51 protein-coding genes, 1 tRNA gene and 1 pseudogene are annotated in these 54,748 nt (G+C 73.2%); 26 read left to right on the forward strand and 27 right to left on the reverse strand.

Going from position 1 to position 54,748, the window contains the following annotated elements; translation table 11 throughout:
• A partial coding sequence (locus tag FGW31_RS02875) for an acetylxylan esterase (protein WP_142191717.1) occupies nt 1-744 on the forward strand: 744 nt, incomplete at its 5' end.
• 326 nt (nt 745-1,070) lie between these two features.
• Complete coding sequence (locus tag FGW31_RS02880) at nt 1,071-1,814, forward strand: GntR family transcriptional regulator (RefSeq protein WP_142191810.1); 744 nt, start codon at nt 1,071-1,073, stop codon at nt 1,812-1,814.
• 288 nt (nt 1,815-2,102) lie between these two features.
• Here the strand turns inward: FGW31_RS02880 and FGW31_RS02885 are convergent, their stop codons facing one another.
• The gene (locus tag FGW31_RS02885; RefSeq protein WP_142191718.1) at nt 2,103-2,831 is read right to left on the reverse strand and encodes a class I SAM-dependent methyltransferase; all 729 of its coding nucleotides are present in this window, start codon (nt 2,829-2,831) and stop codon (nt 2,103-2,105) included.
• Between the two features lie 335 nt (nt 2,832-3,166).
• Between FGW31_RS02885 and rho the strand changes: the two genes are divergently transcribed.
• Both rho and FGW31_RS02895 read left to right on the forward strand, forming a co-directional pair.
• Nucleotides 3,167-4,303, forward strand: coding sequence for a transcription termination factor Rho (gene rho, locus FGW31_RS02890; protein ID WP_220510635.1), 1,137 nt, complete (start codon nt 3,167-3,169; stop codon nt 4,301-4,303).
• Nucleotides 4,304-4,393: 90 nt separating this feature from the next.
• Nucleotides 4,394-5,569 carry a D-alanyl-D-alanine carboxypeptidase family protein gene (locus FGW31_RS02895; RefSeq protein WP_142191719.1) on the forward strand — a complete coding sequence of 392 codons (1,176 nt, stop codon included), beginning with the start codon at nt 4,394-4,396 and terminating at the stop codon, nt 5,567-5,569.
• Here FGW31_RS02895 and aspA read toward each other — a convergent pair whose 3' ends face one another.
• From aspA to FGW31_RS02910, 3 genes are all read right to left on the reverse strand, one after another.
• A complete protein-coding gene (gene aspA, locus FGW31_RS02900) occupies nt 5,570-6,973 on the reverse strand; it encodes an aspartate ammonia-lyase (RefSeq protein WP_142191720.1) in 1,404 nt (467 codons plus the stop codon).
• A gap of 253 nt (nt 6,974-7,226) precedes the next feature.
• Nucleotides 7,227-8,243 (reverse strand): asparaginase, encoded by a 1,017-nt coding sequence (locus tag FGW31_RS02905; RefSeq protein WP_142191721.1) that lies wholly within the window; start codon nt 8,241-8,243, stop codon nt 7,227-7,229.
• Nucleotides 8,244-8,325: 82 nt separating this feature from the next.
• The gene (locus tag FGW31_RS02910; RefSeq protein WP_142191812.1) at nt 8,326-8,997 is read right to left on the reverse strand and encodes a FadR/GntR family transcriptional regulator; all 672 of its coding nucleotides are present in this window, start codon (nt 8,995-8,997) and stop codon (nt 8,326-8,328) included.
• Nucleotides 8,998-9,167: 170 nt separating this feature from the next.
• Here FGW31_RS02910 and FGW31_RS02915 point away from each other — a divergent pair, with 170 nt between their 5' ends.
• Nucleotides 9,168-10,286: a fatty acid desaturase family protein gene (locus FGW31_RS02915; RefSeq protein ID WP_233452359.1), complete on the forward strand. Its 1,119-nt coding sequence runs from the start codon at nt 9,168-9,170 to the stop codon at nt 10,284-10,286.
• A 34-nt stretch (nt 10,287-10,320) separates the two neighbouring features.
• On the opposite strand, the gene FGW31_RS02920 is transcribed toward FGW31_RS02915, so the two are convergent.
• From FGW31_RS02920 to FGW31_RS02940, 5 genes are all read right to left on the reverse strand, one after another.
• A complete protein-coding gene (locus FGW31_RS02920) occupies nt 10,321-10,581 on the reverse strand; it encodes a winged helix-turn-helix domain-containing protein (RefSeq protein ID WP_167529988.1) in 261 nt (86 codons plus the stop codon).
• Nucleotides 10,582-10,776: 195 nt separating this feature from the next.
• Nucleotides 10,777-11,169, reverse strand: coding sequence for a VOC family protein (locus FGW31_RS02925; protein ID WP_142191722.1), 393 nt, complete (start codon nt 11,167-11,169; stop codon nt 10,777-10,779).
• The gene (locus tag FGW31_RS02930; RefSeq protein ID WP_142191723.1) at nt 11,166-11,468 is read right to left on the reverse strand and encodes an ArsR/SmtB family transcription factor; all 303 of its coding nucleotides are present in this window, start codon (nt 11,466-11,468) and stop codon (nt 11,166-11,168) included. The genes FGW31_RS02925 and FGW31_RS02930 overlap by 4 nt, the downstream gene beginning before the upstream one ends.
• Before the next feature lie 96 nt (nt 11,469-11,564).
• On the reverse strand, nt 11,565-13,124 hold the full coding sequence (locus tag FGW31_RS02935) for a glycoside hydrolase family 53 protein (RefSeq protein WP_142191724.1): 1,560 nt from the start codon (nt 13,122-13,124) through the stop codon (nt 11,565-11,567).
• 108 nt (nt 13,125-13,232) lie between these two features.
• A complete protein-coding gene (locus tag FGW31_RS02940; RefSeq protein ID WP_142191725.1) occupies nt 13,233-15,254 on the reverse strand; it encodes a beta-galactosidase in 2,022 nt (673 codons plus the stop codon).
• 217 nt (nt 15,255-15,471) lie between these two features.
• Here FGW31_RS02940 and FGW31_RS02945 point away from each other — a divergent pair, with 217 nt between their 5' ends.
• From FGW31_RS02945 to FGW31_RS02970, 6 genes are all read left to right on the forward strand, one after another.
• Nucleotides 15,472-16,791 (forward strand): ABC transporter substrate-binding protein, encoded by a 1,320-nt coding sequence (locus tag FGW31_RS02945; RefSeq protein ID WP_142191726.1) that lies wholly within the window; start codon nt 15,472-15,474, stop codon nt 16,789-16,791.
• The gene (locus FGW31_RS02950) at nt 16,788-17,708 is read left to right on the forward strand and encodes a carbohydrate ABC transporter permease (RefSeq protein WP_142191727.1); all 921 of its coding nucleotides are present in this window, start codon (nt 16,788-16,790) and stop codon (nt 17,706-17,708) included. The genes FGW31_RS02945 and FGW31_RS02950 overlap by 4 nt, the downstream gene beginning before the upstream one ends.
• Complete coding sequence (locus tag FGW31_RS02955) at nt 17,705-18,610, forward strand: carbohydrate ABC transporter permease (protein WP_142191728.1); 906 nt, start codon at nt 17,705-17,707, stop codon at nt 18,608-18,610. The genes FGW31_RS02950 and FGW31_RS02955 overlap by 4 nt, the downstream gene beginning before the upstream one ends.
• Nucleotides 18,607-19,638, forward strand: coding sequence for a LacI family DNA-binding transcriptional regulator (locus FGW31_RS02960; protein ID WP_142191729.1), 1,032 nt, complete (start codon nt 18,607-18,609; stop codon nt 19,636-19,638). Before FGW31_RS02955 ends, FGW31_RS02960 begins: the two co-directional genes overlap by 4 nt.
• Before the next feature lie 303 nt (nt 19,639-19,941).
• A complete protein-coding gene (locus FGW31_RS02965; protein WP_142191730.1) occupies nt 19,942-20,292 on the forward strand; it encodes a VOC family protein in 351 nt (116 codons plus the stop codon).
• Between the two features lie 62 nt (nt 20,293-20,354).
• On the forward strand, nt 20,355-20,744 hold the full coding sequence (locus FGW31_RS02970) for a MarR family winged helix-turn-helix transcriptional regulator (RefSeq protein ID WP_142191731.1): 390 nt from the start codon (nt 20,355-20,357) through the stop codon (nt 20,742-20,744).
• Nucleotides 20,745-20,926: 182 nt separating this feature from the next.
• Here the strand turns inward: FGW31_RS02970 and FGW31_RS02975 are convergent, their stop codons facing one another.
• Nucleotides 20,927-21,331, reverse strand: a complete 405-nt coding sequence (locus FGW31_RS02975) for an SseB family protein (RefSeq protein ID WP_142191732.1) — start codon at nt 21,329-21,331, stop codon at nt 20,927-20,929.
• A gap of 198 nt (nt 21,332-21,529) precedes the next feature.
• Between FGW31_RS02975 and FGW31_RS02980 the strand changes: the two genes are divergently transcribed.
• Together FGW31_RS02980 and FGW31_RS02985 are read left to right on the forward strand one after the other, a co-directional pair.
• Nucleotides 21,530-22,975 (forward strand): glyceraldehyde-3-phosphate dehydrogenase, encoded by a 1,446-nt coding sequence (locus tag FGW31_RS02980; protein WP_142191733.1) that lies wholly within the window; start codon nt 21,530-21,532, stop codon nt 22,973-22,975.
• 146 nt (nt 22,976-23,121) lie between these two features.
• Nucleotides 23,122-24,090, forward strand: a complete 969-nt coding sequence (locus tag FGW31_RS02985) for a hypothetical protein (protein WP_142191734.1) — start codon at nt 23,122-23,124, stop codon at nt 24,088-24,090.
• Between the two features lie 34 nt (nt 24,091-24,124).
• Here the strand turns inward: FGW31_RS02985 and FGW31_RS02990 are convergent, their stop codons facing one another.
• A complete protein-coding gene (locus FGW31_RS02990) occupies nt 24,125-25,777 on the reverse strand; it encodes an FAD-dependent oxidoreductase (RefSeq protein WP_142191735.1) in 1,653 nt (550 codons plus the stop codon).
• A 272-nt stretch (nt 25,778-26,049) separates the two neighbouring features.
• On the opposite strand from FGW31_RS02990, the gene FGW31_RS02995 reads away from it, so the two are divergent.
• The 7 genes from FGW31_RS02995 to FGW31_RS03025 all read left to right on the forward strand — a co-directional run bounded on the left by FGW31_RS02995 (nt 26,050) and on the right by FGW31_RS03025 (nt 31,358).
• Nucleotides 26,050-27,174: a SchA/CurD-like domain-containing protein gene (locus FGW31_RS02995; protein WP_142191736.1), complete on the forward strand. Its 1,125-nt coding sequence runs from the start codon at nt 26,050-26,052 to the stop codon at nt 27,172-27,174.
• A gap of 71 nt (nt 27,175-27,245) precedes the next feature.
• A complete protein-coding gene (locus tag FGW31_RS03000) occupies nt 27,246-27,713 on the forward strand; it encodes a cupin domain-containing protein (RefSeq protein ID WP_142191737.1) in 468 nt (155 codons plus the stop codon).
• Nucleotides 27,710-28,978, forward strand: coding sequence for a beta-ketoacyl-[acyl-carrier-protein] synthase family protein (locus tag FGW31_RS03005; RefSeq protein ID WP_142191738.1), 1,269 nt, complete (start codon nt 27,710-27,712; stop codon nt 28,976-28,978). The genes FGW31_RS03000 and FGW31_RS03005 overlap by 4 nt, the downstream gene beginning before the upstream one ends.
• Nucleotides 28,975-30,219, forward strand: a complete 1,245-nt coding sequence (locus FGW31_RS03010) for a ketosynthase chain-length factor (protein WP_142191739.1) — start codon at nt 28,975-28,977, stop codon at nt 30,217-30,219. Before FGW31_RS03005 ends, FGW31_RS03010 begins: the two co-directional genes overlap by 4 nt.
• A gap of 28 nt (nt 30,220-30,247) precedes the next feature.
• Nucleotides 30,248-30,508, forward strand: coding sequence for an acyl carrier protein (locus FGW31_RS03015; RefSeq protein ID WP_142191740.1), 261 nt, complete (start codon nt 30,248-30,250; stop codon nt 30,506-30,508).
• Nucleotides 30,509-30,510: 2 nt separating this feature from the next.
• Nucleotides 30,511-30,993: an SRPBCC family protein gene (locus FGW31_RS03020; protein ID WP_142191741.1), complete on the forward strand. Its 483-nt coding sequence runs from the start codon at nt 30,511-30,513 to the stop codon at nt 30,991-30,993.
• Between the two features lie 29 nt (nt 30,994-31,022).
• Entirely contained in the window at nt 31,023-31,358 is a 336-nt protein-coding gene (locus tag FGW31_RS03025) for a TcmI family type II polyketide cyclase (protein WP_142191742.1), read from the forward strand.
• Between the two features lie 84 nt (nt 31,359-31,442).
• Here the strand turns inward: FGW31_RS03025 and FGW31_RS03030 are convergent, their stop codons facing one another.
• The 3 genes from FGW31_RS03030 to FGW31_RS03040 form a co-directional block, all read right to left on the reverse strand.
• Nucleotides 31,443-32,471 (reverse strand): methyltransferase, encoded by a 1,029-nt coding sequence (locus FGW31_RS03030; RefSeq protein ID WP_142191743.1) that lies wholly within the window; start codon nt 32,469-32,471, stop codon nt 31,443-31,445.
• Between the two features lie 44 nt (nt 32,472-32,515).
• Nucleotides 32,516-33,577, reverse strand: a complete 1,062-nt coding sequence (locus FGW31_RS03035) for a right-handed parallel beta-helix repeat-containing protein (protein ID WP_142191744.1) — start codon at nt 33,575-33,577, stop codon at nt 32,516-32,518.
• A 123-nt stretch (nt 33,578-33,700) separates the two neighbouring features.
• The gene (locus FGW31_RS03040) at nt 33,701-34,327 is read right to left on the reverse strand and encodes a TetR/AcrR family transcriptional regulator (RefSeq protein WP_142191745.1); all 627 of its coding nucleotides are present in this window, start codon (nt 34,325-34,327) and stop codon (nt 33,701-33,703) included.
• A 239-nt stretch (nt 34,328-34,566) separates the two neighbouring features.
• Between FGW31_RS03040 and FGW31_RS03045 the strand changes: the two genes are divergently transcribed.
• Together FGW31_RS03045 and FGW31_RS03050 are read left to right on the forward strand one after the other, a co-directional pair.
• The gene (locus tag FGW31_RS03045) at nt 34,567-35,328 is read left to right on the forward strand and encodes an SDR family NAD(P)-dependent oxidoreductase (protein WP_142191746.1); all 762 of its coding nucleotides are present in this window, start codon (nt 34,567-34,569) and stop codon (nt 35,326-35,328) included.
• A gap of 156 nt (nt 35,329-35,484) precedes the next feature.
• Complete coding sequence (locus tag FGW31_RS03050) at nt 35,485-36,285, forward strand: N-formylglutamate amidohydrolase (RefSeq protein ID WP_142191747.1); 801 nt, start codon at nt 35,485-35,487, stop codon at nt 36,283-36,285.
• Nucleotides 36,286-36,574: 289 nt separating this feature from the next.
• On the opposite strand, the gene FGW31_RS03055 is transcribed toward FGW31_RS03050, so the two are convergent.
• Genes FGW31_RS03055 through FGW31_RS03065 form a run of 3 tightly spaced genes read right to left on the reverse strand, consistent with a single transcriptional unit; the run spans nt 36,575 to nt 39,176 of the window.
• Nucleotides 36,575-37,105, reverse strand: a complete 531-nt coding sequence (locus FGW31_RS03055; RefSeq protein ID WP_142191748.1) for a hypothetical protein — start codon at nt 37,103-37,105, stop codon at nt 36,575-36,577.
• A gap of 5 nt (nt 37,106-37,110) precedes the next feature.
• Nucleotides 37,111-37,686, reverse strand: a complete 576-nt coding sequence (locus tag FGW31_RS03060; RefSeq protein WP_142191749.1) for an RNA polymerase sigma factor — start codon at nt 37,684-37,686, stop codon at nt 37,111-37,113.
• A gap of 59 nt (nt 37,687-37,745) precedes the next feature.
• Nucleotides 37,746-39,176, reverse strand: coding sequence for a S8/S53 family peptidase (locus tag FGW31_RS03065; protein WP_142191750.1), 1,431 nt, complete (start codon nt 39,174-39,176; stop codon nt 37,746-37,748).
• A 165-nt stretch (nt 39,177-39,341) separates the two neighbouring features.
• Here FGW31_RS03065 and FGW31_RS03070 point away from each other — a divergent pair, with 165 nt between their 5' ends.
• A complete protein-coding gene (locus FGW31_RS03070; RefSeq protein WP_220510668.1) occupies nt 39,342-41,915 on the forward strand; it encodes a CHAT domain-containing protein in 2,574 nt (857 codons plus the stop codon).
• 182 nt (nt 41,916-42,097) lie between these two features.
• Here FGW31_RS03070 and FGW31_RS03075 read toward each other — a convergent pair whose 3' ends face one another.
• Entirely contained in the window at nt 42,098-43,822 is a 1,725-nt protein-coding gene (locus FGW31_RS03075) for a LuxR family transcriptional regulator AbsR2 (protein WP_373303422.1), read from the reverse strand.
• A gap of 95 nt (nt 43,823-43,917) precedes the next feature.
• Between FGW31_RS03075 and absR1 the strand changes: the two genes are divergently transcribed.
• On the forward strand, nt 43,918-45,000 hold the full coding sequence (gene absR1 / locus FGW31_RS03080; RefSeq protein WP_142191752.1) for a beta-glucuronidase AbsR1: 1,083 nt from the start codon (nt 43,918-43,920) through the stop codon (nt 44,998-45,000).
• A 257-nt stretch (nt 45,001-45,257) separates the two neighbouring features.
• Entirely contained in the window at nt 45,258-46,727 is a 1,470-nt protein-coding gene (locus FGW31_RS03085; RefSeq protein ID WP_142191753.1) for a hypothetical protein, read from the forward strand.
• A 7-nt stretch (nt 46,728-46,734) separates the two neighbouring features.
• Here FGW31_RS03085 and FGW31_RS03090 read toward each other — a convergent pair whose 3' ends face one another.
• The 3 genes from FGW31_RS03090 to FGW31_RS03100 all read right to left on the reverse strand — a co-directional run bounded on the left by FGW31_RS03090 (nt 46,735) and on the right by FGW31_RS03100 (nt 49,965).
• A complete protein-coding gene (locus FGW31_RS03090; protein ID WP_142191754.1) occupies nt 46,735-48,183 on the reverse strand; it encodes a hypothetical protein in 1,449 nt (482 codons plus the stop codon).
• Between the two features lie 194 nt (nt 48,184-48,377).
• A tRNA-Pro gene (locus FGW31_RS03095) sits at nt 48,378-48,451 on the reverse strand.
• A 77-nt stretch (nt 48,452-48,528) separates the two neighbouring features.
• Nucleotides 48,529-49,965, reverse strand: a complete 1,437-nt coding sequence (locus FGW31_RS03100) for an MFS transporter (RefSeq protein ID WP_142191755.1) — start codon at nt 49,963-49,965, stop codon at nt 48,529-48,531.
• Between the two features lie 348 nt (nt 49,966-50,313).
• Between FGW31_RS03100 and FGW31_RS03105 the strand changes: the two genes are divergently transcribed.
• Entirely contained in the window at nt 50,314-50,892 is a 579-nt protein-coding gene (locus tag FGW31_RS03105) for a TetR/AcrR family transcriptional regulator (RefSeq protein WP_142191756.1), read from the forward strand.
• A gap of 140 nt (nt 50,893-51,032) precedes the next feature.
• On the opposite strand, the gene FGW31_RS03110 is transcribed toward FGW31_RS03105, so the two are convergent.
• The 6 genes and pseudogenes from FGW31_RS03110 to FGW31_RS03135 form a co-directional block, all read right to left on the reverse strand.
• Entirely contained in the window at nt 51,033-51,227 is a 195-nt protein-coding gene (locus FGW31_RS03110) for a hypothetical protein (protein ID WP_182674435.1), read from the reverse strand.
• Nucleotides 51,228-51,262: 35 nt separating this feature from the next.
• Nucleotides 51,263-51,476: pseudogene (locus FGW31_RS03115) on the reverse strand (VOC family protein); the annotation flags it as partial.
• Nucleotides 51,457-52,557 carry a 4-oxalomesaconate tautomerase gene (locus FGW31_RS03120; RefSeq protein WP_233452361.1) on the reverse strand — a complete coding sequence of 367 codons (1,101 nt, stop codon included), beginning with the start codon at nt 52,555-52,557 and terminating at the stop codon, nt 51,457-51,459. The gene FGW31_RS03120 and the pseudogene FGW31_RS03115, both read right to left, overlap by 20 nt.
• Nucleotides 52,554-53,261: a 4-carboxy-4-hydroxy-2-oxoadipate aldolase/oxaloacetate decarboxylase gene (locus FGW31_RS03125; RefSeq protein ID WP_142191757.1), complete on the reverse strand. Its 708-nt coding sequence runs from the start codon at nt 53,259-53,261 to the stop codon at nt 52,554-52,556. The genes FGW31_RS03120 and FGW31_RS03125 overlap by 4 nt, the downstream gene beginning before the upstream one ends.
• Nucleotides 53,258-54,010 carry a PIG-L deacetylase family protein gene (locus FGW31_RS03130; protein WP_142191758.1) on the reverse strand — a complete coding sequence of 251 codons (753 nt, stop codon included), beginning with the start codon at nt 54,008-54,010 and terminating at the stop codon, nt 53,258-53,260. The genes FGW31_RS03125 and FGW31_RS03130 overlap by 4 nt, the downstream gene beginning before the upstream one ends.
• 47 nt (nt 54,011-54,057) lie before the next feature.
• A complete protein-coding gene (locus FGW31_RS03135; RefSeq protein WP_142191759.1) occupies nt 54,058-54,708 on the reverse strand; it encodes a GntR family transcriptional regulator in 651 nt (216 codons plus the stop codon).
• Nucleotides 54,709-54,748: the final 40 nt, after the last annotated feature.

Raw genomic sequence — 54,748 nt, forward strand, 5'->3', positions numbered from 1 at the left:
CCCGCCGGCGCCGAGGCCCCGCTGCCGCTGGTGGTGGAGTTCATCGGATACGGCGGCGGCCGCGGCCTCCCGCACGAGTACCTGCTGTGGGCGTCCACGGGCCGCGCCCACTTCGTGATGGACACCCGCGGCCAGGGCAGCGCCTGGGGCGCCGGCGGCGGCACCGAGGACCCGGTGGGTGGCGGCCCGGCCTATCCCGGCTTCATGACGCGCGGCATCGACGCGCCCGAGAACTACTACTACCGCCGGGTGTTCACCGACGCCGTCCGCGCGGTGGAGGCGGCGCGGTCGCACCCGCTGACCGACGCGAGCCGCACGGTGGCCGTCGGCGCCAGCCAGGGCGGCGGCATCACGCTCGCCGTGGGCGGCCTGGTCCCGGACCTGGCGGGCATCGCGCCCGACGTGCCCTTCCTGTGCGACTTCCCGCGCGCGACGACGCTCACGGACCGGCACCCGTACCGGGAGGTCGGCCTCTACCTGAAGACGCACCGCGGCCGCACCGAGGAGGCGCTGCGCACCCTGTCCTACTTCGACGGCGTGCACTTCGCGGCCCGCGGCAATGCGCCCGCCCTGTTCTCGGCGGCCCTGGAGGACCAGACCTGCCCGCCCTCGACGGTCTTCGGGGCCTTCAACGCCTGGGCACACGAGGACAAGGCGATCGAGGTGTACGACTTCAACGACCACGAGGGCGGCGGGCCCTTCCAGGAGGCGGCCAAGCTGCGCTGGATGCGCTCGTACATCTGAGACCGGAGGAACCCGGCGGACCGGCGCCTCCGCCGACCGGCGAGGGCCGAATGGCGAGGAGCCGCCCGGCAAGGCACGCCCGGGAAGGCACGCCCGGGAAGGGGCGCCCGGCGGCTTTCGGACATGGCGGCACCGGCGGCCCGCGCGGGGTATCCGCGTCGGAGGCGCGATGTCACGGGGAAGGGCGGGGTCGCCGCCGGGTGCCGTTCCGGCCGAAGCGCGGGACCACTCTTCCCTAGCGGTTTAGACCAATGCTAGATCTGGTGGCGCAACGAGCCCGCACGGCTACGGAACGTCACCACAGGAGGCGCGGCATGGCCCGCGGCATGGCCCGCACCACCCCGCACGACCACCCGGCCGGCGAAGGAGAGCCCCTCTACCGGCGCATCGCGACGGAACTCCTCGGCGAACTGCGCGGCGGGACGATTCCGCCCGGCGAACGCCTCCCCGGCGAGCGGCGGCTGGCCGAGCACTTCGGGGTCAGCCGGGAGACCGTACGACAGGCGCTCCAGGTGCTGCGCCGCGACGGCATGCTCGCCACCGACCGGCGGGGCAGCCATGCCGCGCTGCCCGGACCACCCGTCGAGACGCCCGCCTCCGCCGGTTTCCCGGTCGGCGCGCACAGCGCGGGCCCGGGCGCGGTGTCCCGGGCCACCGTCACCTGGGAGACCCCGCCGCCCGGGCACGCCGAAGCCCTGCTGGTCGCCCCCGCCCGGCCGGCCCTGGTCCACCGCTACTGGTCCTCCTCGGCCGACGGGCGGGATCTACGGACCGCCGTGACAACGTTCTCCGCGGTGGCGCTCGCGGAGGTCGAGGAACTGGCCCGCTACCGCGACCGCGCCGACGGCACCGGCGCGGCGGAGCTGCGGCGCGCCTACGACTGGATGCGCCGGGCGGGTCTGACGCTGCACCACCGGGACACGATCAGGCGGATCGCGGGGACGCCGTCGGTCCGGGTCACCCGGCGGGTGCACGACCAGTACGCCCGCCCGCTGGAAATCACCGAGCTGGTGATGGACGCTCAACAGGACGCCCTGGTCTACGAGTTCACCGTGCCCGCCGCGGTCTGAACAGCAACGTCGGAACGCCACGGCCGAAAGCCCGCGGTCCGGACGGGACAGGGCCGCACGGACCCCGGAGGGGACAGGGCCGCACGGACCCCGGACAACGCCGAGCCGCACGGCTCCCGGACGACCGCCGACCTGCGCTCGGCGTGCGCGGGCGGTGGGCCGCAGGCCCGCGTCGTCTGCCTGTCCCGCGGCTCCGCGTTGTCCGACGGCCAACCGTCGGCGGCCCGACGGCCGCCGCGGCCGGGACGCCCCATGCGGCGCGCGCGAGCCGCTCCTGTACCCCGCCCGCTACCCCTCCGGCCGTCGCGCGACGACCAGCCGCACCCGGGGACTGCCGTCCCGGCGCCGTCCGAACTCGGGCAGCGGCCGGAACTCCACCAGGAACCCGCACCCCGTCAGTCCGCGCCACATGTCGCCGAAGCGGACCGCGCGGTAGTACATGACGAACGGCGGACGCCACACCGCGTTGCGCACCCGCATCACGGCGTCGAAGCCCAGCAGCATCGCGTGGGTGAGCGAGCCCGGCCGGGGCGGCGCGACCACCGGGAAGACGAACTGCCCGCCCGGCCGCAGCACGGAGTGGACCTGCGCGAACAGTCCCGGCAGCTCACGCGGCAGGAAGTGCCCGAACGCCCCGAAGCTGACCACCAGGTCGAAGACCGGGCCGAACGGCAGCGCCCGCGCGTCCGCCCGCACCCAGGCGACCCGCGGCCCGGGCGGCCGGGTGCGTGCCCGCGCGACGTCCAGCATGCCGGCGCTGAAGTCCACACCGGTGACGGTTCCTTCGCACACCTGCCGCAGCACGTCGACGCCCGCGCCGGTGCCGCAGCACAGGTCGAGACCCGAGCCATGGGGTCCGCTCCGCCGCAGTGCCGCGACGGTGGCGTCGAGCACCGAGTCGGGCGTGCGGAAGGGGGTGTGGTCGAACTTCGGGGCGAGGAGGTCGTAGCCGCGCTCCACGGAGGACAGTGCCTGGACGGCGAGTTCACGCAGGCGGGGGCCTTCGGGGCTGAACATCGGCCCAGCGTAGGCGAAGCAGGCCGTCGGCACCCGTCTTCCGTTTCCCCGCTCCTGTCACCGCACCCGGTGGTACAGTGAGGTCAGCACTCGTCATACGCCCGTGTTCGGGCGTCGGTGCCAGTTCTTCTCAGCATCTCCCTTCGGTTCGCCGACCAGCCCGTCCTTCCGTGACCGGCGCACCGGTATTCCCGCACCACCTCGTCGGCAGGGTCCCGCCCGCCGTGACCGTGGTGCCGTTCCGCCGCCCGGAGGCGCGCATCCGCCCTCCCCTTGCGGCTCGTCCCCTTCCCACCGCACGTCCCCGTCCGTCGTCCGCGAAAGGACCGGCCTCCATGACCACCACCACACTCGACCACCCTCCCGTACGGCAGCCCCGGCTCGTCCGCGGCCTCCTGGACATCGACCCCGCGGGGAAGGGGCGCCTGCGCGCCGAGAGCCTCCTGCCGTCCCCCTCCGACCCGCCCGTCTCCCCCGCGCTGCTGCGCCGCCACGGCCTGCGCAAGGGCGACCACGTGGAGGGCGTCCTCGGCGACCGGGCCGGCCTGTCCGAGATCGTCTCGGTCGACGGGCGCACCCCCGGCTCCCTGCCCGAACGGCGGCACTTCCACGACCTGACACCGCTCCACCCGCACCGCCGCCTGCACCTCGAACACCCCGCGTCCGCGCTGGCCGGGCGGGTCGCCGACCTGCTGACCCCGGTCGGCAAGGGGCAGCGCGGGCTGCTCGTGGCGCCGCCCAAGACCGGCAAGACGGTCCTCATCCAGCAGCTCGCGGCGGCGGTCGCCGGGAACCACCCGGAGTGCCGGCTCATGGTCGTACTGCTCGACGAACGGCCCGAGGAGGTCACCGACATGCGGCGCTCGGTGCGCGGCGAGGTGTACGCCTCGACCTTCGACCGTCCGGCCAAGGAGCACATCGCGCTCGCCGAGCTGGTCGTCGAGCGTGCCAAGCGCCTGGTGGAGGCCGGAGAGGACGTCGTCGTCCTGCTCGACTCGCTGACCCGGCTGTGCCGGGCGTACAACAACGCGGCCGCGTCCGGTGGCCGCACCCTCAGCGGCGGAGTCGACGCGTCCGCGCTGCTCGGGCCCAAGCGGTTCTTCGGCGCCGCCCGGCAGACCGAGGAGGGCGGCTCGCTGACCATCCTCGCCTCCGCCCTGGTGGAGACCGGCTCCCGCGCGGACGAGTTCTACTTCGAGGAGCTGAAGAGCACCGGCAACATGGAGCTCCGGCTGAGCCGCGAGGCGGCCGCCCGCCGCCTCTTCCCCGCCGTCGACATCACCGGTTCAGGCACCCGCCGCGAGGAACTGCTGCTCACCCCGGCCGAGTTGACGGCCGCCCGGGGACTGCGGCGGGTGCTGCGCTCCCGCGACGGGCAGGCCGAGCTGGAGACACTGCTGACACGGATGCGTGAGACGCCCGACAACGCGACGTTCCTGCGGCGCGTCCAGCCCACCCTGCCCGGCGCCTGACACGGCCCGGCGTGCGGCATCCGGGTGCTCGCGCCCGGTTCCCGGCCGGGGCAGCGCGGTGTTCCGGCGACCCATTCCTACGTTTGCGGTATGACGATCGGATTTGCTTCGCGGGCGGCCGTGTCCACGTGTGCGCTCTGTACGACGGGACTGCTGGCGCTCGCTCCCGCCGCCGCGGACACCGGCACCGACCCGGCGCCGCGAGCGACGGCGGCACCCGCGTCGCTGCTGTACCGGCACGGCACCCACGTCCGGCCGCGCCCGGGAGCGCCCGACGTCCCGGACGACCTGTCCGCGCGGTCCTGGCTGGTCGCCGACGCCGACGCCGATACCGGCGCGGTGCTCGCCGCGCACGACGCGCACCGCAGACTGCCGCCGGCCAGCACGCTCAAGACGCTGTTCGCCCTCACCCTGCTCCCCGCCCTGCCGGCCGGCATCCGGCACCGGGTCGGCGAGGACGAACTGAAGGGCATCGGCCCCGGCAGCAGCCTCGTCGGAGTCAGCGAGGACCGCACGTACCGGGTGTCGGACCTGTGGAACGGCGTCTTCCTGAACTCCGGCAACGACGCCGTGCGCGTGCTGGCCGCACTCGCCGGCGGCTGGCGGGCCACGGCCGAACGCATGCAGGCCGAGGCCCGCGCCCTCGGCGCCCGCGACACCCGGGTGACGTCACCCGACGGCTACGACGCGCCCGGCCAGGTGTCGTCGGCGTACGACCTGGCGGTGTTCGGGCGGGCCGGGCTGCGCAACCGCGAGTTCGCACGCTACTGCGCCCGGGTCTCGGCACGCTTCCCGGGCCGGCACGGCGGCTCCTACGGCATCCGCAACACCAACCGGCTGCTCACCGGCGCGGACGGCGTGGAACCCTACCGGGGCCTGATCGGCGTCAAGAACGGCTACACCAGCCGCGCCGGGCACACCCTCGTGGCGGCCGCGCGCCGAAACGGACGCACCCTCGTGGCGACGGTCATGAACCCCCGTGAGGGCGGCGGGCACGCCGTGTACGAGGAGGCGCGCTCGCTGCTGGACTGGGGGTTCGAGGCGGCCGGGCGGGTGGATCCGGTGGGCTCGCTGGACGCGCTGCGGCCCCGGCCGCCGGCCGGACCGGAGACGGAACCCGCGGCGGCCCCCGCAGCACGGCCCGCCGGCCGCCCGGGTCGGCCGGCGTCCTGGACCATCGCCGGTGCCGCCCTGCTCGGCGGCTCCGGCGTGGCGCTGTACCTGAGGATCAAGTGGGGCCCAGTGCCGCGGACCCGGCCGCTGTGATCATCCCTCGCCGGTACCGGCGAGGACCTCCGGACGGAGCAGGCCGGCCAGTGTGTCGGCTGGCAACAGGCCCTTCTCCAGCACCAGTTCGGCGACGCCCCGGCCGGTCGCCAGGGCCTCCTTGGCGATGTCGGTGGCGGCCGTGTAGCCGATGTGCGGGTTGAGGGCGGTGACCAGGCCGATGGAGTTCTCCACGGTGGCCCGCAGCGCCTCCGTGTTGGCGGTGATGCCGGCGACACACCGTTCGGCGAGCGTGAGGCAGGCGGCCCGCAGATGGGTGAGGGACCCCGACAGGGAGTGCAGGATGACCGGCTCGAAGGCGTTGAGCTGGAGCTGTCCGGCCTCGGCGGCCATGGTGATGGTGACGTCGTTGCCGATCACCTCGAAGGCGACCTGGTTGACCACCTCGGGAATCACCGGGTTGACCTTGCCGGGCATGATGGACGAACCGGCCTGCACCGGCGGCAGGTTGATCTCTCCGAGGCCGGCGCGCGGCCCCGACGACAGCAGCCGCAGGTCGTTGCAGCTCTTGGAGAGCTTGACGGCGACCCGCTTGAGCACACCGGACATCTGGACGAACGCGCCGCAGTCCTGGGTCGCCTCGACCAGGTCGGCCGCGGTCACCAGCGGCAGCCCGGTGATCGCGCACAGGTGGCGGCGGACCGACTCGGCGTATCCGGCCGGGGCGTTGAGGCCGGTGCCGATGGCGGTCGCACCCAGGTTGATCTCGTGGATCAGCTCGACGGCCTCGGCGAGCCGGCTGCGGTCCTCGTCGAGCATGACGGCGTACGACGAGAACTCCTGGCCGAGCGTCATCGGCACCGCGTCCTGGAGCTGGGTGCGGCCCATCTTCAGCACGTCACGGAATTCGACGGCCTTGGCGGCGAAGGCGTCCTGGAGGACCGCCATGGCGTCCAGCAGGGCGTGCACCCCGAACACCGTGGCGATCTTCACGGCGGTCGGGTAGACGTCGTTGGTGGACTGGCCGAGGTTCACGTCCTCGTTGGGGTGCAGGTGGGTGTACTGGCCCTTGGCGTGGCCCAGCAGCTCCAACGCCCGGTTGGCGATGACCTCGTTGGCGTTCATGTTGGTGGAGGTCCCGGCGCCGCCCTGGATCACGTCCACCACGAACTGGTCGTGCAGGGCGCCGGCGCGGATCTCCCGGCAGGCCCGCACGATGGCGGCCGCCTTGCGCGGCTCCAGCAGACCGAGCTCCTCGTTGGCGAGGGCGGCGGCCTCCTTGACGGCGGCCAGGGCGCCGATCAGGTGCGGGTGGGCGGAGATCGGGGTGCCGGTGATGGGGAAGTTCTCGGTGGCGCGCAGGGTGTGCACGCCCCAGTACGCGTCGGCGGGGACGTCCCGGTCGCCGAGCAGGTCGTGTTCGCGGCGGGTGGCGGCGGTCATGGGAGGGCTGGTCCCCTTTCCGAGGGGGTGAGGGTGGGTGGAGGTCCTCGCGGACGACGGGTCCGTGGCCGCCGCTACGGCCGCCGCTGCGACCCCGAGGGCGGTCAACCGCGGGCGGCCCGCGGACTGTCACCGCGGGTGGTCACCACGGGCGGCCCCGCGGACTGTCACCGCGAGTGGTCACCACGGGCGCCCCCGCGGACTGTCACCGGGGACGGCCTCGCGGACGGCCCCGCGGGCGGCCCGCGGACGGTCAGGCGCGGGCCGGGGTGGTCACCGGGTCGAGTGCGCGTACCGGCCGTACCGAGCCGACCGGCCGTCCGCCGCCGAGCAGCGGCTGCCCCGCGAACCCCGTGAGCAGGGACGGGTCCACGCCCGCGCGGGCGAGCGCCGCGGCGGCGACCGGGACCCGGGCGCGGTCGCCGCCGTCGGCGATCTTCACGGCGACGGCCGTGCCGTCGGGCAGCGCGGCGACCTGCACGCCCTCGAAGCCGTCCTTGGCGAGCAGTCCGGGGACCGCCCGCATCAGCGCGGCGACGTCGCGCCGCGTTCCGGAGGCCGCCTCGGCGTGCGTGCGCATGGCGTCGGCCACCCGGGCCTCCGGGGTGCCGGGCGCGGCGGTGGTGATGCGGGCGGCGGCGCGGGCCAGGCCGTGCAGGGAGACGGCGAACAGCGGCGCGCCGCAGCCGTCGACGGTGACCGTCGCGACGCGCTGCCCGGTGAGGTCCTCGACGATCTCGGCGATCGCCTGCTGCAGGGGGTGGGCGGGGTCGAGGTAGTCGTCCAGGGACCAGCCGTTCAGGCGGGCCGTGTACAGCATGGCGGCGTGCTTGCCGGAGCAGTTCTGGGCGAGGCGGGAGGGCGGGCGGTTCTCGCGCACCCAGGTGTCCCGGACGGCCGGGTCGAACGGCAGGTCCGGGACGTTGCGGAGGTGGTCCTCGGTCAGTCCGGCGAGTTCCAGGATGCGCCGGGCGCCCGCGAGGTGGGTTTCCTCGCCGGAGTGGCTGGCGGCGGCGAGCGACAGCAGCTCGCCGTCGAGCGGGAGTCCCGCACGGAGCATCGCGACCGCCTGGACGGGCTTGAGCGCGGAGCGCGGATAGCAGGCGGCCTCGATGTCGCCGAGCTGGAACCGGACGTCGCCGTCGGGGCCGAGGACGACGACGGAGCCGTAGTGGATGCCCTCCACGACGCCGCCGCGTATCAGGTGGGCGACGGGGGCGTGGAGGGGCTCGCGGATCAGGGGTGCGTCCGCGGGGAGACTGCTGTTCATCACTGCCTGGTGTGGTCGTGGGTCGGCGCGGGGGTGGTGCGCCGGCGCGGGGGGCCGGAGGGCTGGTCGGTGCGGCGGGGTGTCAGGGGCCCGGTGGGGCCGCCGCGCCGGTGCGTGCGGGGCGCACGATGTCGGTGAGGGTGGTCTCGACGCGGTCGAGGTGGTGGGCCATGGCCTCGACGGCGTCGTGCTCGGAACCGTCGGTCAGCGCCTCGACGATCGCCCGGTGTTCCCGGTTGGACTGTTCGCGGCGGCCGCCGAGTTCGTTGAGGAAGGCGGACTGGCGGGCCAGCGCGTCCCGGATCTCCTCGATCACCCGGCGGAACACCGGGTTCTGCGCGGCCTCGGCCACGGCGAGGTGGAACAGCGTGTCCATCGCCACCCACGCGGTGGTGTCGGTCTCCCGCTCCATACGGTCCAGGAGGTGGGCCAGGTGGTCCAGGTTCTCCGGGGTGCGGCGCTGCGCGGCGTACCCGGCGACCGGGATCTCGATGTGCCGGCGCACCTCGAGGAGGTCGCTGGCCGCGTAGTCGCCGAAGGTGGGGTCCTCCACGGCGTTGGCGACGACGAAGGTGCCCTTGCCGGTGCGGGACACGGTCAGGCCCATCGTCTGCAGGGCGCGCAGCGCCTCCCGCAGCACGGGCCGGGAGACCTCGAGGGTGCGGCACAGCTCCGCCTCGGAGGGGAGCTTGTCGCCGATGGCGTACTCGCCGCGTTCGATGGCGGCGCGCAGGTGGGAGAGCACCGCTTCCATCGCGCTGACGCGCCGCGGCCCCGCCCCACCTGTCTGGCTGTCTGACAGGTTCACGGGACGATCGTGCGGTGCGGGCCCGAGCCCTGTCAAGGCGGGGTGGTGCCAGCCACACCCCGCTTCGGGGGGACCACATCATTCTGCGCCGAAGAAATCGTTCCCATACTGAGCGCATGGCCCATTCAACAGTGCTCACGGACACCTCTCTCCCCGGCGAAGGAGAAAGGGACGGCGGAAAACAGAGAGAAACACCGAGAGAAACACCGAAGCAGACAGCGCGGGAGAAGGGTCGAGAAAAGGGCAGCGACTTCTCCGAGCTGTCGCGGCGCATATCCGAAGCGGGGCTCCTCAGGCGACGCCCGCTGTACTACACGGTGCGCTTCGGCGCGGTCGCCCTGGCACTCGCCGGCGGTGTGGCCGCCTTTCTCGTCCTGGGCGACAGCTGGTACCAACTGTTCGTCGCCGCCGCCCTGGCCCTGGTGTTCGGGCAGCTCGGACTGGCCGCGCACGATCTGGCCCACCGCCAGGTGTTCTCCCGTCGCCGCCCCAGTGAGATCGGCGGCCTGCTGGTGGCCAATGTGCTGCTGGGCATGAGTTACGGCTGGTGGATGAACAAGCACACCCGTCACCACGCCAACCCGAATCACGAGAAGAAGGACCCCGACGTCGCCCCCGACATCCTCGTGTGGTCACGGCGCCAGGCGAAAGAGGCGAAGGGGCCCGCGCGTTTCATCGGAAAACATCAGGCGGCCCTCTTCTTTCCGCTGCTGACCCTGGAGGGGCTCAATCTCAGCCTCAGCAGCTTCCGGGCTCTGCGCCGCCCGTCGATGAAACGGCCGGTGCTGGAGGGAACGCTTCTCGTCGCGCATTTCGTGGTCTATTTCGGCGGCCTGTTCCTGGTCCTCTCCCCCGGCAGGGCGCTCGCGTTCGTCGCCGTCCACCAGGGGTTGTTCGGGATCTACCTGGGTTCCGTGTTCGCCCCCAACCACAAGGGGATGCCGATGATCGAGGAGGGCACCGAGCTGGACTTCCTGCGCCGGCAGGTGCTCACCTCCCGCAACGTGGACGGCGGTGTGCTGGTCGACGCGTTCATGGGCGGGCTGAACTACCAGATCGAGCACCATCTGTTCCCCAGCATGCCGACGCCCGCCCTCGGCAGGGCCCAGATCATCACCGAGCGGTACTGCGCGGAGCTGGGCATCCCGTACTGCCGGACGGGGCTGCTCGCCTCGCACCGTGAGGCGCTGCGCCACCTCAGGCGGGTCGGGGAGCCGCTGCGCCGGGCGGGCTGAGGCACGCGGGCCGCGGAGCGGGCCGCCGCCTGCGTCACCAGCCCTTCTCGAACAGTTCCGCGATCTCGGCGATGCGCGCCTCGTCGCGTCGGTGGACGGGCGGGCCGTCGGCGGCGGTGTCGGTGCGCAGCAGGCCGAGGGCGGTGAGGATCCGGAGGTGGGTGAGGGCGACCTGGCGGGGCACGCCGAGCCTCGCGGCGACGGCGTCCGCGGTGAGGCCGCGCTCGGCGGTGCCCGGTTCGCGCAGCCACGTCAGGATGCGCAGCCGTGTCCCGTCGACGGGAGTCCTCAGCATCACGTACACCTCCGCGCCGGGGGTCCTCACCCGGGGCCCCTCCACTGTCCCGTGCCGCGCCGGACGTGTCCCGCGGTCGCGGCAGCTTGTCCGGGATGCGACGCATACGGGGCCCCGCCGACCGCTCCCCCGAGGTCGCGGTCGTGCCGTCACCGGCCGGACGGGCCGGGGCCGCGGGAGGCGGCCGCGGTCCGGTTACTGCGGCTGCGTCGCGATCTGGATCAGGTTGCCGCAGGTGTCGTCGAAGACGGCGGTGGTGACCGGGCCCATCTCCAGCGGCTCCTGGGTGAAGTGGACGCCGAGGCCCACCAGGCGCTCGTACTCGGCCCGCACGTCGGTGACGGCGAACTGGGCGAGCGGGATGCCGTCCCGGACGAGCGCGTCGCGGTAGGGCTTGACGGCGGGGTGTCCCGCGGGTTCCAGGAGGAGTTCGGTGCCGCCGGGCTCCTCGGGCGAGACGACGGTCAGCCACCGGTCCTGCTCGCCCAGCGGGACGTCGTGCTTCTTCACGAAGCCGAGGATCTCGGTGTAGAAGTGTTCGGCCTTGGCCTGGTCGTCGACGAAGATGCTGGTCAGATGGATCTTCATGGGGTGTTCTCCTGCGGTCCGGTCGGATCGGGCGCGAGCCAGCGGTCGGTGATCTGCCGCAGCGGGGCCGTGTCCAGGTCGTGGTACTTGTAGCGGCCCTCCCGCCTGGTCTCGACCAGCCCGGCGGCCTCCAGCACGGCGAGGTGCTGGGAGACCGCCTGGCGCGAGATGCCGAGCCCGTGCTTCATGCTCAGGCGGGAGCAGATTTCGAACAGCGTCTGTCCGGACCTCTCCGCGAGTTCGTCCATGATGGTGCGGCGAGTGCGGTCGGCCAGGGCTTTGAAGAGGTCGTCGGCCACACCCCCAGCATAGGCAAGTGTTCACTTGCCTATCAAGTGGGGGCCCGGCCGGCGCCGGACGTCACACCTCCGGGCGCCGGCCGCGCCCCTGCGCCGTCACCGGTGGCGGAACCACGCCGTCGCCGGCAGCAGCCGGTCGTCGTAGCCGAAGAGCGCCTGGTTCTCCCAGCCGTTGCCGGAGGACGGGTCGGCGGGGTCCCAGCCGTTGCCGGTGCGGGCGGTCCAGGTCGCCTCCCAGTAGAAGACGCCGAGGCCGCGGCCGTGCGGGACGGCCTCCACGATGCTCGCCACGTCGTTCATCCAGCGGGTCTGGCCCGTCGGGGACGCCGGGTAGCCGGGCACGAGTTCGCTGTCGAGGTCGATGATGTTCTCCAGCGCGTCCTCGCTGTCCAGACGGAACGGGTAGGCCGTCTCGGCGACGAAGACGGGCTTTCCGTACCGGGTGGCCGCGTCGTCCAGGGTGGTCTGGAAGGCGTGCAGCGTGCCGTGCCAGTAGCCGTAGTACGACAGGCCGATGGCGTCGAACCTCACGCCGTGGGACACCGCGTTGTCGAACCACCAGCGGGTGCCTTCGAGGTCGCCGCCTTCGGCGAGGTGCAGCGCGGCGACCGTGGACCGGTCGACGGCCTTGACGGCGTCGTAGCCGGAGTTGAGCAGACCGGCGAGCTGCGGCCAGTTGTCGGTGGACCCCTCGTTCCACAGCATGCCGCCGTTGATCTCGTTGCCGACCTGCACCATGTCCGCCGTGGTGCCCTGCGCCTTCAGCGCGTGGAGCACGTCGTACGTGTGGTCGTAGACGTCCTTCTTCAGCTGCCCGTAGGAGTGGCCCGCCCAGGCGGCGGGCTTGTTCTGCTTGCCCGGGTCGGCCCAGGCGTCCGAGTAGTGGAAGTCGACCAGCAGCTTCATGCCCCGGGCCTTGATCCGCTCGGCCATGGCCAGGACGTGCGCCTTGTCGTTGTAGCCGTCGGCCGGGTCCACCCACACCTTCAGGCGGGCGTAGTTCATGCCGGCGGACCTCAGGAGTGCGACCGCGTCGCCGGTACCGCCGGAGGCACTGCGGTAGACCCCGCCCATGGCCTCGCTCTTGGGCAGGGAGGAGATGTCGGCGCCCTTCACGGCCAGGCCGGAGGTGCCGGGAGCGAACGTGAGGTCGTCGACGTTGATCCAGTTGCCGGCGTTCGCGTCGCTGGTGACGCTGACCGTGCACTGGTTGCCGGTCACCGCGACCGGCACGACGATCCGGATCCATCCGGAGTCGGACACCGGCAGGTCGGTGCGCTGCTCGGGGCCGCCGCAGTTCTTCAGCGCGAGGTGGGCGGACTTCTGCCCGCCGCCGGAGCGGACCCAGGCGGTGAGTCGGTAGTCGCCGGGGGTCAGGCCCGACAGGTACTGGTACGTCTCCACCCGGTACGCGGAGGACGACCAGTGGGACAGGCGGTGGCCGCCGCCGCGGCCACCGGACTCCGTGTAGGAGGCGCCCGTGTCGCCGTACTCGGACCAGCCGCTGGGGGTGGCCGTGCCCGAACCGTCGGTTTCGAAGCCGCCGTTGGTGAGGGTGCTCGCTGCGGTGGCCTGCTGGGCGGGCAGGGCGGTGAGGGCGAGGCCCGCCACGAGCGGCGGCAGCAGGGCCCGGAGGGTGCGTCTGGGATGGAACATGGCCGTTCGTCGTCCCTTCGACGTGGGAGAAGGAGTGCCCTGCGCCTGGGCGGCGAGGGCCCCCTCCGCCCGCGGCCTGTGCTCACGCGGGCGGAGGGGAGTCGCGGCTCAGCCGTCGAGTCGTACGACCCGGACGGCTCCGGCCGGGACCGCGAGGCGGCCCGCGGCCCGCTCACCGGTCAGCAGTTCGGTGCCGGGGGTGTCCAGCGGCACCTCGGTGTCGGCGGCGGTGTGGTTGATCACGAACAGGAAGGTGCCCGACTCGCCCGTGCGGCGCACCACTTCGACGTCGCGGGGCAGATCGGCGCGCGGGGTGATCCCGGCGTCCTCGACGGCCTGGCCGAGCAGGGCGGCGAGGCCCTCGGCGCCCGGCCGGGTGGAGACGTACCAGGCGGTGCCGCGGCCGAGGCGGTGGCGGGTGACGGCCGGGCGGCCCGCGGCCGGTCCGTCGGCGTACGTCCACACGGTCTCGGCGCCGCGCGGCACCACGAACTCCGTCCACACGTCGGCGTCGAGCCCGGCGCCGCCGGGGCCGGAAAGGCGCACCCGTTCGCCCGGCAGGAGCGGGGAGAACTCCTCGACGGTCAGGCCGAGCACGTCGCGCAGGGCGCCCGGGTGGGGGCCCTCGTGCACGGCGTCGTGCTCGTCGACGATGCCGGAGAAGTACGACACGACGAGGGTGCCGCCGTTCTCGACGTACTCCCGGAGGTTGCGGCCGGCCGCCTCCGTCATCAGGTAGAGAGCCGGTACGACGACCAGGGGATGGTCCGACAGGTCGGCTTCGGGGTGGGCGAAGTCGACGGTGAGGTGGTGGTCGTAGAGGGCCTCGTAGTAGGCGTCGGCGCGTTCGCGGGCGTCGTGGTCCTCGCTGGGGCGCCAGTCGAGGTTCTGCGCCCACCAGGACTGCCAGTCCCACAGCACGGCCACGTCGGCCTCGGTGCGGGTGCCGCCAACCGGTGCCAACGCCTCGACGGCCGCGCCCAGTTCGGTCACCTCGCGCCAGACGCGGGTGTCGGTTCCGCCGTGCGGCACCATCGCGGAGTGGAACTTCTCGGCGCCGCGCCGGGACTGGCGCCACTGGAAGAACATCGCGCCCTCGGAACCGCGGGCCACGTGCGCGAGGGAGTTGCGGGCCATCTGGCCGGGGGTCTTGGCCGGGTTGCGGGGCTGCCAGTTGACGCCCGAGGTGGAGTGTTCGAGGAGCAGCCAGGGCGCGCCGCCGGCGACGGAGCGGGTCAGGTCGGCGGCCATCGCCAGGTTGACGTGGGTGCGGCGGCCGTCGGTGATCAGGTAGTGGTCGTTGGTGACGAGGTCGGTCTCGCGGCCCCAGGCCCAGTAGTCGACGGAGTCGCACTGGCTGAGGGCGGTCATGAAGTTGGTGGTCACCGGGACGCCGGGTGAGAGGCGGTGCAGGATGTCCCGCTCGGCGGTGAAGTTCTCGCGCATGGTGGCGTCGGCGAAGCGCCGGTAGTCCAGCGCCTGGGCCGGGTTGCCGACGGTGGCGGCCCGGCGCGGCGGGTTGATCTCCTCCAGACAGGAGTAGCGCTGCCCCCAGAACGCGGTCCCCCAGGCCTCGTTGACGGCCTCCACGGTGCCGTACTCGCGGGCCAGCCAGCGGCGGAAGTGCGCGGCGCAGGAGTCGCAGTAGCAGGCGGAGACGGGGACGCCGTACTCGTTGTGGACGTGCCACATCGCGAGCGCCGGGTGGTCGGCGTAGCGCTCGGCGAGCCGGGTGGTGATGTTCGCGGCGGCGGCACGGTAGTCGGCGTTGCTGTGGCAGATGGCTCCGCGCGAGCCGAACTCCAGCCGTACGCCGTCGGCCGTGACGGGCAGGGCCTCGGGGTGGGCGCGGTAGAACCAGGCGGGCGGCACCACGGTGGGCGTGCCGAGGTCGACGCGGACGCCGTTCGCGTGCAGCAGGTCCAGGTTGCGGTCGAGCCAGCCGAAGTCGTAGGTGCCGGGCGCGGGTTCCAGCAGGGCCCAGGAGAAGATCCCGACGCTCACCATCGTGACGCCGGCCTCCCGCATCAGCCGGACGTCCTCGTCCCAGACGCGTTCCGGCCACTGCTCGGGGTTGTAGTCCCCGCCGAAGGCGAGCCCGGCAAGGCCCTTGGGGGTGGTCTCCGGCATCGATACTCCCGATCTAGTCGATCAATTGTGAACGTACACACACCCAGAGGGGCGAGCGAAGCCAACATAAGCGCACAGCATCAAGCATTGACAAGTGTCCGGGATGTTTCTCTACTGTGAACGCTCACAGACGCGGCGCGAGTCGCGCATCGATGGGACAGATCGATGGACAGCAGGTCTTCGCGCCCGGCGGAGGCCCAGGTCAGGGGAGAGATCCATGCCGTACACGAAGCGCCGTCGCCTCGTGAGTTCCGCCGTCGCGGTCGCGCTCGGCGCCACCGCACTCGCCGCCTGCGGCTCGTCGTCCGACGACGGCGAGGCCGGGTCGGGCCCGGTCTCACTGACGTACTGGACCTGGGCCCCCGGCATGGACAAGGTCGTCGACCTCTGGAACGAGGGGCCGGGCAAGAAGGAGCAGATCACCGTCACGGTGAAGAAGCAGGCGTCCGGCGACACCCTGGTCACCAAGATCCTCACCGCGCACAAGGCCGGCCAGGCACCCGACCTGGTGCAGGCCGAGTACCAGGCGCTGCCCACGCTGGTCAGTAACGACGCGCTCGCCGACATCGGCGACGGCGCGGGCGCCGCGAAGGACAGGTTCGCCGAGGGCGTCTGGCAGCAGACCACGCTCGGCACGGACGCCGTCTACGCGATCCCGCAGGACATCGGACCGATGATGTTCTACTACCGCGCCGACCTGTTCGAGCAGTACGACCTGACCGTCCCCACCACCTGGGACGAGTTCGCCGAGACGGCGCGCAAGCTGAAGAAGGCGGCACCCGACAAGGACCTGACCACCTTCTCCGCCAACGACTCCGGCCTGTTCGCGGGCCTCGCCCAGCAGGCCGGCGCCCGCTGGTGGACCACCTCCGGCGACCGGTGGAAGGTCGGCATCAACGACGACGCGACCAGGAAGGTCGCCGAGTTCTGGGGCGGCCTGGTGAAGGAGGGCGCCATCGACAACCAGCCGATGTACACCCCGGCCTGGAACAAGGCGCTCAACACCGGCAAGCAGATCGCGTGGGTGAGCGCCGTGTGGGCGCCTGGCACCCTGACCACCGCCGCGCCCGACACCAAGGGCAAGTGGGCCATGGCCCCGCTGCCCCAGTGGAACGACGGCGACAAGCGCACCGGCAGCTGGGGCGGCTCCTCCACCGCCGTCACCACCGACTCCGCGCACAAGGACGCCGCCACGAAGTTCGCCGTCTGGCTGAACACCGACCGGACGGCGCTGAACGCGCTGGCGAAGGACGGCGGCATCTACCCGGCCTCCACCTCCGCCCAGCTCAGCGGCGCGTTCACCGAGCCGCCGGCGTACTTCACGAACCAGCCCGACTTCTACCGGAAGGCCGCCGAGATAGCGGAGACCACCGCGCCCTCCGCCTGGGGGCCGAACGTGAACGTCGCCTACACGTCCTTCAAGGACGCCTTCGGCGCCGCCGCGAAGAACAAGTCGGACTTCACCGCCGCCCTGGACACCATGCAGCGGGTCACGGTCGCCGACCTGAAGAAGCAGGGCTTCGGAGTCGCCGAGTGAAGTCCCCGGCACACCGCGGGCGGGCCGGGCGGGCCCCGTACCTCTTCCTCGTCCCCGCGACGGCGCTCTTCGTCCTGTTCTTCGCGCTGCCCATCGGCTACGCCCTCTGGCTCAGCCTCCGCAAGGTGCGGGTGTCGGGGCTGGGCCTCGGCTCGGGCGCCCGCGAGGAGGTCTGGGCCGGACTGGAGAACTACACCGGCGCCCTGTCCGACAGCGAACTCCTGCACGGTGCGCTGCGCGTGCTCGGCTACGGCTGCATCGTGGTGCCGGTGATGCTGGGGCTCGCGCTGCTGTTCGCGCTGATGCTGGACTCCGAGAGGGTGCGGCTCGCCCCGTTCACCCGGCTCGCGATCTTCCTGCCGTACGCCATTCCCGGCGTGGTGGCCGCCCTGCTGTGGGGCTTCCTCTACCTGCCGGACGTCAGCCCCCTGTACTACGTGCTGGACGCGCTGGGCCTGCCGCAGCCGGACCTGCTGGACGGCGGCCCGCTGTACCTGGCCCTGGCGAACATCGCGGTCTGGGGCGGCACCGGCTTCAACATGATCGTCATCTACACGGCGCTCAGGGCCGTCCCGGCCGAGGTGTACGAGGCGGCGAAGCTGGACGGGGCCACCCCGCTGCAGATCGCGCTCCGGATCAAGATCCCGATGGTGGCGCCGTCGCTGGTGCTGACCTTCTTCTTCTCGGTCATCGCCACGCTCCAGGTGTTCAGCGAACCGACCACCCTCAAACCGCTCACCAACTCCGTCTCCACCACCTGGAGTCCGCTGATGAAGGTGTACCAGGACGCCTTCGGCAACGGTGACATCCACGCGGCCGCCGCCCAGGCGACCCTCATCGCGCTCGCCACCCTGGTGCTGTCCTTCGGGTTCCTGCGGGCCGTGAACCGACGCGACAGGCAGGAGACCGCCCGATGAGCTCCCTGGCCGTACCCGGGACCGAGCCCACCGCCGGCACCGCCGGCGGCACCGTCCGGCGTCCGGCGCGACGCCGCCGGATCGCGCCGCTGCCGACCCTGACCCTGCTGCTCGGCGCGGTGTACTGCCTGCTGCCGGTGGCCTGGGTGGTGATCGCGTCCACCAAGTCCGGCTCCGAACTGTTCTCCACCTTCACCTTCTGGCCGGGCACCGGTTTCGCCGGCAACCTCGCCGACCTCGCCGCCTACCGCGACGGCGTCTACTGGCGGTGGATGGGCAACTCCGCGCTCTACGCCGGGCTCGGCGCGCTGCTGTCGACGTGCGTGTCGGCGATCAGCGGCCACGCGCTGGCGGTCTACCGCTTCCGGGGCCGCGAGGCGCTGTTCAACGTGCTGCTCGCGGGCGTGCTGATGCCGCCGGTGATCCTCGCCGTCCCGCAGTACCTGCTCCTCGCGCAGGCCGGCCTCACCGACTCCCACCTGTCGGTGCTGCTCCCGCAGATCCTCTCCCCCTACGGCGTCTACCTGGCGCGGATCTACGCCACGGCGGCGGTGCCCGCCGACGTGGTGGAGGCCGCCCGGATGGACGGCGCGGGCGAGTGGCGGATCTTCACCCGGGTCGCGCTGCCGATGATGCTGCCCGGCCTGGTGACGGTGTTCCTGTTCCAGTTCGTGGCGGTCTGGAACAACTTCCTGCTGCCGTACATCATGCTCAGCGACGACGAGAAGTTCCCGATCACCCTCGGTCTGCACACGCTGCTCGAACAGGGCGCCAACACTCCGGCGCTGTACACGCTGGTGATCACGGGTGCGTTCCTCGCGGTGCTGCCGCTGGTGGCGCTGTTCCTGGTGGTCCAGCGGTTCTGGAGTCTGGATCTGCTGTCCGGGGCCGTAAAGTCATGACCATGAGCAGCACGGGGGGCAGGCGCAAGCCGCCGACGATCCACGACGTGGCGCGCGAGGCCGGAGTCTCGCGCGGCACGGTCTCACGGGTGCTCAACGGCGGCCACTACGTCAGTCCGGCCGCCGCGCAGGCGGTCGACGCGGCCATCCGCAAGACGGGCTACGTCGTCAACCGGCACGCCCGCTCGCTGATCACCGGCCGTTCGGACTCGGTGGGGTTCCTGCTCACGGAGCCGCAGGAGCGGTTCTTCGAGGACCCGAACTTCAACGTCCTGCTGCGCGGCTGCACCCAGGCCCTGGCCGCGCACGACATCCCGCTGCTGCTGATGCTGGCCGGCACGGACGACGAACGGCGGCGCATCACGCGGTACATCACCGCCGGGCACGTCGACGGGGTGCTGCTGGTCTCCAGCCACTCCGGTGACCCGGTGGCCGAGGAACTGCGCGCGGCGGGTGTGCCGCTCGTCGCGTGCGGCAAGCCGATCGGGCTGGGGTCGAAGGTGAGTTACGTGGCCGCCGACGACCGGGACGGCGCCCGCGACATGGTGCGGCACCTGCTGGCGCTGGGCCGGCGGCGGATCGGCGTGGTGACCGGCCCACTGGACACCCCGGGCGGGGTGGAGCGGCTCGCCGGGTACCGGGAGGTGCTCGCCGAGGCGGGTGTCGAGGCCGACGAGCGGCTGGTCGTCTCCGGCGACTACAGCCGGGCCAGCGGTGAGGCGGGCGCCGAACGGCTGCTGGCGCGTGCGCCCGACGTGGACGCCGTTTTCGTCGCCTCCGACCTGATGGCGCAGGGTGTGCTGACGGCGCTGCACCGGGCGGGGCGGCGGGTGCCGGAGGACGTGGCGGTCGGCGGATTCGACGACTCGCCCGCCGCCGTCGCCGCCCGCCCGGAGCTCACCACCATCCGCCAGCCCTGGGACCGCATCAGCAGCGAGATGGTGCGGGTGCTGCTCGCGCAGATCGGCGGCGACGACCCGGCGGCGGTGATCCTGCCGACGGAACTGGTGAAGCGGGCCTCGGCCTGAGGCCCGCCCCGGACGGCGCAGGCGGTCAGGATCGGAAAAGCCGTACGCCCCTCCCCCGGCCTAGGGTCTGTCGTTTGGATCAGGTCGGCTGGGAGACGCAGCGCTTCTCAGCCCACCCGAGCGGGGCGTGGTGCGTGCAGCTGCAAGGCGGAGGAGGGCGGCGACGCGGAGCGTCGACAACCGACGACAACGCTGCAGATGTGCGTACCACGCCCCGCGAAACCGACATGATCCAAACGACAGGCCCTAGCGTGGAGGAACCGGCGCGCACGGGCGCCGGGCCGCTGCGAGGAGGAGTACGTGATGACCGACGGCCTGAAGACGATCGTCTACCCCGTCAAGGACCTCGGCCCGGCGAAGGAGCTGTTCCGCACCCTGCTGGGCGTCGAGCCGTACGCGGACGAGCCGTACTACGTGGGATTCCGGGCCGGTGGCCACGAGATCGGCCTCGACCCGCACGGTCACGCCAAGGGCATGACCGGACCGGTGCCGTACTGGAACGTCGGCGACCTCCGGGGGGCGCTCGCGGAGCTGGTGGCGGCCGGGGCGACGCCGGTGCAGGACGCGCAGGACGTCGGCGGCGGCACGCTGATCGCCTCGGTGCGGGACCAGGACGGGAACGTCGTCGGTCTGGTTCAGGACGCACCCGCGTGACCTGCTGGAACGGCCGCTCACCAGGCGTTCATTGAACATCGAACCAGTGTTACCGTTCGAGTATGGCAGTGGAGACGGCCGACGCGCGGCTCGAACAACGGTGGCGGGACATCCTCGCGGTGCACGCCCGGACCCTGGGCGAGATCGACCGCGCGCTGCACCCGTACGGGCTGGGCGCCTCGGACTTCGAGGTGCTCGACCTGCTGGCGGCCGGGGCACCGCGGGAGGGCGAGCAGTGCAGGGTGCAGAACCTGGCGGGCCGCGTCCATCTGAGCCAGAGCGCCCTGTCCCGCCTCATCGCCCGGCTGGAGAAGGACGGCCTGGTCGAGCGCAGCATGTGCCTGGAGGACCGGCGCGGCGTGTATGTGACGCTCACGTGCAGGGGCCGTGACCTGCACGCCGAGACCCTGCCGGTGCAGCGCGCCGCGCTGGCCCGCGCACTGGGCGAGTAGCCCGCCCGGCGACGAAGGTACGGCCGCACTCAGCCCCGCCGGGCCGGATTGCGCCTCGGGCTCGTCGCTCGTTCATCGCGGGGTCACGGCCCGGCACGCTCGTGCGCGCGTACCGGACCCTGTTCGCTTCGGCCGGAGGCACCGCGCCTCGCGGCCGTACGGGCCGATCCGGGTGAGCGGCCCTACGGCCGGGCCAGCAGCGTGCGTACCCCTTCCGAGGTGAGCGTCAGACGGTGCTCGGAGCTGCCGTCGATGGTGAGCGACAGGTCGTCGGCCGGCCACTGGGCGGCGAGCGCGCCGAGCGGGACCAGACGGTAGCGGGACACGAAGGGCAGCAGTCCGGCCATCTCCAGTTCGGAGGTGAACACGGGCACCACCTGGGTGCCGCCCGGCTGCTCCAGCACCGGCAGCGCCACCGCTCCCGGGTCGGCGGCCTCCTCGTCGCCCGCGTCGTCCGGCACCGGGATCAGCACGTCGCTCTCGGCGAGGGCGTCGAGCGCCGCCGCGTCCTCGGTGTTCTCCGACAGGACGTCCAGAGCCCGCTGGGCGGGCGTGGGGGCGTTGTTCTCGTGCGCGGGTGTTTCCATGACAGTTCCCTGGTAGCGGCGGTCGTGCGGCTCAACCGGGACGTGATCCGCCCCGGGCACGGTGCTGCACGCGTACCCGAACGCACGGGGCGCAACCCTGCGGACCGCGGGCGCCCGCACCCTCACCAACCACCCCCTCGGACCCCCGCGAACCCCGTGGCTATCATATGAGCACCCTCTAGCTCGAAAGATGGACCTGTGACTGTCAACGAAGACTCGTTCACCAACTGGAAGCACCGCGAGGAGATCGCGGAGTCGATGATCCCGATCATCGGGAAGCTGCACCGCGAGCGGGACGTCACCGTCCTGCTGCACAGCCGCTCCTTGGTGAACAAGTCGGTGGTCAGCATCCTCAAGACCCACCGCTTCGCCCGGCAGATCGCCGGCGAGGAGCTCTCGGTCACCGAGACGCTGCCCTTCCTCCAGGCGCTCACCACGCTCGACCTGGGCCCGTCCCAGATCGACATCGGCCTGCTCGCCGAGGCCCACCGCGCCGACGACCGGGGCATGTCCGTCGAGGAGTTCACCGCCGAGGCCGTCGCCGGCGCCACCGGCGCCCACAAGATCGACCGCCGTGAGCCGCGCGACGTCGTCCTGTACGGCTTCGGCCGCATCGGCCGGCTCCTGGCGCGGCTGCTGATCGAGAAGTCCGGTTCCGGCAACGGCCTCAGGCTGCGCGCGATCGTGGTCCGCCGCGGCGGCGAGCAGGACATCGTCAAGCGGGCCTCGCTGCTGCGCCGCGACTCCGTGCACGGCCAGTTCCAGGGCACCATCACCGTCGACGAGGCGAACAGCACGATCGTCGCCAACGGCAACACCATCAAGGTGATCTACGCGGGCGACCCGACGGAGATCGACTACACGGCGTACGGCATCAAGAACGCCATCCTGATCGACAACACCGGCAAGTGGCGCGACCGCGAGGGCCTCTCGCAGCACCTGCGCCCCGGTATCGACAAGGTGGTGCTGACCGCGCCCGGCAAGGGCGACGTGCCGAACATCGTGCACGGCGTCAACCACGACACGCTCAAGCCGGACGAGCGGATCCTGTCCTGCGCGTCCTGCACCACCAACGCGATCGTGCCGCCGCTGAAGGCGATGGCCGACGAGTACGGGGTGCTGCGCGGCCACGTGGAGACCGTCCACTCGTTCACCAACGACCAGAACCTGCTGGACAATTACCACAAGTCGGAGCGGCGCGGCCGTTCGGCGCCGCTCAACATGGTCATCACCGAGACCGGTGCCGCCTCGGCCGTCGCCAAGGCGCTGCCCGGCCTCGACGCGACCATCACCGGCAGTTCGATCCGCGTACCCGTGCCGGACGTGTCGATCGCCATCCTCAACCTCCAGCTGGCCCGCGCCACCGACCGCCAGGAGGTCCTCGACTACCTGCGCAACGTGTCGCTGACGTCGCCGCTGAAGCGGCAGATCGACTTCATCAGCGCCCCCGACGCGGTCTCCAGCGACTTCATCGGCTCGCGCCACGCCTCGATCGTCGACGCCGGCGCCCTGAAGGTCGAGGGCGACAACGCGATCCTCTACCTCTGGTACGACAACGAGTTCGGCTACTCCTGCCAGGTGGTCCGGGTCGTCCAGTACGTCTCCGGTGTCGAGTACCCGACGTTCCCGGCCCCGGCGGTCTGACCGGTCGTCAGCAAACGGAACCGGGGCGGGGTCGGCGAGTTGTCCGGCCCCGCCCCGGTCTGCGTGCGCCCCGCGGGTAAGGGGCAGATCGGTAACGATCGTCCCGCACGGGTTGTCGTGGCCCGTGAAGTTCCTAATCTTCCTGCATGCCCCTCTTCAGCAGCCGTTCCGGCAGACGCCCCCGTATCGAGCCGGCCCTCGACGACGCCGAGCTGGCCCGCGTGCTGGGCCGGTTGAGCAAGCGGAACGGGAGCGGCAAGGCCGCCGACGTGACGCTCGTGGCCTCCCTGCTGGAGGGGACCGGGGACGACTGGGACCGCCGCGGCCACCGGCTGTCCGTGCTGGCCGAGGCGACGGTGGACTCCGGGATCGCGACGGCCTGGCTGGACCGCGAGCCGGAGAACGCGGACGCGCTGGTGCTCCACTCCTGGACCGGACTGGCGCGCGGCCTGCGGGACGGACACCTGGAGGACGCCGGGGAGCTGGTCGCCCACTGCCACCGGGCCGCCGGACTGAGACCCGACGACCCGCTGCCCTGGGTGGCGCTGATCGGTGTGGCGCGGATCGAGCGGTACCGCCAGAACGAGGTCAACGCGCTGTGGCGGGAGGCCACCGGACGCGACAGCTGGCACCGTGAGGCGTATCTGCAGATGCTCGCGTACCTCTCGCCGGAGGAGGGCGGGTCGAGGGCCCTCGTCCTCGACTTCGTCGACGCGGTGCGCAGCCGGATCCCGGCCAACGCGCCGTGCGCGGCCGTGGAGCTGACCGCGGCCGTCGAGCAGTACCAGGGACTGCTGGCGCAGGGCGGTGTACGGGCCATGACGGCCGGACAGCTGTGGGGCGGCGGGCAGATCGCGGCGGCCCTGGACCAGGCGGCCGCGCTGTGGGCGAAGCCCGGCTTCTTCCAGCACGCGGCGGCTCAGGCCGACCTGAACGTGCTGGCGTACGCGCTGTGCGCCGCCGGACGGGCCGCCGACGCGCACCCCGTGTTCGAGGCGCTGCAGGGCGTCGTCACGCCCTGGCCGTGGGATGTCGACGGCCCCGCCGTCCAGCGGTACGAGCAGCACCTGGCCAAGGCGGAACGGGGCCGCCAGGGCGGCATCGGCGGCATGTGAGCGGCCCGCCGCGCCCGGCCCTCACCCGTGCGGGTCAGTCCAGGGCCAGGACGGTCGCGAGCGCCTCCCGCAGGGCCGCCGCCGGGTCGGGCGGGGCGTCCTCGCTGCGCCAGGCGACGAAACCGTCCGGGCGGACCAGCACCGCGCCGCCCGCGCCGACGCCGTGGGCGCGGGCCCAGTCGGCACCGTCCAGCGGCCTCAGGTCCGCGCCGGACCCGTCACCGACGCGGTACGCCTCCAGCGGTACCGACAGCTCCGCCGCCACCTCGGCGGCCGCCGCCTGCCAGACGCCGCCCTCGGAACTCAGCAGCACCGGTGACCGCTCGTACAGGTCGAGCGTGGAGATCCGGGTGCCGGCCCGGTCCAGCCACAGGTGCGGGGCCCGGCTGCCGGGCTCGCCGCCCAGCGCGAGCGTGTCGGGGACGACCGGCGCCGCGGGGTCCGTGCCCAGCACCGCGCCGCCCGGGTAGCGGTAGCCGAGCGCCACGTTCAGGATGCCGCCCCTGCGGCCCGCGGGCCCGGCGGCACCGGCCGCCGGCGTGTACCCGGGATGGCTGTGCTCCACCGAGCGGGAGGAGGCGCGGGCGCTGGTCGCCTCCGCGACCGGCCGGCGTTCGGCGTCGTACGAGCCGAGCAGCCCGGGGCCGGCCCAGCCGCCCAGCACGGCGGCCAGCTTCCACGCCAGGTTGTGGGCGTCCTGGATGCCGGTGTTGGAGCCGAACGCCCCGGTGGGCGACATCTCGTGGGCGGAGTCGCCGGCGAGGAACACCCGTCCGTCGGCGTACCGTTCGGCGACCCGCTCGGCGGCGTGCCAGGCGGCCCGGCCGGTGATCGTCACGTCGAGACCGGGCACCCCGACGGCCCGCCGGATGTGGGCGGCGCACCGCTCGTCGGTGAACTCCTCCAGGGTTTCGCCGTGTTCGGGGTGCCAGGGGGCGTGGAACACCCAGCGCTCCCGGTTGTCGACCGGCAGCAGGGCGCCGTCGGCGCCGGGCGTGGTCAGATAGCAGACGATGAACCTCCGCTCGCCGACGACCTCGGCCAGGTCGCGGGAGGTGAAGGTGACGCTGACGTTGTGGAACAGGTCGCCGGGGCCGTTCTGCCCGATGCCGAGCCGTTCGCGCACAGGGCTGCGCGGACCGTCCGCGGCGACCAGGTAGTCCGCGCGGACGGTGGTGTGCTCGCCCGTCTCGCGGCTCTTGACCAGGGCGGTCACTCCGTCGGGGTCCTGGTCGAACGACATCATCTCGGTCCCGTACCGCAGGTCGCCGCCCAGCTCCCGGGCGCTGTTCAGCAGCACCGGCTCCAGGTCGTTCTGGCTGCACAGGCACCAGGCGGCGGGGCTGAACCGGCCGAGCCCGCCGCCCGGGTCGATCTCCCGGAACAGCCACTCGCCGGCATCGCCCACCAGGGTCGGCGTCTGCAGGATGCCGTGGTTGTCCGCCAGCACCGACGCGGCCTCCACGATGCGCCGCTCGACGCCGGCGGTGCGGAACAGTTCCATGGTGCGCACGTTGTTGCCTCGCCCGCGCGGGTGGATCGAGGTGCCCGCGTGGCGTTCCACCAACGTGTGCGGCACACCGAGCCGCCCCAGGAACAGGGACATGGACAGACCCACCAGCGAGCCGCCGACGATGAGGACGGGCGTGCGGTGCTCCGCCTCGTCGGCCGTGTCCGATCGGTTCATTGCAGCGCCTCCAGCGTGGCCCGCGACGGGTTGAGGAACGGGACGCCCATTCCATGCCCGGTGCGGGCCGTTCCGCGTCCCGGAGGCACCCGGATGGCGCGCGGTTCACCCAGGTGCCCCGCGTCGCTCGCGCGCACCGGGGACGGCGTCGACCATCGACACATGGCGACCCCGGCCCTTGGGACACGGCGGTCGTTTCCTGACCTTCCGTGAACGGCTTCCGGACGGGGCCTCGTGACGAGGTCCCGCGGAGAAGAGGAGAGGTGCGCCGGATGACCACGTCGGGACGCATATCGCAGTCCGCTTTCGACGGCTCGAGGCTGCGGGTGATCCTGCTGCTCGACCTGTACGAAGGAGCCCAGGAGCAGTTCCTCGACGCCTACGAGCACATGCGCAACAAGGTCGCGTCCGTCCCCGGTCACATCAGTGACCAGCTCTGCCAGTCGATCGAGAACCCCTCGCAGTGGCTCATCACCAGCGAGTGGGAGAGCGCCCCGCCCTTCCTCGCCTGGGTGAACAGCGAGGAGCACGTCGAGACCGTGCGGCCGATGCACAGCTGCGTCCGGGACACCCGGTCGATGCGGTACAGCATCATCCGCGAGACCCGCCCCGACCGGCCGCTCACGTCCGAGGCCGCCACGGCCGGGCTCCAGTCGGCGGTCCGCGTCGGCGACGGTGTGGCGCGCCACGCCCTCACCTTCACCGTCAAGCCGGGCTCGGAGTCCAAGGTGGCGGAGCTCCTGGCCGGCTACCAGTCGCCGAAGGCGCAGGTCGACGACACCACGCGGCTGCGCCGCACCTCCCTGTTCATGCACGGCAACCGTGTCGTGCGGGCCGTGGAGGTGGAGGGCGACCTGCTGGCCGCGCTGCGCCACGTCGCCCGTCAGCCCGAGGTGCGCGCCGTCGAGGAGGCCATCAACCCCTACCTGGAGCAGGACCGGGACCTCACCGACCCCGACTCCGCGCGGGTGTTCTTCACCCGGGCCGCGCTCCCGGCCGTGCACCATGTGGCGGCCGGCCGGCCGGAACCCGCCGGACTGCGGCGGCACGCCCTGTACTACCCGGCCGTGCGGGGCCGCGGCATCGACCTGGCCCGGTTCCTCGCGCAGCAGGACGAGGCCGCGGCGGACGACCCGGACAGCCCGGTGCACGCGAGCACCGTGTTCCAGCGGGACGACATCGTGGTGCGTCTCGTCGACGTCACCGGCGAGCTCGACCTGGACCCGCTCGCCGCCCTCGGCATCAAGGGCCCGGGCAAGGCCGCGGAGCTGGAGCGTCTCCTGGACGGCGCCGCCATCGGCGTCGAGGGCGCCCTGGACTCCGAGCGCAACCTCAACCGGCTGCTGGCGCACGCCGACATGCTGCACGTCACCGACCGCAGCGCGGCGGATTCCTGACGCCCGACCCCGGTGGCGTCCCCGGCGGTGCCCGCCCTGGACGTCACCGGCCCACCCGGAGGTAACAACCCATGTCCCAGCAGCACCCACGCATCGTGGACCTCAGCGAGACGGAACCCAACCGGCGGCGCGGAGGGGACCTCAGGACCCTGCTCACCCCGGCCACCGTCGGCTCGACCAGCGGATTCATGGGCCTGGCCATCATCCAGCCCGGTGAGCGCATCGGCGAGCACTACCACCCGTACTCCGAGGAGTTCGTGTACGTCGTCAGCGGCGCGCTCGAAGTGGACCTGGACGGCGAGCCGTTCGCGCTCCGCGCCGACCAGGGTCTGATGATCCCGGTCGACATGCGGCACCGCTTCCGCAACGTCGGCGACCAGGAGGCCCGCATGGTCTTCCACCTGGGTCCGCTCGCCCCGCACCCGAGCCTCGGTCACGTCGACACCGAGGAGACCGAAGGGGCCGGTGCCGGGCCGCAGTTGACGGTCGGGGGGCCCGGAGGCGGCCGGCCGGCCGAGCCCAGTGAGGCCATAAAATGACCCGGCGAGTGGCCGTCACCGGTATAGGTGTGGTCGCTCCCGGCGGCATCGGCGTCCCGGCGTTCTGGGACCTCCTCGCGGCCGGCCGCACCGCGACCCGGGGCATCTCCCTGTTCGACCCGGCGGGGCTGCGCTCGCGGATAGCCGCCGAGTGCGACTTCGACCCGTACGCGCACGGCCTCGACGCCGAACTGTGCCAACACGCGGACCGCTACATCCAGTTCGCGGTCGTCGCGGCCGGGGAGGCGGTCCGCCACTCCGGTCTGGACAGCGCGGCCGAGGACCCGTGGCGCACCGGCGTGTGCCTGGGCAGCGCGGTCGGCGGCACCACCCGGCTGGAGCACGACTACGTGCTGGTCAGCGAGGGCGGCAAGCGCTGGGACGTGGACCACGAGAAGGCCGAGCCGCAGCTGCACACGGCGTTCCAGCCGAGCACGCTCGCCTCCGTGGTGGCCGAACGGTTCGGCGCCCGCGGCCCGGTGCAGACGGTCTCCACCGGCTGCACCTCCGGCCTCGACGCCGTCGGCTACGCCTTCCACACCGTCGCCGAGGGCCGGGCCGACGTCTGTGTCGCCGGGGCGTCGGACTCGCCGATCTCACCGATCACGATGGCCTGCTTCGACGCCATCAAGGCGACCTCGCCCAACAACGACGACCCCGAGCACGCCTCCCGGCCGTTCGACGCCCGCCGCGACGGCTTCGTCATGGGCGAGGGCGCGGCGGCGCTCGTCCTGGAGGAGTACGAGCACGCCCGGGCCCGCGGCGCGGAGATCCTCTGCGAGATCAGCGGCTACGCCACCTACGGCAACGCCTACCACATGACCGGTCTGACCAGCGAGGGACTGGAGATGGCCCGGGCGATCGACACCACGCTCGACCAGGCCCGGATCGACCCCACGCTGATCGACTACGTCAACGCGCACGGCTCCGGAACCCGGCAGAACGACCGGCACGAGACGGCCGCCGTGAAGCGGTCCCTGGGCGCCCACGCCCACGACACGCCCATGAGCTCCATCAAGTCCATGGTGGGCCACTCGCTGGGCGCGATCGGCGCGATCGAGGTGGTGGCCTGCGTCCTCGCGCTGAAGCACCAGGTCGTCCCGCCGACGGCGAACTACGAGACCCCCGACCCGGAGTGCGACCTGGACTACGTGCCGCGCACCGCCCGCCCGCGGAAGCTGAACCACGTGCTCTCCGTCGGCAGCGGATTCGGCGGCTTCCAGTCCGCGGTACTGCTGTCCGGGCCGGGCGGGAGGACACGATGAGCACTCAGCGCCCCCGGCGTGCGGCGGTCACCGGCATCGGTGTCGTAGCGCCCAACGGACTGGGGTCCGACGCCTACTGGAAGTCCGTCGCCGAGGGCCTCGGCGTGCTGGACCTGATCAGCCGCGAGGGCTGCGGCCATCTGCCGCTGCGGGTGGCGGGCGAGGTCCGCTCCTTCGACCCGGCGTCCCTCATCGAGGAGCGGTTCCTGGTCCAGACCGACCGGTTCAGCCACTTCGCGATGGCCGCGGCCGCCCTCGCCCTGGACGACGCCGGGCTCTCCGGTGACCCCGCGGACCCGTTCGCGGTCGGCGTGGTCACCGCCGCCGGGTCCGGGGGCGGCGAGTTCGGCCAGCGCGAGCTGCAGAAGCTGTGGGGCCGGGGCTCGAAGTTCGTCGGCCCGTACCAGTCCATCGCCTGGTTCTACGCCGCGAGCACCGGCCAGATCTCCATCCGCGGCGGCTTCAAGGGGCCGTGCGGGGTGGTGGCGAGCGACGAGGCGGGCGGCCTCGACTCGCTCGCGCACGCGGCGCGGGCCGTGGCGCGCGGCACCGACGTCATGCTCGTGGGCGCCGCGGAGGCGCCGCTCGCCCCGTACTCGATGGTGTGTCAGCTCGGCTACCCCGAGCTGAGCACCGTCGACGACCCGGACCGTGCCTACCGCCCGTTCACCGAGAAGGCCTGCGGTTTCGTGCCGGCCGAGGGCGGCGCCCTGCTGGTGGTCGAGGACGAGGCGCGGGCCCGCGGTCGCGGGGTGCCGGTACGGGCCGTCGTGGCCGGGCACTCCGCCACGTTCACCGGTGCCTCCCGCTGGGCGGAGTCCCGCGAGGGGCTGGCCCGGGCGATCCGCGGCGCCCTCGACGAGGCGGGCTGCGCGCCCGAGGAGGTCGACGTGGTGTTCGCCGACGCGATGGGGGTGCCGGAGGCGGACCGCGCCGAGGCGCTGGCCATCGCCGACGCCCTGGGCGCGCACGGCACCCGGGTGCCGGTCACCGCACCCAAGACGGGCATCGGCCGGGCCCACTGTGCGGCCCCGGTCCTGGACACCGTGGCCGCCGTGCTCGCCATGGAGCACGACCAGGTGCCGCCCACGCCCAACGTGTCCGACATCTGCCACGACCTCGACCTGGTGACGTCGCGCGCTCGTCCCTCCGAGCTGCGCACCGCCCTCGTCCTCAGCAGGGGACTGATGGGCTCCAACGCGGCGCTGGTCGTGCGCCGCGGTGACGAATCCGCCCGGTAGGACCCGGGCGGGAAAGGAGCAGTCACCCATGATCACCACCGAAGTGACCTTCGACGAACTGGCGGCCCTGATCAAGCAGGCGGCCGGCATCACCGTCGACCCCCAGGAACTGAAGGAGTCCGCGGAGACGCCCTTCGACTCCTTCGGCCTGGACTCGCTCGGTCTGCTCGGCATCGTCGGCGAGCTGGAGAACCGGTACGGCCGGCCGCTCCCGCCCGACTCCGAGCGGTGCCGCACGCCCCGGGAGTTCCTGGACCTCGTCAACAGCACCCTCACGGCTGGAGCCTGAAAGTGGCCGGACACACCGAGAACAGCATCACCATCGACGCTCCCCTCGACCTGGTGTGGGAGATGACCAACGACCTCGAGAACTGGCCGCGGCTGTTCAGCGAGTACGCCTCCGTGGAGATCCTCTCCCGGGAGGGTGACACGACGACGTTCCGGCTGACCATGCACCCGGACGAGAACGGCAAGGTGTGGAGCTGGGTGTCGGAGCGCACCCCGGACCGCGAGAAGCGGATCGTGCGCGCCCGCCGCGTCGAGACCGGCCCCTTCGCCCACATGGACATCCTGTGGGAGTACACGGAGCTGCCCGGCGGTGTGCAGATGCGCTGGACGCAGGACTTCGCGATGAAGCCCGACGCGCCGGTCGACGACGCGTGGATGACGGACAACATCAACCGCAACTCCCGCACTCAGATGGCCCTCATCCGGGACCGGATCGAGCAGGTGGCCCGCGACAGCGAGCGCACGTCCGTCGCGTCCTCCCGCTGAACGCCGGTCCGTCCAGGAAAGGACAGCCCATGCACCACGCCCTCATCGTCGCCCGGATGAAGCCCGGTTCGGCGCCGGACATCGCCGAGGTGTTCGCCGCCTCCGACCGCGGTGAACTCCCCCACCTGGTCGGCGTCAGCCGGCGCAGCCTCTTCCAGTTCGGTGACGACGTGTACCTGCACCTCATCGAGGCCGAGCAGGACCCGGCGCCCGCCATCGCGAAGGTCGCCGCGCACCCGGAGTTCCGCAGCATCAGCGAGCAGCTGGAGGCGTACGTCAGCCCGTACGACCCGCAGACCTGGCGCAGCCCGAAGGACGCCATGGCGCGGTGCTTCTACCGCTGGGAGAGCGGCGCCGGTTCCTGAGCCGACGCCCGGACACAACCCCGGGGCCGCCGCTTCCGCGTCAGTCGCGGAGGCGGCGGCCCCGGGGTTTCGTGGTGCCGGCGGTCAGCCGGGTACGGTGCACTCGAAGGCGTGCAGGTAGGCGTTGACGGGGCGGATGCCGTCGATGGCCAGACCGGCGTCGGTGAGGCGGTCGACCATGCTCTGCCGGGTGTGCTTGGCGCCTCCGACGTTGAGGAGGAGCAGCAGGTCCATGGCGGTGGTGAACCGCATCGACGGGGTGTCGTCGACGAGGTTCTCGATGACGACGACCCGGGCTCCGGGCCGTGCCGCGCGGCGGACGTTGGCCAGCGCCCGGCGGGTGCTGTCGTCGTCCCACTCCAGGACGTTCTTGATGATGTACACGTCGGCCTGGACGGGGACGTCGTCGCGGCAGTCCCGGGCCACGATGTCGACCCGGTCGGCCAGGGCGCCGCCCTCGCGCAGCCGCGGGTCGGCGTTCTGGACGACGCCGGGCAGGTCGAGCAGGGTGCCGCGCAGGTGGGTGTGCTTCTCCAGGAGGCTGGCCAGGACGTGCCCCTGACCGCCGCCGATGTCCACGACCGAGGCGGCGTCGTCCAGGTCGAGCAGACGCGCCACGTCGCGTGCGGACTGCTCGCTGGACGTCGTCATGGCCCGGTTGAAGACGTGGGCGGACTCGGGGGCCGACTCGTTGAGGTAGGTGAAGAACTCGCGGTCGTACACGTCCTCGAAGACGTTGCGGCCGGAGCGCACCGCCTCGTCGAGCAGCGGCCACACGCTCCAGGTCCACGGCTCGGTGCACCACAGGGCGATGTAGCGCAGGCTGTGCGGGTCGTCCTCGCGCAGCAGCCGGGACATCTCGGTGTGTGCGAACGTGCCGTCGGGGTGCTCGGTGAACACGCCCTGGCAGGACAGGGCGCGCAGCAGCCGCCGCAGGGTGTGCGGCTGCGTCTTCACCGCCGCGGCCAGGTCGTCCACGGTCATGGGGGTGTCGTCCAGCGCGTCCGCCACGCCCAGGCGGACGGCCGCGCGGACGGCGGCGGCGCACGCCGCCCCGAATACGAGCTCGCGCAGCCGCATGGGCGGCGGCGGAGCCGGATCAACGGTGGTCATCCGTTGCCTCGCTTCTGCTGTGGTGCCGTCGGTGGGGCGGGGGTTCAGCACATTCCGGCGGGCTCGGAGAGCGTGCAGGTGTTGCCGCTGAACGTGTTGCTCTGGGCGGTGTCGCGGTTGGCCAGGTCGGCCGGGCTGTTGCCGGTCACCAGGTTGTCGCGGACCTCGTTGCGCTCGTTGGCGGTGCCGACGAGGCTCTTGAACAGCACGATGCCGCCGGACAGCGGGGACGTGCCCTTGTTGTCGGCCACGTGGTTGCGGGCGACCAGCGTGTCCTCGGCGCCGGTGAGGACGATGCCCGAGCCCTGCAGGAAGGGCAGCCGCGGCGTCTTGGCGCAGTACTTGTTGTTGGCGTGGACGTGGTTGCCGGTGACGCTCAGCGCGCCGGCGCGGGGCTTGGACTCGTCGCCGACGACGAAGACGGCGGCGCAGTTGGCGGTGGCCTCGTTGCGGTCGACGGTCAGGTTGCGCAGCCGCCGTACGGTGACGCCGATCCGGTTGCCGGCCGTCCTGTTGTGCCGGATGACGGTGTCGCGGGCGTCCCGGGCGCCTTCCTCGGTGTCGACGGTGTTGGCGACGAACAGTCCGGCGTCGCCGTTGTTCTCGGTGATGTTGTGGGTGAGCTCGCTGCGTACGGAGCGTTCCGTGGCGATGCCCCACTGGCCGTTCTTCTCCGCGATGACGTGGCGGACCTTCAGGCGGTCGGTGCCGGTGGCCCACACGCCGTTCTCGGTGAAGCCCCGCAGCGTCAGCGACCGTACGGTGACGTTCTTCAGGGGGCTCTTGTCGGTGCCGGTCACGCAGACGCCGTTGCCGGCCTTGGCGCAGGCGCTGCCGCCGGCCTTCGCGGGCGGGGTCAGCACGGTGAGCTTCGCGCTGGTGCCGCGCAGGGTGATGCCGGACGCGGTGATGTCGACGCTCTGCCGGTAGGTGCCGGGCGCGAGGAGGACGGTGTCCCCCGGTTTCGCGGCGTCCACGGCCTTCTGGATGGACTGGCCGGGCTGGACGCGGTGCACGGTCTGCTGGGAGGCCGACGGGGCGGCGCCCACGCCCGCGGCCACGACGGCGGTGGTGCATGCGAGATACGCGATGTGTCGTCTGGTCATGAAGCCGAAGCTAAGAGCGGGGGTTGCGGCCCGCCACCGCTGATCACCCAGGCGGGCAGCACCACCCGGACGCGGTACGGCACGCGGGTGCCGCCGGGCGCGGGGCGGGTCGTGCCGGGTGTCTCAGGTGAGGCCGGCCGCCGCTTCGGCGAGGGCGGTGCGCAGCGTCGCCGCGAGGTCGGCGCGGGCGGCCTCGGGGCCGGCGTCCGGCTCGGCCGTCCGGTAGGCGTGGTGTTCGACCGCCGCGCGCAGTGCGGCGTTGAGCATGGCGGCCCGTACGGCCGGTCGTACGTCGTCGGCGGGCAGCCCGGCCCGTTCGGCGAGGGCGCTCGCGAAGGCGGGTTCCGCCTCGTCGTGGGTCTGCAACCAGACGGCGCGCAGTCCGGGTTCGGTCCTGGCCAGCCGCAGCAGGGCGCCGATGTCCGGTCCGGGCAGCCCGGGTTCGGCCTCCCAGACGTGGTCGAAGGCCTCCTGGAGGGGCTGTCCGGGACGCCACCGCCGCAGCGCGGCGGCGACCGTGTCGACGCCGGTCGTCAGCAGGGGCCGTACGCAGCTCTCCTTGGTCGGGAAGTAGCGCCAGACGGTGCGTGCCGAGACGCCGACCGCCTGCCCGATCTGCTCGCCGGTGGTCGCGGCGACGCCCTGGGCGACGAACAGGCCGACCGCGGCGCGGGCGATCTGCAACCGGACGGCGGCCTTGCGTTCCTCGGTCAGCGGTGGCCGTCCCGTCCGTGCGCGGGCCGCGGTCATACACCCCTCCGGTGCCGGTGGTCCCTGTCGGGCGTATTCTCTCCCAGGGACTTTTTGTCACTCAGAGACATTAAGTTGGGCGCCGATGCGGCACGGCCTCGCGGCGCCGCACCTTCCTCGGCACTCCTCGCCTTCCTCGCCTTCCTCGCCTTCCTCGCCTTCCTCGCCTTCCTCACAGACGGCGGACGGCGGACGGCGGACGGCGGACGGCGGACAACGCAACAACGGACGGAGCACACATGACCGGCGGGCTGAACGGACGCGGCGTGATCGTCACCGGAGCGGGATCGGGCATAGGCCGGGCGGCCGCGCTCGCGTTCGCCGCGCAGGGTGACCGTGTCCTGGTGGCGGACATCGACGCCGAGCGGGCCGGCGCGGTCGTTCAGGAGATCGAGCAGCGGGGCGGGACCGCGGTGGCCGTCACCGGCGACCTGAGCGACCAGGGTGTCGTGGACCGGGTGACGGCCACGGCGGTGGAGCGGTTCGGCGGTGTGGACGTCCTGGTGAACAACGCCGGGATCATGGACGGCATGACGGCCCTGGCCGACGTGAGCGACGCCGAGTGGGAACGGGTCATCCGGGTCAACCTGACCGCGCCGTTCCTCCTCACCCGCGCGGTGCTCCCGCACATGCTGGCCGCCGGTGGCGGCGCCGTCGTGAACACCGCCTCCGAGGCCGCCCTGCGCGGCAGTGCCGCGGGCGCCGCGTACACCGCCTCCAAACACGGCGTGGTGGGCCTGACCAAGTCGCTCGCGGTGATGTACCGCAAGAACGGCATCCGGGCCAACGCCATCTGCCCGGGCGGCACCGCGACCGCCATCGCCGTGGACGCCGACCCCGCCGCGCACGGGCCCGCCACCCTCGCCCCGCACTTCGTCAACCTGGGCCGGGTGTCCCGGCCGGAGGAGCAGGCGGCGGCGATCGTGTTCCTCGCCTCCCCGGCCGCGAGCAACATCAACGGCGCGATCCTGCCCGTGGACGACGGCTGGTCCGCGGTCTGACACGGCGACAGCGCCGGGCGGCACCCGCACCGGTGCCGCCGTCCCGGCGGAGGGGTTCCCCAGGCGGGGGGTGTTGCCCGGCCGGAGGGGCGTTGTCAGTGCCGTGTGGCACCTTGAACGTGCCACCGCACCGCCGAGAGCGCCTGGAGTGACCGCATGGCCGATGTGCCGCCGCCGTCCCACGAACTGTTGCCCGGGGACCCGGGTTCCCCGGTGATCCTCCATGTGCCGCACTCCGCGCGGGAGATACCGGCCCAGGTGCGGTCCGGCATCGTGCCGCAGGGCGCGGAGCTGGAGCGGGAGCTGGACCACATCACCGACGCGCACACCGCCGAGATCGCGGAGGCGGCGGCCCGCGCGGCCGGGGTCGTGCCGTGGCGTTTCGTGAACCGGCTCTCCCGGCTCGTCGTCGACCCCGAGCGGTTCCCCGACGAGCGGGAGGAGATGCTGGCCGTCGGGATGGGCGCCGTCTACACCCGGACCACGCACCGGAAGGTGCTGCGGCCCGACGGGTTCGACCCGGAGCCGCTGGTCGAGCGGTACTTCCGGCCCTACGCGCGGGCCATGACGGAAGCGGTCGCGGACCGGCTCGCGGCGACGGGCCGGGCGGTGATCATCGACGTGCACTCGTATCCGAGCGCGCCGCTCCCCTACGAACTGCACGGCGACGGCCCGCGCCCGGAGGTCTGCCTGGGCACCGACTCCTTCCACACGCCGCCCGAGCTGCTCGCCGCCGCCCGCGAGGCGTTCGCGCCGTGCGGTCGGACGGGACTGGACAGCCCGTTCGCCGGGACGTACGTACCGCTGGAGTTCTACGGCAAGCGGGCCGAGGTGAGCGCCCTGATGGTCGAGATACGCCGGGACACCTACATGACCGAACCGGGCGGCCCCGCCGGGCCGGGGCTGCGGCGCCTGGCCGCGTCACTCGCCGCGCTGGTCGACGCCGTCTCCGGCTGACTGCGCCCCGCCGGACGCGATGCACGCGGCAGGGACCCGGCGGCCACGGCGGTGCCGGGTCCGTGCCACGGCGCCCTGTCCGTACCACGGCGGACGCCGTGTTTCTGCGGAGGCGGCCGGTCGGTGCCACCGCGGACGCCGAAGCCGTGCCGCGGTGGACGCCGGGTCCGGGCCGCCGCGGTCGATGCGGACCGGGCACGGGCCGGTGCGGTCGGTGCGGACCGGCCCGTGCCGGTGCGGACCGAGGCTGCCCGTGCGGACCGAGGCTGCCCGTGCGGGTCGGGCGGTGTCAGGCGCGCAGCCACTCCGTCACGACCACGTCCCCGCCGGCGCGCAGGCGCAGCGCGAACGGCCCGGACAGCGGCGTGTCGGCCGTGAAGCGCCCCATGTCGTCGGCGGTGAGCGTGGCGGCCGTCTGCGGCCCGCCGAGCACCTCGATACGGGCCGACTGGGGCGGGAGCACCTGGCCCAACAGCCCCTGCGGGCCCACCTCGACGTCCAGCGTGACCTCGCCGGCGCTGAAGGTGAGCATGCGCGGCGCGTCCGTCGCTCCCCTGACCGGGATGCCGTCGACCAGCGAGTCGAAGGTCAGCTCCGCCACGCGGGCGTCGAGGTCGTGCAGCGCGTAGGCGTCGACGGCGATCTGGAGGAGGGCCGACGGCAGCGGGTCAAGGACACCGGCCGCCTGCCGCAACTCCTCCTCCAGCAGCCCGTCGTCGAAGTCGGCGCCGTCGAAGTCCGTGTCGCCGAAGTCCGCGCCGTGGTCGCCGGGAGGCCCGTCGAACCCCGTGCCGTCGCCCGTGTCGCCCGTGTCGTTCATGCCGTTCACATCGACCCCCGTGCCTCGAGCCGGGCCCGCAGTCGGCGCAGACAGCGCTGGCGCAGCGGCCCGATGCTGCCCACCGCGATGTCGAGCGCGGCGGACACCTCCTGATAGCTGGGCGGCGGCGAGGCGATCAGCACCCGCAGCAACTGTCGGCACCGCTCGCCCAGTTCCTCGAACTCCTGCCACAGCCGCCGCACGCGTTCGCTCTGCGCGGCCGCCTCCTCCGCCTCCAGCAGCGACTGCTCCGGCGCGCCGTCCTCACTGACCCGGTCCAGCAACTGCGGATCGTCCGTCAGCATCAGCCGGCGCGCGTTGCGGTGCACCTTCAGGCACTCGTGGCGCGCGGTGCTGGCAAGCCACGATCCGGTCTTCTCCGGTTCCCGGATCCGCCCGAGATGCTGGGCGAAGCGGAACCACACCGTCTGGTAGACCTCGTGCGCGTCGGCGTCGGAGAGCCGGTGCGCGCGCACCACGGACCACACCAGGGGGCCCAGCCCTTCCACGATCGCCTTCCAGGCCGCCGCGTCGCCGTCGACAGCGGACCGGACCAACGCGCCGACTTCACTACGCTCCACGGTCCCACCCCTCGTGTACGGCACGTCATCGTACGCCGCGGAGGGGCCGATTCCGATCCTCATGGCCGGGCCGGGGGGAGCGAGACCCGCACGGGGCGCCACGTGGGCGGAAGGAGCGCCGGGACGCGCGCCCCGCGCACGTCCGCGTGCTCGGTGGTGGCGTCCATCAGCTGCCGGCGGGCCTTGCGCGGGTCGGTCTGCGCCTGCGCCGTCATGTGCGCGGCGATCATGCCGACGGCGACCGGAGTGGCGAACGAGGTGCCGCTCCACTGGGCGAGCCCTTCGAACATCACCTGGTCCGGCTTGGCGGAGCCGTCGTCCTCGCTCAGCACGCCGGTGTGGCGCGGGTGCCGGCAGGTGCAGGCGTAGCCGAAGCCGTAACGGCAGGTGTCGTAGGTGGAGTGCTGGTACACGTACGGCACGGGCGTCCCGAAGCCGGTCAGGGCGCTGGTGAGGCGCTCGCCGGGGGCGTACGCCCGCACCCAGGAGCCGTGGTTGCTGAAGCAGGCGCCCTGCCGGCCGTCCGCGCGCAGCGCGCCGACCGACAGCACGGCGTTCTCGTAGTCGGGCAGTTCGGCGTAGGCGGCGGGCCAGAAGTGCGCGTCGCTGCCGTTGTTGCCGGCGGCCGCCACCAGCAGCGTGGGCTGCTCGCGCAGCTCCCGCATGAAGGCGTCGACGCCGAGCAGGCCGTCGGTGCGCCCGTTGGAGGTGCCGGCGGAGAGGCTGATGACGTCCGGCCAGCCGTCCCGTTCGACGGCCTCGAAGAGCTTGTCGCCGAACTCGTACTCCAGGATGGCACCCGCGTCGTTGAGCGTGTTCCGCACGGTGATGTCGGTGTTGGGGGCCACGGCGGCGACGAGTCCGGCGATGAACGTGCCGTGGCCGCAGTACTGCTTCAGCACGCCGTCCTCGCCGCACTCCTCCACCTGGGCGTCGCCGCGGGTGTGGGCGAGCAGCGGGTAGGCGGCGTGGTCGTGCATCAGGCCGGTGTCGACGACGAGGACGCTCACGGCGCTGTCCGGGTCGTGGACGGCCCGGGCCGCCGCCGGGTTGGGCCGGGCGCCGGGCGGTACGGGCACCGGCTCGTCGCCGGGGCAGGCGTTGACGGCGATGGACACCACGTGGTTGCGGCTGACCAGCCGGCGTCCGGCGCGGCCCTCGGCCGCCGACAGCGCGCGCAGCGCGCCCGCGACAGCCGGGTCCCCGCTGCCGTCGCCCTCCGACGGGTCGGCGACCTGGATGCGGGTGATGCCGGAGCGGTTGGTCTCCGGGCCCGCCCGGCGCACCCGGTCCGGGCTGAGCCCGGCGAACGTGGTGAAGTGCTCGCGCACCGTGTCCTCGACGACGCGGGCCTCCTCCCCGTCGCGGGCGAGGACGACGCCCTTCTCGTAGAGGAACTCGCCCGCTTCGTCGGGCCCGATCGCCAGGGGCACGTCGGGCATCGACCGCTGGATCTGTGCGAACTGCTCACGGAATCGCTGTGGTGCCATGGCATGTCCTCCGCTGGGGCGACGGCGGCCGGGGCCGCACAGGTGTCGCCATACAGAGCCCCGGGACGGTCGTTTGATACAACGTCGCGCCTGTGGGGTGTGGTTGCGGACCACTACGATCGTGGGGTGACAGCGGGAAGCGACACGGTGCTGGAACTGCTGCCGATGGTGTTCGCCGCCCCCGGTGAGGCCCTGGCGAGGGCGGAAGAGGTGCTGGGTGACCGTCCCCCGGCCCTGCACGCCTCCGTCGCCCATCAGGTGATCGGCATCTGGCAGCGGGACTTCGGGGACATGCGGCTCGCCCTGAGCCATCTGCGGCGGGCCCGTGCGTGGGCGGCACGCGCGGACTCCGCCGAGCGGGAGGCGGACGTCCTCGCCACGCTCGGGGTCGCGTTGGTGCACGCGGGGCGCACCCGGCAGGGCATGGACGCGCTGCGCCGGGGTGTGGAGCGCGGCACGGGGCACACCCGCGCGCGGGTGCTGTTCCGCCGGGCGTACGCGTGGTGGGTGCTGGGCCACCACAAGGAGGCCCTGGACGACGTACGGCGGGCCATTCCCGTGCTGCGGCAGGCCGAGGACGTGATCTGGACGGCGCGCGCGCTGACCCTGCGGGCCACGGTCCACCTGGCGCTGGGCGCGGTGGAGCGGGCGGACGCCGACTTCACGGCGGCGGAGGCGCTGTGGGACACCACCGGCCAGGAGCACGACAAGGCGGACGCCGTGGAGAGCCGGGGGCTGGCCGCGTTCCGCTCGGGCGACATCCCGGCGGCGCTGCGGCTGCTCGACGAGGCGGAGGAGCGGTACGCCAAGCTCGGCACGCCGACGTTCATGCTGAACATCCGCCGCTGCGAGGTGTTGATGGCGGCCGGGCTGCCCGCCGAGGCGCTGGCCGAGGCGGACGCGGCGATCAGGGCCCTGGACGGCATCGGCGGGCAGTCCACGCGCAAGGCGGAGCTGCTGCTGGCGGCCGCGCGGGCGGCCCGGCTGGCGGACGATCCGCAGACGGCCATCGCCCGCGCGGCGCTCGCCGTGCGGCTGTTCGCCGGGCAGCGGCGCGCCTGGTGGGAGACGCACGCGCGGCTGGTGCTGATCGAGGCCCGGCACGCGGCCGGGCGCGGTTCGGGCCGGCTGGTCGCGGACGCGGCGGCGGTCGCGGAGAAGCTGGTCGCGCTCGGCGCTCCGGCGGCGCCCGAGGCGTCCCTGCTGGCCGGCCGGATCGCGCTGGACCTCGGCTGGACGGCGGACGCGGAACGGCATCTGGCGGTCGCCGCGCGCAGCAGGCGCGTCGGGCCGCCGCTGGCGCGGATGACCGGCTGGGCGGCGCAGGCGCTGCGGGCGCGGGCCGCCGGTTCCCCGCGCGGGGTGCTGGAGGCGTGCCGGCGCGGTCTCGACGTCCTGGACGACCACCGGATGACGCTGGGCGCCTCGGAGCTGCGGGCCCGCGCCACCGCGCAGGGTGCGGAGCTGGCCGCGCTCGCCCAGCGGGCCAGCCTGGCCTCGGGCGGGCCGCGGCGGCTGCTGGTGTGGAGCGAACGCTGGCGGGCCACCGCGCTGTCCGCCCCGCCGACCCGGCCGCCCGCCGACCCCGCCCTGCTCAGCGGCATGACCGCGTACCGCGAGATCGCCGCCCGCGCGGAGGAGGCCCGCCAGGAGGGCAAGCCGGTGCCCGCGCTGGAGCGGGAGCAGCGGCGCCTGGAGCGGGAGATCCGCTCCCGGACACTGCACATGCGCGGCGCGGCACCCGACGGCGGTGACCGTTTCGACGTGGCCCGGCTGCTGGCGCGGCTGGACGACAGCGGCGGCGGGCAGCTGGTGGCGCTCGCGGTGCTGGACGGGCGGGTGCAGGTGCTGCTGTGCGGGCAGGGGCGGGTGCGGCGGTTCGAGGCGGGGCCGCTGGCGGCGGCGGAGACCGAGGCCGAGCACGTGCAGGCGGGACTGCGGCGGCTGGCGCACCCGGGGGCCCAGGCGCGGCTGCCGGTGGTGGAGGCCGCGGGGCGGCGGCTGGAGGAGCTGCTGCTGGGTCCGGCGGCGGCGCACCTCGGGGACGGTCCGGTGGTGATCGTGCCGCCGGGGCGGCTGCACCGCGTGCCGTGGGCGCTGCTGCCGTCGCTGCGGGAGCGGGTGCTGAGCGTGTCGCCGTCGGCGAGCAGCTGGCTGCGGGCGCGGGAGACGGCTCCGCCGCCCGGCGGCCGGCAGGTGCTGGTGCGCGGCCCGGGCCTGGCCACCGGAGGCGCGGAGGTGCCCGAACTGGCCGACCGTTACGGCGGCGCGACGGTGCTGGAGTACGACGACGCGTCGGTGCCGCGCGTGCTGGCGGAGCTGGACGGAGCCGCGCTCGCCCACATCGCCGCGCACGGGGCATTCCGGGCGGACGGTCCGTTGTTCTCGTCGCTGCGGATGGCGGACGGGCCGCTGATCGTGCACGACTTCGAACGGCTGGACCGCAGCCCGTACCGGATCATCCTGTCCTGCTGCGACACCGCCCGGTTCGCGACCGTCGGCGCGGACGAACTGCTCGGTCTGGTCACCGCGTTGCTGCCGCTGGGCACGGCGGGTGTGGTGGCGTGCAGCGCGCCGGTTAACGACGCCGCGGTGGTCCCGCTGATGCTGGCGCTGCACAAGGGGATCGACGCCGGTCTCTCCCTGGCCGAGTCCCTCCGCGACGCCCGCGCCACCCTCCCGTCGGACGCCCTGCACCGTGCCACGGGCTGGGCCTTCACGGCGTTCGGCGCGGCCTGATGGCGGTGTGGCGTCGGCCCTGACGCCGGTGTTGCGCATGCGCAGACGCCGGTGCTGCTCATGCGCAGACGCCGGTGTTGCGCATGTGCGCCCGACGGGTGCGCGGTTCCGGTGGGTGGTGTCGGGGTTCCGCGGCGAGGCGGACGCGGGCCGGTGATGGACGCCGGGAGGCGTGGTGCGGGTCAGGCCGGCTGGTGGTCGGGCAGGGTGGTCAGGTGGGGCAGGGCGGTGCGGTCGGTGCCGAGGCGGGTGTAGGCGCCGTGCAGGTGGTTGCCGACGGTGCGGACGGACAGGGTGAGGCGTTCCGCGATCTGACGGTTGCTGAGTCCGGCCGCCGCGAGGGTGACGATCTGCCGCTGGCGTGCGGTGAGTTCGCCCATGACCAGCCCCGCGAGCGCCGGTGTACGGGCGCCCTGGCAGCGGCGGGCGAGCGCGACGGCGCGGGTGCGGGCGGTGCGGGCGGCGTGCGGTTCCCGATGGACCGGTACGGCCTGGGCGTGCGCTTCGGCGGCGAACAGCAGGAACCCGCGCCGCCGCAGCTCCTCGGCCACCCGGTCCAGGGCGGGCCCGTCGGCGCGGGCGGCCGCGTCGGCGTGGTCGGCGAAGACGCCGGTGAGCCGGCCGGCGGCCCGTTCGGGCGTGCCGAGGCGTACCGCGTCGTAGGCGTCGCCGCCCGCCTCGGGAGTCCCGTCGGCGCGGCCGAGTTCCGTGCGGCAGGACGGGTCGGCGGGCGCGGTGCGCAGGCCCTCGCGGGCCCAGGCGGCCGACTCCCGCAGTTCGCCGCGCAGGCGCGCGTACCGGGCGCGCAGGGCGGCGTACCCGGCCGGGACCGGCGCCCCTTCCGCCACCAGCCAGTCCCCCACGGGTGCCGGCACCTCCGTCACGTCGGCCCGTTCGATGCGGCGGGTCAGCTCCGCCGCCTCGGCGTCCAGTTCGGCGGCGCACGCGGCCGGCGGGCGGGCGAGCCGGCGGGCGCGCAGCCGTCCGGCGGCGGCCCGCAGCACCGGGCCGTGCAGGGGGTGGGCCAGGCGGACGCCGCCGTGGTCGTCGACGTGGACCAGTGAGTCGCCCTCCAGGCGTTCCAGCGCGGTGAGGTCGAGGTCGTCCGGGTCGAGCGGCAGGGGTTCGGCGAAGGCCAGGCGGTCGAGGGTGTCCCGCTCCTCGGGTCCGGTGCGGTCCAGGACGTCCGCGGTGCGTTCGCGCACCGCCGCCGTCAGCGGCACCGGGCCCCGCCAGGTCCAGGTGCCCGGCGCATGGGCGGGCCGCCCGTCGACGCGGACGGCGTCCAGGAGTTCCCGCAGCAGCCGCAGGTCCCCGTCGCACAGGCGGTGCAGCCGGTTCGCGGTGAGCGGTTCGGGGGTGTCGTCCGGGCCGGCGGACAGCAGCCGCACGGTGTCCTCCCGGGGCAGCGGCGGCAGGGCCAGCCGGGGCAGGAGTTCACCCGTCCACAGCCGGGAGACGGCCGGCGGGACGGGCTCGCCGTCGGTGACGACGACCAGCAGCCGGGTGCGTCCGTGCACGGCGAGCTGGTGGACCAGGGCGGCGGAGGAGTCGTCGAGCAGATGGGCGTCGTCGACCAGCAGCGTCCGCACACCGGCGAGCCGGCCGAGCGCCTGGTGGAGCGTGCCGGGTCCGGGCAGCAGGTGGGCGAAGGCGGCGAACGGGAGGTGCCGGGTGCGCGGTGTTCCGGTGACCCGGGCGCAGTCGGTGCCGCGGACGGCCTCGGTGACCAGCCGGGTCTTGCCCCGGCCGGCCGGCCCGGTCACCACCAGGCCGCGCCGGGCGCCGCTCAACGAGTGGCGGACCAGGTCGAGTTCGTTCTCCCGGCCGGTGAACGGCCAGGGCGACCGCAGGGGCGTCGCGTGCTTCTCGTACGGCTCGGTGGCATCCCGTCGCAATGTCGTCACGACAACAGGAGCAGGGCTACTCAGACTTGATACAGGGCCGCTTGAGCAGACCCCGACTCAGGCGGCCGTGCCGTCGGCACGGCAGGCTGTGGTGCATGACCGCTCGCTACTGCTCGCTGCCGCGGCAGCCGGCCCCCGCGTTCGCGCCGGGCCTGGCCGCCGAGCGCCTCGGCGCGCTGGCCGCCGGGCGGCGGCTGTGGGTCAACGGCACGGTGCTGCACTACTGCTTCTTCACCGGCGACAAGGCCGGCTCGGAGATCGCCGTCCCGGGCACGGGGCGGACCCGCTGGGTCCCCTGGGGCGGCTCCAAGGAGCAGCAGGACGTGGTGCGCGAGTGCTTCGAGGAGTGGCAGGGGCTCGGCTTCGGCCTGACGTTCACCGAGGTCCGTGACCGCACGGAGGCGGAGCTGCGCATCGGGTTCCAGGTCGGAGACGGTTCCTGGTCCGCCGTGGGCCGTGACGCGCTGGGCATCGGCGTGCACGACCGCACCATGAACTTCGGCTGGGACCTGACCGCGCCGGGGGAACGGGCGACGGCCCTGCACCAGATCGGGCACGCGCTGGGCATGCTGCACGAGCACCAGAGCCCGTACGCCGGTCTGCACTGGGACGACGAGGCGGTGTACGCGGAGCTGGCGGGGCCGCCGAACCACTGGAGCCGGGACCGGACGTACCGCAACGTGCTGCGCAGACTGGGCCCGGACGAGGTCAACGGGTCCGTCTGGGACCCGCAGTCGATCATGCAGTACGCGGTGCCGCCGGGGCTGATACTGGAGCCGGAGCAGTACCGCGGGGGTGTGCACCCGCCCGGTGGGCTGTCCGCGGCGGACAAGGAGTTCGTGCTGCGCCGGTACCCGCCCGCCGATCCGCGCCCGCCCGCGCTGCTGCCGTTCCGCTCGGTGCCGCTGGGCCTCGCCCCCGGCGAGCAGGCGGACTTCCGTGTCGACCCGCCGGAGACGCGCGTGTACACGGTGGGCACCTTCGGTGACGCCGACCGGGTGCTGGCGCTCTTCGAGGAGCGGGACGGGGAGCCCCGCTTCCTCGCCGGCCACGACGACGGGGGAACTCCTGTCAACGCCACGGTCGCGGCCCGGCTCGTCAAGGGCCGCCGCTATTACGTCCGTGTCCGCCTGTACTCCGCGTGGGGTCCGGGCGAGACGGCGGTCATGTGCTGGTGACGGCACGGGCCGGCCGAAGTCCGAGCCACAGTCCGGCGCCGGGGGAAGGGCCGGGGACGTCGCCTTCGGGGGAGGGAGACGTCCCCGGCCCGCGGCGCGCGGGCCGGAGCGCGCACCGACCGCTCCGGCGGCCTGTGCCCGCCACCGGTGCCGTCGGATGCCCACGTTGCGGGCCCTACCGCGCGGGTGAAGACTGAGGGCAAGGGCCGGGCCCGCCATGGACGCGTGGTACATCGCGACTCTCATCCGGAACCATCATGGCCAGAACCCCTCGGCGACATCCCTCCCGTACGGCCGGCGCGGCCGTCGTGGCCACGGCTCTCGCGTTGACCGCGGCGCCGGCCGCTGCCGTGGCGTCACCCGACACCGGCGAGCGGGCCGCGGTCGGTGTGCCCGCCGGGACGACGCCTCCGCCGACGCCCACTCCCTCGCCGACACCGACGCCGACTCCTACTCCTACTTCGACGCCGGGCGACCCGCAGACGTCCCCGCCGAGCGACACGACGGGACCGCAGACGTCTCCGCCCACCGACTCGGACGACACGACGGGGCCGGACGGCACGCCGGAGACCGGCCAGACGTCCGGTCCCGGCGAGCAGCCGGACCGGACCGAGCCGGATGCCGTGACGGAGCAGCGGGAGGAGGCCGAGGCGGTGACCGCGCGGCTGAACCGCATGGCGGCCCGGGCACCCGACGAACTGAAGCCGTCCGTGGCGCAGTTGACCTCCGTCCTGGAGCGGTCGCAGGCCCCGGAGACGTCGCCGCAGGACAGGGACGGCATCATCGGCTGCGCCGGGCACGTCGCCGCCGCGCTGGAGGCGATCAACGCTCCCGGGACACCGGCCGCGGTCCGGGAACAGCTGACCGACATCGTGCAGCAGGTGGCATCGGGGCTGGATGCGGTCAGTGACCCGGGCGTGCCGGAGGAGCAGCGGGCCATGACCGTGCTCACCCTGCAGGGGTCGGCGTCCGTCCTGGAGCTGATCGCCGACCCGGGGACGCCGCAACAGCTGCGGGACCTGCTGGCCGGCGGAACGGGCAGCCTGAACACGGCCGCCGCGCGCCCGAGTCCCGGCGTGAAGGCGGCGCCGAGCGGCCCTCCCGGCAGGAGTCGGGGCCATCAGCGGACGCTGATCACCGTGTACGGCACGATCACCAGGTCCGACACCTCCGGCGGGGACCGTCAGAGCCTGGCGGAGTCAGCGGGTGAGGCCGCCGAGTCGCTGGACAAGTCCACCGACCCCAGGGTGTCGCAGGAGGACCGGGACAGGGCGCAGAAGAAGCTGGCCGAGCAGATCGATCGGCTGCAACGGCAGTTGGAGAAGATCGCGGCCACGCAGGGGCTGCCGGACGTCCCGCTCGGCAAGGCGGCCGAGGTCTGCGCCAACGCCGCGTTCTCGTACGTTCCCGAGCCGAAGCTCATCGGGTTCCTGGCGCATCTGACTCCCGACAAGTGGAACGGCGAAGGAGTGAAGGACTACTGGAAGTCCCGGCAGTCCGGCGACGGATCGCTGGACGTGCAGGCCCAGTTGAAGAACAACAGCTTCGACCGTGCCCCGTTCGGCATCGCGCGACTCGTGCCCGAACTCGCCGATTTCATACCGGCCCGCCAGTTGTTCGGGACCCTCGGCATGCCGGGGCTCCACTGCCTGCGGTCGGCCGTGCTCCTCGACGAGCAGGGAGTCCGGGCCGGAACCTGGGTCGACAAGGGCCAGGAGCTGGCGTAGGAACACGTCAGCCGGTGTCCGCCCCGGCGGATCTCAGCAGTTCCGCGACGGGCACCTCCACGTCGGCGTACGCCGTCGCGGCACCGTAGCGCGCCACGTCCCTCTCCTCCTCGGAACGCGCCACCCCGCCCGTGAAGTGGAAGGTGGAGATGGTGTAGATCGGTCTGCCCCCGGGGGACCACACCGCCGTCACGTACCGGGGCTTCCGCGTCAGGTTGACCAGGTTGTTGTTGTGCCGCACCCGGCCGTGGTAGTAGAACTCCTCACCGCACTTCTCCGGCCGGCAGTAGTAGCGTCCTTCCGCCCGGTCCCACGACCGGTGCGGCCGCCGGAACTCCTCCACGTCGAGTTTCCCCCGGTCCTTCCTCATGTAGGTGATCTGCAGGACGACGCTGATCGTGTCGAAGTCGGTGTCGACCGGGACCTGGAACACCTGCTCCTTGGTGAACTCCTGCCCGACGTCTAGCCAGTCACCCGGACGGTGTGGGCGTCCGCTGCTGATCCTGGTGAAGTTCAGCCCGTCGACGTAGCGTTCGGCGTCCTCCGCGCGCCGCTCGTCCAGGCTCCTGCGCCACTCCTCCAGGCGGTTCGCGCCGTCGGAGTACGCGGTGGTGCGACCGTGGACCGTGTAGTCGTTGTTGATGACGTACACCGGGATGCCTCCCGCGTTCTTCACGTACAGCTTCAGCGGGACGTGCACGAACGGCCGCACGGCGTCGGCCCGTGCCGCGCCGAACTCCGCCCGCAGGACGAAGTGCATGGGGGCCGCCGCGGGCTGGTACATGGTCGAGTACGCCAGGCTCACCGCGGTCAGGAGCGCCGTCACGACGACCCCGGCCGCGAAGGTCCTGGGCCGCCGCATGCCTCGCCAGGCCCTCTCGCGGACGAGCAGCCAGAGCGCCCACACGGACCAGCACCACAGCGGCAGGAAGAGCAGCAGGAAGGGCGTGAACTCCCGTTCGTCGGCCCATACGAAGAGCAGGAGGCTGTCCGTGGCGAACGCGATCAGCACTCCGAGCAGGACCACCGCTCCGGACCCCTTGACCTGCCGTTTCCCCCAGTGGTCGAGGCCCGCGACGACCGCCGCGCCCTGTACCGCCGCGGACAGGACGAACAGGGCCCCGGTGATGCGCTGGGCGAAGGTCAGGGCGCCGAGGGCGTCGGGCCATCCGATGACGACGCCGAGGACCATGGACGCGAGCATTCCGGCCGTCATCAGCGCGGCGGTCGCACGTCGCCGCCGGGTGCGGTCGGGCCAGGTTCCGCTGTCCCCGCCGCGCCACTGCACGGCCACCGGGTCGTCCAGGTCCAGGTCCTCGGGATAGCCGAGGCGGACGAGCGTCCGGCGCAGTTGGGGCAACGACCAGACGCCGCCGACCCGCTCGCCGCCCACGACGACCGTGCGCAGACCACGGCTGTCCGGAGCCTCGACCACCACCCAGGGACGGATACTCATGGGGCCCAGGCTCGGGCCGCGCCCGGCACGCCGCATGCGGGGCTCCCCCGTTCGGCTCCGGCGGCCACCCGCCGCGGCGACCCGGCGGTGCACGGACCCCGAGCGGTGGGCCCGCACCGTGAAAGGGCCCGCGAAAAACGATCAGGGCCGTTCCGGACTGCTCCGGAACGGCCCTGATCCACGACTCTCACGAGTCGGGACGACAGGATTTGAACCTGCGACCCCTTGACCCCCAGTCAAGTGCGCTACCAAGCTGCGCCACGTCCCGTTGCGCACCGCGCGGTGAACCGCGTGATCACGCAGGTCAACCCTACCTCATCCGCGCGGTGGTGCCGGGACGGCGGGTCAGCTCCGGGCGGCCGGGGCGGCCGGTTCCGGAGTGCCCGTGACAGGGGCGGCGGACGCGAGGCGTGCGGCGCGCCGGGCGGGGACCAGCAGGGCGGCGCCGGCCGCCGCCAGGCACAGCACGGCCAGCAGGACGAAGCCCTGGGTGTAGCCGGACTCGTGGGGCAGTCCCGAGGGCTGGAGCCGACCGGTGACCAGGACGCTGGTGACGGCGGCGCCGATGGAGCCGCCGATGGTGCGGATGTTGGCGTTCATGCCGGTCGCGGCGCCGGTCTGGCCGGCCGGCACACTGCCGACGATGAGGTTGGCCATGGCGGCGAAGGCCAGTCCGATGCCGAGCCCGAACACCCCCGCGGCGAGGGCGATCTGCCACGGCCGGTCGTGCCAGAGGGCGAGGACGGCGCAGGCGAGCGAGCCGAGCGCGGCACCGGCCGTCAGGAGCGTCTTGGCGCCGAGGACGGGCTCCAGCCGGCCGCTGAGCACACCGGAGAGGAACATCGCGATCAGCATCGGCAGCATCAGCAGGCCGGCGGTGGTGACGCTCGCGCCGAAGCCGTAGCCCGCGGAGTGCGGGGTCTGGACGAAGCCGGGCAGGAAGGACCAGATGCCGTACATGCCGGCCCCGAAGAGCAGCGCGGCGGTGTTGGTGGTCCACACCGCGGGCTGCCGCATCACGCGCAGGTCGATCAGCGGGTCGCGGGAGCGGGACTCGGCGTACAGCCACAGCGCGAACAGCACCACGGCGGCGCCCAGCAGACCGAGGACGCGGCCGGATCCCCAGCCCCAGGCGCCGGCCTGGCTGAGCGGCAGCAGCAGGGCCACCAGCCACGCCGACAGCAGGACGGCGCCCGTCCAGCTGACGCCGCCCTCGGCGCGCCGGGGGGATTCCGGCACGTGGCGCACGGCGATCAGCAGGGTCACGACGACGACGGCGACCGGGATCCAGAACAGCCAGCGGTAGTCGAGGGCGGTGACGATCGGGCCGGCGGCGACCATGCCGACGCCTCCGCCTGCGGCGATCACGGCGGACAGACCGGCGATGCGGGCGCTGACCTCCAACGCCCCGAACTCGTCGCGGATGATGCCGAAGGAGAGCGGGAGCAGGGCGCCGCCGACGCCCTGGACGACCCGGGCGACGACGAGGACACCGATGTTCGGGGCGAGCGCGGCGAGCAGACAGCCGACCGCGACGGCGGCCAGGACGCCGACGAGGGTGCGTTTGCGGCCGATCAGGTCGCCGACGCGGCCGAGGATCGGGGTGAACACCGAGGCGGACAGCAGGTACGCGGTCATCACCCAGGTCACGGTGGACTGCGAGGTGTGCAGCGCGTGCTGCACGGTCGGCAGGGCCGGCGCGATCAGCGACTGCAGCATGGAGAACACGCCGGCACCGGTCGCGAGGACCGCGAAGGTGAGGCGTGTGGACGTGCGGGGCATGGAGGACCTCTCCGGATACGGACGGGGTGCGGCCGTCGCCCCCGTGGCCGCGTTCCGCCGCGGCCGGGTGCGGGCCGGTGCGCGGAGGCGGCACCGGGCACACCGGGGGCGGGGACGCGGCCGCGGAACGGCCGGTGCGGGACGGGCGGCGCGTACGTGCGGGGCCCGTGGAGGAAGGTCGTACGCGGTGGTACGAGCGGACGGGGTACGGGGTGCCGGTACGTCGGTGACGCGTGCGGCCGCACGCGTCCACGGCGGGCGCACCCCTCACTGCTAAAGTGGAGGTACCCCTCCACTGTAGCGGAGGCACCCCTCCGTTTCAATCGAGCCCAGCCCCGGAGGCCACCCGTGACCGCCCAGCCGTTCCCCGTCAGCGAGATCGTGGCGTCCCGGCGACCGCACCGCAAGGACGCCGCCCGCAACTACGACGCCCTGCTGGCCGCGGCCCGCGAGGCGTTCGCCGAGCACGGAGCGGAGGCCTCCCTGGAGGACGTCGCGCGCCGCGCCGGTGTCGGCATCGGCACCCTCTACCGCAACTTCCCCACCCGTCGGCACCTCTTCGAGAGCGTCTACGCGGGCGAGGTGAACGACCTGTGCCGGTTCGCCGAGGAGGTCGCCGACCGGGAGCCGTGGGAGGCGCTGACGGCATGGCTGCACCGGTTCGTGGACTACACGGTGACCAAGCGGGCCATCCGGGAGGCGCTGGACGGCGAGTCGGAGATCTTCCTGGCCTGCCGGGAGTCGATGTACGCGGCGGGCGGGCCGCTGTTCGAGCGGGCGCGCGAGGCCGGACGGGCCCGGGACGACATCGCCTTCGACGACCTGCTGCGGATGGTGGCCGGGATCACCGCGACCAACTTCCTCGACGACGCCCAGCGCGACCGGGTGCTCTCCATCGCCCTGGACGGGGTGCGCGCGGGACGCTGACCCGGCCCGCACTTCCCCGGCGCCGCCGCGCCGACGCGCACTCCACGCCCGCACCCGCACCGCACCTGCACCCGCACCCGCACAGCAGAGTGCCCCGTGTCCCGTCGTCGGGACGCGGGGCACCGCGCGGGCCGGCGTGCTCAGCCGGCGGTGGCCGACTGCCGCGCTGCGCCGGCGCGTCGGCCGGACCGCGAGGTCCGCGGCGCGGCGAGCCCGATGAACGGCGTGGACGCCGCGCCCGCCGGGGCGAAGGCCGTGAAGCCCCGGTCGCCGTGGATCGCGGCGAGCAACGGGCGGCCGAGCCGGGGCCCGAAGACCGCGCCGAAGCGGCCCATGCCCGAGGTCCGGCCGACGGCCGTCACCCGGCTGCGAGGCCCGGCCGGTCGCGGGTGGTGAGGACCAGGCTGTGGTGCTCGTAGTCGTCGTAGTCGTCGTAGGTGCGCAGGTGGACGGTGTCGCCGTCCTGGCCGCCGACCGTCGGCCCCAGGCAGTCGGTGCAGGAGGCGGGCGACGCTCGCGTCCGGGTCGGAGGTGAGCAGCTGGACGTGGCCGACGTGGGCGATGTCACCGAGCGGCGGAGTCACGGGTGCCCCTGGGGCGTGGGGCGGGCCGGGGGAAGACGGTGCCGTCGAAGATCGTGCGGGCGGTTCTGACGACGGCGGTGCGGCGGACGGTGACCGCGGTGCCGTCGGACTCCGTGTCGACGTCGATGTCCAGGAATCCGGTGGGGTGTTCCACGCGGATCCGGCCGCCGTCGTCCGGGAGTTCGGCGATGCCCTCGGCCACGCCGCCCGGGACGCGCAGTCCCGCCGCCACGCTCGCGGCGCCGAGGACGCCGATGGCGGTGTGGCAGCGCACCGGGATGAAGGTGCGGGTCGTCACCGCGCCGCCGTCCCGTGGCGGGGCGACGAGGGTCGGTTTGGGCACGGTGGTGCCCGCCACGTCGCCGAGGCCCATCAGCCGGCCGGCGGCCGACCGGACCTCCGCGAGCCGGGCGGCGAGTTCCGGGTCCGCCTCCAGGTCGCCGGGGCTCTCGTAGCCGGTGACGTCGAGTGCGGCGGCGGGGACCAGCACGACCGGCATGCCGTTGTCGACGCACGTCACCTCGGTGCCGGCGACGGTGTCGCGGGCGTTGCCGGTGGGCAGCAGAGGGCTGTCGGCCTGCGGGAACTCGATGACGACCGCGGCGGCGGTGCCCGGCACGCCGGAGATCGCGGTGTCGCCGGTGAGGTCGACGCGCCCGCCCGGGGTCGGGAAGGCCGCGACGGCGCGCTCACCGGTGTTGAGCATGCGGATGCGCACGGAGGTCCGTCGGTCGCCGGCCGGCACGAGTCCGCGGTCGACGGCGAACGGGCCCACTCCGGCGAGGAGGTTGCCGCAGTTCTGCCGGTCGGTGACCTCGGGCGCGTCCACGGCGACCTGGAGGAACAGGTAGTCGACGTCGGCGTCCGGGTCGTCGGAGGCGGACACCACGGCGACCTTGCTGGTCAGCGGGTGGCCGCCGCCGAGGCCGTCGATCTGGCGCGGGTCGGGACTGCCCATGATCCGCAGCAGCAGGCGGTCGCGGGCGGCGGGGTCGGCGGGCAGGTCACCGGCGAGGAAGTAGGCGCCCTTGGAGGTGCCGCCGCGCATCAGGGTGCAGCGCACCCCGGCGGAGGCGGTCACGGCCGCTCCCCGGCGGCGTACTCCTCGTACGGCTGGTAGGTCACGCCCAGTTGCCTCAGCTTCTCGCGCAACCCGTAGCGGTCGAGGCCGAGTCGGCCCTCGGCGAAGGCGGCCCTGGCGGCGGCCTCCTTCCGCTCCCGCGCCTCGGACGCCTCGGCCGTCCGCCGGGCCCGGGCGCGGGGGACGACGACCACGCCGTCGTCGTCGGCGACGATCACGTCGCCGGGGTGGACCACCTGGCCGTCCACGACGACCGGTACGTTGACCGAGCCGCCGGTGGCCTTGACCGTGCCCTGCGCGCTGACGGCCCGGGACCAGACCGCGAAGCCCATCTCCCGCAGTTCCTGGGTGTCGCGGACGCCGGCGTCGATGACCAGGCCGCGCACGCCGCGCCGTTGGAGTGCCGTGGCGAACAGTTCGCCGAACATGCCGTCGGTGGACGGCGAGGTGGTGGTGACGACCAGGATGTCGCCCTCGCCGCACTGCTCGACGGCGGCGTGGATCATCAGGTTGTCGCCGGGCCAGGACAGCACGGTGACCGCGGTGCCGGCGACGCGTACGCCCTGCTGGACGGGCCGGATGCCCGGGCCGAGCAGACCGGTGCGGCCCATCGCCTCGCCGATGGTGGCGACCCCGTACCGGGCGAGCGCCTCCACGTCCTCGGCGGCGGCCTTCGGCGGGTCGGTGACGATCACGCCGCTCATGCCAGCTCCTTCGCGATCTGCGGGAACGGCCGCATGAACGCCTCGGCCATGGTCCTGTGCGGCAGGCCCAGGTTGGGACCGGCGTTGCGCTTGAGCTGGACGCCGCGGCGGACGGCGAGGTCGGTGTAGTAGTCCCACAGGTGCTGCTGGGCGGCCAGGCACTCCATGGCCCTGCGCTTGGTCTCCCACACCTCGGTGATGTCCAGGAGCACTTCGGGCCGGAAGCCGCTCATCTCGGGCTGGTGCGGCTCGAAGTAGAAGACCGGCGGGGCGCCGATGATCCCGCCGGGGCCGGGGTAGCCGATGGCCTGGGCGAGGACGCGGGCCTCCAGGGCCATGCGGTTGGCGGCGGGGTGGTCGCCGTTGTAGGGGTCCTCGACGGGGTGGGTGAGCACGACGTCGGGCTGGGTGGCGCGGTAGACCTCGACGAGCCGGTCGGTCAGCTCGGGCGTGGCGGTCAGCGGGTAGTCGCCGGCGTCGAAGAAGCGGACCTCGGCGCCGAGGGCGGCGGCGGCCTGCTCGGCCTCCTCCCGGCGTATCGCCTTGATCTCCTCGAGCTTCCTGCCCTCCCGCCAGGCCTTGGCGGACTCGCCGCGCTCGCCGAAGGTGAGGCACGCGATGGTGGCCTTCTCCCCGCGTGCGGCGGCGAGCGCGATGGCGCCGCCCGCACGCCAGACGAAGTCGCCGGCGTGCGCGGTGACGACGAGCGTCGATCGTGGGGTGGCGGCGGGCGCGTTGCCGTGGGTCATGCTGCGTTCTCCTTCGTGGACAGGTGGCGCCCGCCTCGGTGCGCGGTTCAGTCGCGCAGTGCCTCGATCACGCTGGTGAGGTGGGCGCGGACGGCCGCCTCGGCCGCCTGCGGGTCCCTGGCCACGATCGCCTCGATCATGGCCAGGTGCTCGTTCAGGGATTGCTGCGGACGTCCCGGACGCAGCGCCAGCTGGAAGCGGTGGCGCACCAGTTGGGCGTTGAGCCGCTCCAGGAGCGCCACGGCCGTCTGCTGGCCGGAGAACTCGCGGATCCTGACGTGAAGTTCGTGGTTGAGCTCCGAGTAGGTCAGCGGTTCGCCGTCGGCCACGGCCTTGCGCATCGCCGTGCCCAGCCGCGTCAGTTCCGTGAGCTGTTCGTCGGTGGCGGCGGTGGCCGCCTTGGCCGCGCAGAGTCCTTCGAGGACCAGGCGGCACTCGGTGATGGCGACCGCCTCCTCGACGGTCACCACCCGCACCCGTGAACCGCGGTTGCGGATCCGCTCCACCAGCCCTTGCGACTCCAGCTCGATCAGCGCGGCCCGGATGCTGGCCCGGGTCACGCCGAACCGTTCGGCGAGTTCGTTCTCCACCAGCCGCTGCGCCGGCACCATCTCGCCGCGCAGGATCGCCTCCCGGAGCTGCCCGAGCGCAAGCCGTCTGGCCTGCTCCCCGGTGCCCGGACGGGATTGGTTCGGCATGGTCGCCCTCCCTGAGTGAGTGCCTGTCGAACGTAAATCT

It is taken from the genome of Streptomyces calvus (assembly GCF_006782915.1).
Classification (GTDB): domain Bacteria; phylum Actinomycetota; class Actinomycetes; order Streptomycetales; family Streptomycetaceae; genus Streptomyces; species Streptomyces calvus.

What these genes read in the sequence shown, in the direction of transcription:
- FGW31_RS02970 (WP_142191731.1), top strand. Translation starts at nt 20,355, where the DNA reads ATGGCAGTGGAGACGGCCGACGCGCGGCTCGAACAACGGTGGCGGGAC.
- absR1 (WP_142191752.1), top strand. Translation starts at nt 43,918, where the DNA reads ATGACCGCTCGCTACTGCTCGCTGCCGCGGCAGCCGGCCCCCGCGTTC.
- FGW31_RS03050 (WP_142191747.1), top strand. Translation starts at nt 35,485, where the DNA reads ATGGCCGATGTGCCGCCGCCGTCCCACGAACTGTTGCCCGGGGACCCG.
- FGW31_RS03110 (WP_182674435.1), bottom strand. Translation starts at nt 51,227, where the DNA reads ATGGGCCGCTTCGGCGCGGTCTTCGGGCCCCGGCTCGGCCGCCCGTTG.
- FGW31_RS02880 (WP_142191810.1), top strand. Translation starts at nt 1,071, where the DNA reads ATGGCCCGCACCACCCCGCACGACCACCCGGCCGGCGAAGGAGAGCCC.
- FGW31_RS02885 (WP_142191718.1), bottom strand. Translation starts at nt 2,831, where the DNA reads ATGTTCAGCCCCGAAGGCCCCCGCCTGCGTGAACTCGCCGTCCAGGCA.
- FGW31_RS03025 (WP_142191742.1), top strand. Translation starts at nt 31,023, where the DNA reads ATGCACCACGCCCTCATCGTCGCCCGGATGAAGCCCGGTTCGGCGCCG.
- FGW31_RS03040 (WP_142191745.1), bottom strand. Translation starts at nt 34,327, where the DNA reads ATGACCGCGGCCCGCGCACGGACGGGACGGCCACCGCTGACCGAGGAA.
- FGW31_RS02960 (WP_142191729.1), top strand. Translation starts at nt 18,607, where the DNA reads ATGACCATGAGCAGCACGGGGGGCAGGCGCAAGCCGCCGACGATCCAC.
- FGW31_RS03070 (WP_220510668.1), top strand. Translation starts at nt 39,342, where the DNA reads ATGGTGTTCGCCGCCCCCGGTGAGGCCCTGGCGAGGGCGGAAGAGGTG.
- FGW31_RS02915 (WP_233452359.1), top strand. Translation starts at nt 9,168, where the DNA reads ATGGCCCATTCAACAGTGCTCACGGACACCTCTCTCCCCGGCGAAGGA.
- FGW31_RS02965 (WP_142191730.1), top strand. Translation starts at nt 19,942, where the DNA reads ATGACCGACGGCCTGAAGACGATCGTCTACCCCGTCAAGGACCTCGGC.
- FGW31_RS02910 (WP_142191812.1), bottom strand. Translation starts at nt 8,997, where the DNA reads ATGGAAGCGGTGCTCTCCCACCTGCGCGCCGCCATCGAACGCGGCGAG.
- FGW31_RS03125 (WP_142191757.1), bottom strand. Translation starts at nt 53,261, where the DNA reads ATGAGCGGCGTGATCGTCACCGACCCGCCGAAGGCCGCCGCCGAGGAC.
- FGW31_RS03055 (WP_142191748.1), bottom strand. Translation starts at nt 37,105, where the DNA reads ATGAACGACACGGGCGACACGGGCGACGGCACGGGGTTCGACGGGCCT.
- FGW31_RS02940 (WP_142191725.1), bottom strand. Translation starts at nt 15,254, where the DNA reads ATGCCGGAGACCACCCCCAAGGGCCTTGCCGGGCTCGCCTTCGGCGGG.
- FGW31_RS03135 (WP_142191759.1), bottom strand. Translation starts at nt 54,708, where the DNA reads ATGCCGAACCAATCCCGTCCGGGCACCGGGGAGCAGGCCAGACGGCTT.
- FGW31_RS03100 (WP_142191755.1), bottom strand. Translation starts at nt 49,965, where the DNA reads ATGCCCCGCACGTCCACACGCCTCACCTTCGCGGTCCTCGCGACCGGT.
- FGW31_RS02905 (WP_142191721.1), bottom strand. Translation starts at nt 8,243, where the DNA reads ATGAACAGCAGTCTCCCCGCGGACGCACCCCTGATCCGCGAGCCCCTC.
- FGW31_RS03000 (WP_142191737.1), top strand. Translation starts at nt 27,246, where the DNA reads ATGTCCCAGCAGCACCCACGCATCGTGGACCTCAGCGAGACGGAACCC.
- FGW31_RS02895 (WP_142191719.1), top strand. Translation starts at nt 4,394, where the DNA reads ATGACGATCGGATTTGCTTCGCGGGCGGCCGTGTCCACGTGTGCGCTC.
- FGW31_RS02975 (WP_142191732.1), bottom strand. Translation starts at nt 21,331, where the DNA reads ATGGAAACACCCGCGCACGAGAACAACGCCCCCACGCCCGCCCAGCGG.
- FGW31_RS02935 (WP_142191724.1), bottom strand. Translation starts at nt 13,124, where the DNA reads ATGTTCCATCCCAGACGCACCCTCCGGGCCCTGCTGCCGCCGCTCGTG.
- FGW31_RS02925 (WP_142191722.1), bottom strand. Translation starts at nt 11,169, where the DNA reads ATGAAGATCCATCTGACCAGCATCTTCGTCGACGACCAGGCCAAGGCC.
- FGW31_RS02995 (WP_142191736.1), top strand. Translation starts at nt 26,050, where the DNA reads ATGACCACGTCGGGACGCATATCGCAGTCCGCTTTCGACGGCTCGAGG.
- FGW31_RS02945 (WP_142191726.1), top strand. Translation starts at nt 15,472, where the DNA reads ATGCCGTACACGAAGCGCCGTCGCCTCGTGAGTTCCGCCGTCGCGGTC.
- FGW31_RS03085 (WP_142191753.1), top strand. Translation starts at nt 45,258, where the DNA reads ATGGCCAGAACCCCTCGGCGACATCCCTCCCGTACGGCCGGCGCGGCC.
- FGW31_RS03035 (WP_142191744.1), bottom strand. Translation starts at nt 33,577, where the DNA reads ATGACCAGACGACACATCGCGTATCTCGCATGCACCACCGCCGTCGTG.
- FGW31_RS02955 (WP_142191728.1), top strand. Translation starts at nt 17,705, where the DNA reads ATGAGCTCCCTGGCCGTACCCGGGACCGAGCCCACCGCCGGCACCGCC.
- FGW31_RS02920 (WP_167529988.1), bottom strand. Translation starts at nt 10,581, where the DNA reads ATGCTGAGGACTCCCGTCGACGGGACACGGCTGCGCATCCTGACGTGG.
- FGW31_RS03005 (WP_142191738.1), top strand. Translation starts at nt 27,710, where the DNA reads ATGACCCGGCGAGTGGCCGTCACCGGTATAGGTGTGGTCGCTCCCGGC.
- FGW31_RS03130 (WP_142191758.1), bottom strand. Translation starts at nt 54,010, where the DNA reads ATGACCCACGGCAACGCGCCCGCCGCCACCCCACGATCGACGCTCGTC.
- FGW31_RS03010 (WP_142191739.1), top strand. Translation starts at nt 28,975, where the DNA reads ATGAGCACTCAGCGCCCCCGGCGTGCGGCGGTCACCGGCATCGGTGTC.
- aspA (WP_142191720.1), bottom strand. Translation starts at nt 6,973, where the DNA reads ATGACCGCCGCCACCCGCCGCGAACACGACCTGCTCGGCGACCGGGAC.
- FGW31_RS02990 (WP_142191735.1), bottom strand. Translation starts at nt 25,777, where the DNA reads ATGAACCGATCGGACACGGCCGACGAGGCGGAGCACCGCACGCCCGTC.
- FGW31_RS03015 (WP_142191740.1), top strand. Translation starts at nt 30,248, where the DNA reads ATGATCACCACCGAAGTGACCTTCGACGAACTGGCGGCCCTGATCAAG.
- FGW31_RS03030 (WP_142191743.1), bottom strand. Translation starts at nt 32,471, where the DNA reads ATGACCACCGTTGATCCGGCTCCGCCGCCGCCCATGCGGCTGCGCGAG.
- FGW31_RS02985 (WP_142191734.1), top strand. Translation starts at nt 23,122, where the DNA reads ATGCCCCTCTTCAGCAGCCGTTCCGGCAGACGCCCCCGTATCGAGCCG.
- FGW31_RS03045 (WP_142191746.1), top strand. Translation starts at nt 34,567, where the DNA reads ATGACCGGCGGGCTGAACGGACGCGGCGTGATCGTCACCGGAGCGGGA.
- FGW31_RS03090 (WP_142191754.1), bottom strand. Translation starts at nt 48,183, where the DNA reads ATGAGTATCCGTCCCTGGGTGGTGGTCGAGGCTCCGGACAGCCGTGGT.
- FGW31_RS03065 (WP_142191750.1), bottom strand. Translation starts at nt 39,176, where the DNA reads ATGGCACCACAGCGATTCCGTGAGCAGTTCGCACAGATCCAGCGGTCG.
- rho (WP_220510635.1), top strand. Translation starts at nt 3,167, where the DNA reads ATGACCACCACCACACTCGACCACCCTCCCGTACGGCAGCCCCGGCTC.